The organism is Arthrobacter sp. HMSC08H08 (assembly GCF_001807575.1).
In the GTDB taxonomy this organism is placed as follows: Bacteria; Actinomycetota; Actinomycetes; order Actinomycetales; family Micrococcaceae; genus Pseudoglutamicibacter; species Pseudoglutamicibacter albus.
The window spans coordinates 1-57,671 of record NZ_KV789388.1 but is presented as its reverse complement, the minus strand read 5'-3'; the positions used below and the strand labels follow the sequence as shown (position 1 = coordinate 57,671).

The window sequence follows — 57,671 nt, the reverse complement described above, 5'->3', positions numbered from 1 at the left end:
TAATGCCCGCCACAACGCAGAACACAGCGCTTGAATGCAACGAACCCAACGAGACGGCGGCGGGGCAGGATCGGGGTAGCGCGATCATCGAATTCGTTGGTCTAGCGATCTTGCTTGCGATCCCGCTGATGTATCTGATGATCGCAGTCGCGATGGTTCAGGCGGGCAACCTCGCCGCGGTCGCGGCATCCGATCAAGCCGCCCGCATCATGACCAACAACGGTTCCACGCAGGACCAAGATGCTCCTGGGGCGCGTCCGCCTGGAACACGTGCCCAAGCCGAACACGCGATCGCGGATGTCATGCACGGCTACGGCATCAACCCGGACAATGCGCGGCTCACCCTTACATGCTCGGGGCAATGCCCCGGACCAGGCTCACTCATCACTGCACGCGTGGACGTTGACGTTCCGCTACCTTTCCTGCCCGAAGGCGTCCGGGGGATAGTGAAGGCACAGTCTGAGACCTCGATGCTGATAGGAGGAGCCGAATGACCGCCTCGAAAACAGAGGAGGAAGGCCGCATCACCGTCATGGTCGCGGGCCTGCTCGGGCTCCTCATCGCGGTGCTCGCGGTAACCTCAGCTTTGAATCACGTCGCGATCTCTCAACGGAAACTCACCTCGATCGCTGACTCGGTCACAAGCTCCGCAGTCTTGAGCAAATCCCAAGCCAAAGCGATTCAAGAAACCGGCCACCCGGATGTTTCCGCCGCACGCGCCGACATCGAAGCGCAGCTACGGCGCATCCCACTGCCAGACCAACTGGATAACCTGCGGATCGACAACATCGAATTCAAAGGAGAATCGCTCACACTCCACGTGAACATGTCCGCAACCACCAGGATCCCGATTCTAGGCGGCATGCTGCCCGGCACCACCCACGTACACACCCACTCCTTCAGTCGGGTGGAAATGCGTTAACTCAGCCACCGGGGCGATCCGACGCGGGATGGGCCTGAAACCGATACCGTACCGGCCTGAACTTCAGGTGGGCATAGTTGCATGCCGGGTAGACTTGAAAACACTATGTCTTCAACTGATTTTGCCGCCGAGATCCGCGACCTCCGACATACTCTTCACGAGATTGAAGAGGTCTCGGACATAGAGCAGCTTCAAACCGAGATCGAGAGACTCGAAAAAGAAGCCGCTGCACCCGACTTGTGGGATAACCCCGAAGAAGCCCAGAAAGTGACTTCCGCTCTATCCCATAAGCAGGCTGAACTCGGCCGCATCACCGGCATGGGGTCCCGCATCGATGACTTCGAAACCCTCATCGAACTCGCGGAAGAAGAAGGCGAACCGGAGCTGTTAGAAGACGCAGACTCCGAGCTAGCCAAGATCAAAGAAAAACTCTCCGAACTGGAGATCATGACCCTGCTTAACGGGGACTACGATGCCCGCGAAGCAGTCATCACAATCCGCGCTGGAGCAGGAGGCGTGGATGCGGCTGACTTCGCCGAGATGCTGTTGCGCATGTACCTACGGTATGCGGAACGCCGCGGGTGGAAAACCAAAGTCACCGACACCTCCTATGCTGAGGAAGCCGGCTTGAAATCCGCGACCTTCGAAGTCAACGAACCCTACGCGTTCGGAACCTTGTCAGTCGAAGCCGGAACCCACCGGCTCGTACGCATCTCACCATTCGATAACCAAGGCCGCCGCCAAACCTCGTTCGCGGCAGTCGAGGTGATCCCGCTCATCGAAACCACCGACCACATCGAAATCCCGGATAACGAACTCAAAATCGATGTGTTCCGTTCCTCCGGCCCAGGTGGGCAGTCCGTCAACACGACCGACTCCGCAGTGCGGATGACCCACATCCCAACCGGGATTGTGGTCTCAATGCAGAACGAAAAATCCCAGATTCAGAACCGTGCCGCCGCACTACGGGTTATGCAATCCCGGTTGCTTCTGCTGAAACAGGAAGAAGAAGCCGCGGAGAAGAAAGCACTCGCGGGCGACGTCAAGGCTTCCTGGGGCGACCAGATGCGTTCCTATGTTTTGCACCCGTACCAGATGGTCAAAGACTTACGCACCAACCACGAGGTCGGCAATACCGGTTCGGTTCTGGACGGCGACATCGATGGGTTCATCGACGCCGGCATCCGTTGGCGTGCAGGCCAACGCAACCAAGACGAGGACTAACCCAGACGACGACTAACCCAGACGAGGACTAGCCCCGACGGAGGCTGTGCCCGCTACGCGAACTGGGCTTGGCCGACTGTGATCTGCGAGGTTTCCTTGGTGTGCTCGGTGATCCGACCATCGACCAGGGTCACCATTTCATCGAAGCGGTGGGCGTGCTGTAGGTCGTGGGTCACCAGCAGAGTGGTGACATCGAGTTCCTTGGTCATGCGGATCAACAGGTCGATGATGGTCGCACCTGAACGTGAATCCAGCGCGGAGGTCGGTTCGTCCACGAGCAGCACCGACGGATTGGATACCAGCGCGCGGGCGATGTTGACGCGTTGACGCTGCCCACCGGAGAGCTGGGATGGCCGTAGGTTCGCCTGCCCGCTGAGCCCTACTGCTTCGAGTAGCTCACCGGCACGGATACGCGCGGCACGTTTCTGTGCTCGCGTTCCCGCGAGCTCAACCACCGCCCGCACCTGTTCGTGCGCGGTTAGTGACGGCAGAAGATTGGACTGCTGGAACACGATCCCGATCTTCTGGCGACGCAGACGCGCGGCTTGTGCCGCGCTTAAGCGGCTGGCCTCAACATCGTCGATCATGACGGAGCCCGAATCCGGTTGTGTCAGTGTCGCCGCGACCGTGAGCAGCGAGGACTTACCTGACCCGGATGGCCCCGTGATTCCGACGAGCGTGCCAGGTTCAGGACTCAGCGTCACGTTATCGAGCGCGGTCACGGTGTCGTTGCCGTCCGGGTAGGTCAGGGTCAGGTTGGTGAGGGAAAGCATAATGAACCTTTCAGAAGGATAGCGGCGGTGCGAGAAGCAGAACGGGATGGATGCGTAAGTGCGGGCTCGCGGTTTAGCTGAGGGCTTGCATCGGATCAGCTTTGGTCACTGAACGGAGGGCGAACGCTGCACCGATGAGCCCCAAGAGCGTCATGAGTAGTCCAGGGACGAGCGTTGTGAGCCAGTTGCTGACGAACGGTACGTTCGCAGAGACCGCTGGCCCAGCCAGCATGATGATCCCGATTCCCGCGCCAACACCAACGGCTAGAACGAGTAAGGATTGGCCGATCGCGTCGCGCAGAAGAGCGCTCACGGGGGAGCCGAGTGCGCGCATCACGGCGATGTCCCGGGTGCGTTGCAGCGTCCACACTGTGAAGAACGCGCCAACAACGAGCGCGGAGATCGCCATGAGCATCCCGATCATGAGCCCGAGCGAGCCGACCTCGGAACGGAAAGAACCAACGGCCAAGAGCTGATCGAACCCGGCAGGGGAGACCGTGTTCGCGGCCTTGTTGATGGCTTGGGCGTCGTCATCGGAAACATCTGCATGCACTAACAAAGCGTTCGGTTGGCCGCTGCCTCCGGTGCGTTCGGAGAGTTCTTGCCACGCGGTCCATGACATCCCTACGACGGGCACGTGAGAATAGTGACCGGTTCCAGTGACCTCAGAGACCGTGAACTCGTGGCCTGCGACCGTGATCGTGGAACCAGCCTGAACATCGAGTTCTTCCGCGGCGTCTTCACTCACTGTGACGTCGCTGCCGGTCGGTGCTGCCGCGTCGTCGGCCTGGTTCGGGCCTGTGCCGGCGCCAAGGTCAGCGCCAGGGCCGTGCGCCATGACCGCAACGCCGGTGGTGTGCTCCTCGTGGCTTGCCGAGATTTGTGTGACGCCGATGGCGGTCACGTTGGTCTGGCCAATGTGCTCTTCCCACTCGCGCTGGGCTTCAGGGGAGATGGACGAGGTGGACATACTTGCGCTCTGAGCGCCGGTGGGGGCCGACATCACGAGGCGGTCTGCCTTCCAAGACCGCACGGTGTCGACGTTGGCGCCGGCGAGCCCGCCGGTCAAGCCGGTCAGGAACCCCACGAGCAAAGTCATGAGCATCACCACCACCGTGATGATCGCGAAGCGCCCCTTCGCGTGTAACACATCACGCCAAGCCAGAAACATTTCAACCTCTTCCGTTCGAACTTCCCCCACGCTGCGATGCAACACTGCCTGCGGTGCAGTGCGGTGCAATGCGCTTTTGCAGGGCAGTGCAGTTTTGCGGTGCAGCCTGGTTTTCGTTATCTCCATTCCATCGATTTCCGCCCATGAATAGATCCCGCGGAGGACTGATCTTGGTTGCCAACATGGTTGAGGCCGAGGATCAACCTTTCGGTTGATGTATGAGCGTCAAGGCGTGCGGTTGAGCGCAGTATTCTCATACATATGGTTGAGCTCACGCCTTCTTCTGCCCGTGCAGTGCCGGAGCCGGAGCATGTTGTTTCAGCGATGGCCCCGGCCTTCCGCATGTTGCGGGCTGGCCTGCACATTGTGATGCTCGTGTGCGCTGGTATTGCTTTCGCGGCCGGTGTGGGGCTGAGTAAGACGCCGGGGCAGACGCATCACGGTTGGCTAGGCATGGCAGGCGTTGTGCTCTTCGTTGCCGGGTGGGCCGGTGGCGCGATTCAGGTTGAGCGAGGCAAGGTTCACGAAAACACCGCGGCAACCGTGGCCGGGCTGAGCCTCATGGGGGCGGCGTGGATGCTGGCGGCGAGCCAGATCCTTGAAGCCTCGTATTTGGTGTTTCCGTTCTTTTTCGCGTTGCTGTTCCTCTTGGGGATGAAGCTCGGCACGGTCGCTGTTGCGGCCGCCACGGCCTGCGCTATTTTCTTTGTTTCCCTTCACATCGGGTTTTCTTTCGCGGTTGTGATCGGCCCTGTCCTGGGGGCATCGGTCAGCATCATGATTGGTTGGGCGTTGCGCGCGGTCGCGTATCAGGCGGCAATGCGTGAATCTCTGCTACAGAGACTCTTGGACACGGAGCGGGAACTGACCGTGAGTCAACGGGAGGCCGGGGTGCAGGCTGAACGTGCCCGCTTAGCTGGAGAGATCCATGATGGTGTCTCCCAGTCCTTGTCCTCGATCCAGATGCTGTTGCACGCCGCGGAGCGTGGCCTGCCAACCGATGATGAGCATCGTAAGACGAAGGAATACATCGTCATGGCCCGTTCGGCAGCCGAAGACGCGCAGACAGAGACGCGAGGGATGCTGCGCAGGATGGCACCAGCGGCGCTGTCGGATGAAACGCTCACCGGTGCACTGGAGCGGCTTGCCGATGTGGGGGCAGGCCCGGCCGTGGTCGTGATGAGTGATGACCCACCGTTGACGATGAGCCAACAGTCTGCGCTGCTGCGGATCGCTCAAGGGGCGGTAGGTAATGCCCGCCAGCATTCCCAGGCCCACCGGGTTTTGGTTTCACTTGAGCACGATGACGCCACGGCGACACTCACGATCAGCGATGACGGGGTTGGTTTTAGTCCGTCGAAAGCGCCGGAAGGCACACCGGGCAGAGGCCACTTTGGTTTGGCTTTGATGCGTGAGCGGGCCCAACAGCTGGGCGGGGAACTCGTGGTGGATGCCCGGCCCGGTCAGGGCACAAGGATTTCTGTACGGATCCCGCTTGAAGCCGGCGCGTCACAAGGCGGAGGCCAGAACGGTGCGGGGCAAGCTAGTAACACCGGCGAGGAGGAGCTATGAGCGAAGCACGTGATCGCATCCGCATTGTTGTGGTGGATGATCATCCCGTGGTCCGGGCTGGTTTGCGCGCCCTGCTGGAGATGGAAGATGACCTCACGGTAGTGGGGGAGGCAGGAAGCGAAGACGATGCTGTTGCCGAGGTTGAGCGGGAGCGCCCTGACCTGGTTTTGATGGACCTGCGGCTAGACCATGAAGGCTCCGGCGCGGTAGCTATTCAGCGTCTGCGTGCAGCGGGGCTCACGATGCCGGTTTTGGTTTTGACCAACCACGATACGGACGCCGATATTCTCGCGGCAGTCGAGGCCGGAGCCTCAGGCTACCTGCTCAAGGACGCCCCACCGGAAGAGCTGTTGCCGGCAGTGCGCGCGGCAGCCGCTGGCCAGTCAGCGCTCGCCCCGGCGATAGCGAGCCGTCTCATGGAACGGCTCGTCTCACCCTTGCCGAGCCTGACGCTGCGCGAGCTGGAAGTGTTGCAGTGCGTCTCAGACGGGCTCACGAACGCCGAGATCGCCCAGAAACTCTTTGTTTCGCAAGCAACAGTGAAGACCCACCTGGTTCACGTATTCGAAAAACTTGGGGTGACCTCCCGCACCCAGGCCGTCGCCGAAGCCCGAGAACGCGGACTGTTCTAGACCGCGCTGCTATGCCGCGCTTCTAGACAACACTGCTGTGCCTGCCGGAATCACCATGAAAAACGGCAGGCCCCGGACAACGGGTGTTGTCCGGGGCCTGAAACCGTAGTGGCTTGCTAACTACTAGATGTAAACGAGGATGTCCTCGCCTTTGATCTCGCATGCAAACCGCGGTAGCGGCGCATTCGCTGGACCGGAAATGACGGTGCCGTCCTCGGCTTTGAACCAGGACTCGTGGCATGGGCAGTGGAAACGGTTCTCTGAACCCGGGGTGACTTCACACCCTGCGTGAGTGCAGACCGCCGAAAACGCCAGCACCTCCTTCTCGGAGGGGCGGAACAATACGAGCTTGGTCTGCCCTGCCGCCGCGCTCGCCTGAGACCCCACAGCAAGATCGCTGACCTTCATAACCGCCTCAGGCTTACCCGTGGCTTCAGGGATTTCTGCGGGGCCGCTTGGTCCGCATGCGGCAAGCCCCAGGGCGGCGGCACCCATGACCGCGCCACCTAGGACAGCGCGACGCGAGGCACAACAACCCTGATGCGCCGCATCGTGCTCAGCTGGCGAGGCAACCTCTGCCGCCGCTGCGTTATTTACCGGAGTTTTGTTTTCCATACTGCCCATTGTGTCACTTCGTGGATGCCGGTAAGCTCCACGCGCCGAACGCTTCACCGTTGGCGCGGGTGCTCGCACCAGACTGGTCAAGGAACGGGGTGATGCCGCCGAGGTGCTGCGGCCAGCCGGCACCTAGGATCATGCACAAGTCGATGTCTTGCGGGCCAGCTACAACACCTTCATCGAGCATGATGCGGATTTCAGTTGCCAGCGCATCGAGCACCGTTGTGAGCAGTTGATCCTTGGTGATCGATGCGTCCCCGCGTTCAAGCAAGGCCAGGTGCTCTTCCGGGATGAACTTCCGGCCCTTCTCGTCCTTCGACCAGATCGAGGTGATCTTGTTATCGATGAGCGTCTGTAGGTTCTTCGAAAGCGGGAAACGCTCAGGGAAGCTCGTGTTCAGCGTCTCAGCTACGTGCTGAGCAACCGGCAAACCGACCATCGCGAGCAGATCAAACGGGGACATCGGAAGGCCCAACGGATCCAACGCCGAATCCGCTTCGTGCGGGTCCATGCCCTGATCGAATGCGTCCATAACCAGACCGAGCAGCAACAACAGCAGACGGTTGACCACGAAAGCCGGTGCGTCCTTGACCAGCACTGCAGTCTTGCCGAGGCCCTTCGCGGCGGCGAACGCGGTAGCAAGAACCTGGTCCGAGGTCTCAGGCCCTCGCACAATCTCGATCAACGGCATCTGCGCTACAGGGTTGAAGAAATGGAAACCCACCAGACGCTCAGGATGCTCCAGGACCTCGGCCATCTCTTTGACCGAAAGCGAAGACGTGTTGGTTGCGAGGATCGCATCCGGGCGCACAATCTTCTCAACCTCACGGAAAACCTGCTGCTTGACGCCGATCTCCTCAAACACGGCCTCAATCACGAAATCAGCATCCGCGTAAACACCTTTATCGGTGCCAGCCGTGATGAGCTGCTGGATCGCGCGAGCGTCCTCTTCCTTCATCCGGCCACGTTCAACGTTCTTAGCGAGGTAACCGGCAACATGATCCAAGCCAGCCTGGGCCCGCTGCTCATCCATGTCCGTCATCACGACAGGCACCTGCAGCTTCTGAGCGAACACGAGTGCAAGCTGCGCGGCCATCAGCCCCGCACCGACCACGCCGACCTTCGAAATCTTCTGAGGCTCAACAGCCGGCACGCCAGCCGGACGCTTAGCGCGCGCCTGGAATAGCTCCAAGAACGAATAGATGGTGTTTTGGAATGCCGGAGTGAACATCAAACGCGCAAGCGTATCCACCTCAAGCTCAGCAGATTGCTTCTGCGTCATCGAACGGTTCGCATCCAGCGCATCAAGGAGAGCGGTCGGCGCAGGCCGGGTTTCAGCGTGCGTAGCTTTCTCAACAAGACCGCGCGCATACTTCAGTGCTGCATCCCAACGGGCAGAAACCTCAGGATCAGAGGGATCCTCGAGTTCGCGCTGAGCCTCAGGCGCTGTGCCATCCAGAACGGATGCCGCCCAATCCAGGGAGTCCTGCAGGAAATTCTCCGGCCCAAAACCAACATGAGCCCCGCCCATCTCAACAAGTTCGTTACCGGTAAGGAAACGGTTGCCCTTCAGCGGGTTCTCGAGCATGACCTTCAAACCGTTCTCGATACCCACGATGCGCGGGAAGCGATAGACGCCACCCCAACCAGGAATCAAACCGAGGCCAGCCTCCGGAAGCCCCAGCGCGCGTGTGGCTGTGTTGACGGTGCGGTACTTGAAAGCCAGAGCGGTCTCGAAACCGCCGCCCAGGGACTGACCGTTGATGAACGCGAAACTTGGAACATCGGCATCAGCGATGACGTCGTAGGCCACGTGGCCGAGTTCTGCTAACCGGCGTCCGTCATCAGGATCCGAAAGGGTGCGGATGGTGCTGAGGTCCGCGCCAGCAGCGAACGTGCGGCCGGTACCTGTGATAGCGATCGCGTCGATCGCACCGGCTTCGGCACGTTTGACTTGAGCTTCGGCCGCGCGGCCGATCTTCGCTAGGCCGGCAGGTCCCAACGTTGCAGGATGTCCCTCTTTCTCTGCGACCATCGTCATGAGGGCGATGGTGTGGCCGCCAACCTCATGATCCTCAACCTCAACGCGGGTTACGATTTCGTTCGGGGCCGCCGAACGCAAGTCATCGAAACGTGCGAATCGGTCTGCGGTAGCTGAAGCGGAGTCGTTGGATGCAGCAGGGTTTTCGGTGGGGTTGACTGAATCGGTCACGTGAGTTCCTCCTAGGAAGCGGTTCAACCTCTCAACAGGAGGTTACCGCATAGTAGTGAGGTGGATCACATGCGGGGGGGAGGCTCGTGCTCAGCAGTGGACCCGCTATGGAGTTTATGACGCGTCCGCAAGCGGTTCAGGTTCCAAAAACGCAACCGTGATCACGGCGGCTGTGCGGCGAACCTGCCATTCGCGGGCGTGCAGTTCACGCAATCGTTCGCTCACCGAATCAAGGGTGAGCTCCTCGGGCGGCTGCCACGAAATTTCCTTCAAAGTAGCGGGTGCCAGCAGGTTCTCGAGCGGCATCCCTAGAGCCTCGGCGTCGCGTTCCAAACGCCAGCGCGCGGTCTGGTAGCGCTCGGCGGCATCAGGGAAGCGGTCATTCCAGGAGCGTGGGGGAGGCATCGTTGAGCGTCGCGCAGTCCGGGGAGGGAAACGGGTTGCGTTCCGAGCACGAGCAATAGCTGTGACCCAGCGGCGGGCTTCCTTTGAGGCTAGCCGGCCGCGGAAACCCTCAGTGCGCAACAGTGCCGGAACGGTCGACGGGAGGTTCCGCGCCGCAGCGATAATCGCAGAATCCGGTAACAGACGGCCAGGCGCGCGGTCCTTATTTTGCGCAACCTTCTCGCGCTCTTCCCACAGTTCCTTAACCGCTAGGATCTGGTGCTTATCTTTCAGCTGATGCAAACCGTGGGTGCGCCGCCACGGGTCCTTCTTTGGTTGAGGCCCGGGTTTGAGACGTTCATACTCGAACTCCTCGAGCGCCATCTCCCACTTCTTTTGACCCCGAAGAAGCATTTCAAGCTGGTCCCGCAACTCGATCAAAACCTCAACATCGAGGGCTGCGTAATTCAGCCAATCTTGAGGCAAAGGCCGCACCGACCAGTCCGCCGCTGAATGCTCTTTAGCTAAACGCACACCCAGCATCGTCTCAGTGACATACGCCAGACCAACCCGAGGCAGGCCGGCCAAACGGGCCGCCAGCTCGGTATCGAATAACTTATTCGGCTGTAATTCAAGCTCGCGCAAGCACGGCAGATCCTGATGTGCAGCATGCAAAATCCACTCGGCATCAGCCAGCGCTTCATTCACGTCCAGAAGATCATCGAACGCTTCAGGATCAATCAAAAACGTCCCGGCACCGGCCCTACGCAACTGCACCAAGAATGCACGCTGACCGTAACGAAAACCGGAAGCCCGCTCCGCATCGACCGCTACAGGGCCGTGCCCCTCACGTAAACTCGCTACCGCGTTATCTAATGCGGCGCGCGTGGAAATCACCGGCGGGATCCCGTCTGCTGGAGAATCAAGCAGGGGGAGAGTTGAAGGATCGCGCTCCGGGAACTGACCAGAGGCGAGAAGTGCTGCCGGCGGGGGATCAAGCTTCATGGTTCTTCTTATCATACTGGCCGGTGACCAGGTGAGGCGTACTTTACCCGATGCTCACGCCGCCTCAGCAGGGAACTCGCTTAAGTGAGGCGGACGTTGGGAAGCGGTGTAATCCCATCTTCGAGAGGGGGGAGCCCCGCGAACGAACAGACCATGTCACACCAGGCTTCAAGCTGGTTTTGGACGTTGTAGTTGCCCGGGGTCCAGGAGGCCCGAAGCTCGATGTTGACAGAGTCCGGCCGCTGTTGAAGATCGCCGAAGTTCTCGCTTAAGGCACGTGTTGCTGTCCCGCCGGCGCGGCGGTAGGGTGCGCCATGTTCCTCGAGGGCCTCAACCAGCCACGTCCACGCGACAGAAGCGGCGAGCTGATCGTTACCCATCTCACCATCAACTTCGGCGCGGATATAGGTCACGATGCGCATCGTGCCGTCCCATACCGTGTTGCCTTGCGGATCAAACAGCAAAATGAACCTGCCCGTGGCAAGCTCCGAGCTAGAGTCCGTTTCAGCGCTTGGAACAGCGCTTGAACCCTTGATGGTTTCGTCTTTAACGTCACCTTGAACGGCTGCGACATTCGCTTTGAGCGCGACCGCGTACGGGGCTAGACGTTTAGGTGCGGGGATTTCCTCGAGCGTCATCTCAGGACGAACCAGGGCGCGCTTCAGACCGTCCAGCACCATCGAAAATTCGTGCGGAACACCGGTTGACCTCAACCGTGTCGTGTCTGCGCTAAAACCCACACCGCTAGCTTATGGAACACGAAAATCTTTTGGTGACGGCACGCCGATAACGCTCAACCCGGGTCATCTGCCAGCGACTGTGCGTAACGCTTCCTGGCGTAGGTTAGAATTCAGTTATAGCATTCTGTCGTTTGTAGAGAACTCAAGAGAATCCAAGCTGTCCGCTGGCGTGGACGTCGACCATGCTCCGACGTCGACCACGTTTTGTTGCGCCATCACGGCAGTCTTGAAAGGTAGCTTCATAAACCATGCTCGACCAGGACTCCATCCTCTTTTCAACTCGCGGCCTCCAAAAGCGCCACGGCTCCAAGGACGCGCTTGTCGATATCAACCTCGACATCGCACGCGGCGAGATCATCGGCCTGGTGGGCCAGAACGGTGCCGGAAAGTCAACGTTGCTCAACGTCATTGGCGGCGCCTACAAGGCTGACGAGGGCGAAATGATCCTCGCGGGGGAGCCGTACAACCCCGATTCACGTGAGGCAGCCTTGGCCGCTGGAGTCAGTGCAATCCCGCAAGATTTCACAGTCGACCCAGAGCTCACGGTGGCCGAGGAGATCTTCGCCACCTCGTTCCAAGCCAGCGCTCCGTATGAAGAAAAAGTCAAGCAGGCTCAAGAACTGCTCGAAGCCGACGGGATCAACATCGACCCTAACGCGCGTCTAGGCGACCTCGCACGCGCTGAACAGGTCTGCGTGCGGCTGCTCCGCCTCTCCTTCGAAGAGTCTCACCTGCTGCTTCTGGACGAGATCACCGCGGTCTCCAATGACCTCGAGATCTCTGTGTTGCACGCCATCACCAACCGCCTGACCAAACAAGGCCGTTCTGTCGTCTACATTTCCCACCGTCTGGATGAGGTGCAGTCCCTCAGCGACCGCATCGTCATCATTCGTGACGGACGAATCTTCGGCGAACTCGAGCCAAGCGAATCCGGTGGCGCGCCTGGCATCGCCAACGCGATCTTCATGCGCGAGTTCGCCCCAGTTGAGCGGCCTACGGAGCTTGCAGATCCCGAGCCGCTGTTCGAGATCGAGGCGTTTGAAGCAAAGGGCGTCAACCCTGTCACGCTCACGGTCAACCGCGGCGAAGTTCTCGGCATCACGGGTATGCGCCGTTCCGGCCACATCGAACTCGGCGCGGCCATCGGCGGCCTCAACCCGTCGACCGGTGGAACGTTGCGACTCAACGGCAACGAGATCAGCATTCAGTCAACGGAGGATGCCACCAAGAACGGCATCGCCTACCTGCACGACGAAGACAACGCTCGCGGCATCACCAAGGATGACACGATGGCGAGCGCCACGATGCAGCCGATGGAAGGCACCTCTTTCGTTGAGGAAGCTAAGCGTTTCCGTGAAGTTGTGGCAACCATGCAGCGCCTCGACATCAGCGCGGTCGGCCCACACGAATCGATCGGTAACCTCTCCGGCGGTGACCAGCAGAAGGTAGCGCTGGCGAAGTGGCTGCAGGCTGACGCCGATGTTGTTGTGCTCAGCCACCCGACCCGCGGTGTTGACGTTGCCTCGCGTGAAGTGGTTTACGAAATGATTAGCGAAATCACCGGCCACGGTGGCGCTGTCATCCTGATCTCGAGCGACATGACCGAGGTGCTCGATAACTCGAACCGCGTAGCTGTCATGCGTGACGGTGACCTCATCGACGTGTACCCGAACGCGGGGCTCACGGAGGACATGCTGGTCATGATCGCTCTTGGCAGCCAGTGGAAGACGGGTGGCTCTGGCCGCCGTGCAGTATCGCCGAACGGCAACGATAGCTAGGTAGAACGATGGCTGGGTTCTTTAGCTGGTTCAAACGTGGCGGAGAATCGAGGGACGATGACCTCGACCTGCAACAACCGTACGCAGCTTCCGATGAACTCGACGAGACCGGTCTATCCTCTGGCGGTGCTGAAGGGACCTCCAACACATCAGCGTGGAGAGCACCCAAGCATCAGGACCGAAGCAGGGATGAGAAGCCACGGCGCAGGCCTGAACATGCAGCGTCCTCGCCAGATGAGGCTGATGCTTCATTCGACGATGTGCTGAAACACTCCGACGAGACGGAGCCAGGAGCACAACCACGGCCAACAAACCGGCAACGGCCAGTTGCGATGCCAAGGCCAGAGGTGAAGTCACGGCCGGCGCCCGCTTCACGGCCAGAGGCACGGGCTGAGTCAACGCCTGCAGATTCGAAGTCGGAACGGACGCCAGAACACAGGGCAACGCCTGAGCCGACTCACGAACCTGCAACGAGGCTAGTGCCGGTATCCGAAGCCGGCGCGAGGCGGAGGCCAGCACCTGGTTCCAAGCCAGCAGCGGCACCCAAACCAGCGCCGCAGCCGAACCGTGATTCCGCACGCGAATCAGCTGCGACGCCGAAGCCTGCGGCCCAGCAGGAACCGAAGCCAGCGACAACGCCGAAGCCAACGACAGAGTCGAAGCCTGCTCCAGAGCAGAGGCAGGAGCAGTCACCGAGGCCGGAACGAAAACCGGATCCACAACCTAACGTAGAACCACAACCGAAACCGGAGTCGCGACCTAGCACAGAACCACGACCGAAACCGGAGCCGGTTCAAGAGGAATCGGTGGCTGCTGTCAATCCGCGGCCCCGTGACCGTTCGCGATACAACGCGCGTCATTCAGGTGGGTCATTTTTTGATAATTTACCTATCGGGGAGTCAGGCAGACGCCCCGAGTTGCGTGTCCTGGACGAAAATAAAGTAGAAAAAGACAAAAGTCCGACGAGCGAAGAAAACGCGTTCGCACCTGCTTTTGAAGACTCGACGGAGCCGACAGGCTCCGCCGTACGAAGCTCTGTTTCCGCGCAATCGGAAACGGAAACCGCGAGCACCGATGCAACTGACGGTGCCGCCCCAGGAAATGAAGGGAAGACGCCCATGGCACAACTTGACCAGACTGTAAACGAACTACTCTCCATTGACGGCGCAACTGGTGCCGCAATCGTTGACATCGACTCGGGCATGGCGCTCGCGTTCGGTGGCGCGCCAGGTTTCGACCTGAACGTTGCAGCCGCCGGTAACTCGAACGTGGTTCGTGCAAAGATGAACACCATGAACGACATTGGTCTCAACGGCCGGATCGAAGACATCATGATCACGTTGAACGACCAGTACCACCTGGTCAACATCCTCGCCACTGAGGGCACCGCAGGCCTGTTCCTGTACCTGACCCTTGACCGTGCGAAGGCTAACCTGGCATTGGCCCGCCACAAGCTCAAGCAGGTTGCTAAGCAGGTTTCGGTCTAATACACGTTGGTCTAGTACCATCCGGGCCCATCGACTGCCTCGCCCTTTCGGGCGAGGCAGTTTTGTTTTGCTTCGTTTTATGGATCATGAGACCGGCTTCTGAACCAAGCAGATCGAATTGATGCAGTACCGCTGATCCGTTGGGGTGTTGAAGCCTTCACCCTCAAAAACGTGCCCCAGATGCGAATCACACCTCGCGCACCGCACCTCAACGCGGCGCATCCCTAACGAATCATCCACCAGATAGCGGATAGCAGAAGAATCCTCCGGCGCATAGAACGCCGGCCAACCGCATCGGGCATCAAATTTCGTGTCCGAAGAAAACAGTTCAGCCCCGCAGCCGCGGCACGCATACACCGCCTCGGTGGCATCGTCCGTGTACGCGCCCGTACCTGGCCGTTCTGTGCCAGCCTGACGCAACACAACGTACTCTTCAGGACTCAGCTGCTCACGCCACGCGTCATCGCCGCGGCCCAACGGATCGTCAACAAAGGAATGCATAGAGTCAGTCTACGAGGCGCCACCAATAGGTGAGATGATGGGGTGCATGGGATCCGCAGCCAACAAGAAACTGCACAGAACCAACCACGCCGGCACGCCAAAATGGGCTGTCGCAGGGCTAGGAGCAGGAATCGTCGGGGCCGGCGTGATCACCGGTTTAGGGTCCCTCTTCGCCCGCGCAGTCGTGACTCCTTCACGAAACAACCCCGAACACGTGAAGATCCTCGACACAGGCGAGGACCACATCGGCCCATACATCGATCTGCAATCCCGCGGCCCAGAAATCACAGCCCCCGGCCGTTACTCCTTGTGGTTCAACAACTACACCGGGCACATGAAGATCGGGGACATCGTCCCGACGCCGTCACGCAACAGTGTGCGCCGCCGCATCATCAGCATCGACCACGGCGACATCAGCCAGGCAACCAGCGGCAGCATTGGCGGCAACTACTACATCAACCCAGCGGATGCTGGCGTGCAGGCAACGCAAGTGTACGTGCCACTCACAGCTGGCCCTGCGCCGGCGTGGCTCGTTGAGGGCACCACCCACCCGGAAACGTGGGCGATTCTGATCCACGGGCGCGGAGCATCCCGGCTTGAAACCCTGCGCGGGCTCAAACCATTGAGTGAACTTGGCCTCACGGTGCTTTCCATGAGCTACCGCAACGACGGCGAAGGCCCGGAAGTCAACAACGGCCGCTACGGCTTAGGCGCGACCGAATGGCACGATGTGGATGCGGCTATCAGCTACGCGCTCAGCCACGGCGCCCAAGACATCGTGCTTGTGGGCTGGTCGATGGGCGGAGCCATCTCGCTACGCACCCTCGAGCTGTCGCGTTACCGGCACCGCATCCGTGCGTTGGCACTGACCGGCCCTGCAGTCGACTGGTTCGAGATCCTGCGGTATCAAGCGAAGATCAACAACATCCCGTACCTCTCGGGACGGATCGGGGAGTGGCTACTAGGCCAGCGTATCGGGAAGAAGCTCACCGGCCTGACCTCACCCATCGACCTCAAGGCGCTGAACTGGGTTGAACGCGCCGACCAGATCACCACTCCTGTGCTGATCCAGCATTCCCGCGACGACCGGTTTGTGCCATACATTTCATCCGAACGGCTCGCGAAAAAGAACCCACGCTACGTCACGCTCGTACCATTCACACGCGCCGGGCATGTACGCGAATGGAACGTCGACCCACACAAATGGGAAACAACACTCAAAAACTGGCTCCAGGAAACACTCCGCATATAAACGACAGCGCATATAAACGACAGCGCGCCCACCCGAAGCGGGCGAGCGCGCTGTCACAGCATGAGGCATCGTGGAACACGATCAAGTGTCCGCAAGTTCCTTCCGCACACGGTTCTTAATCCGGCCCAGCATCGCCGTCATCCCACGCAAGCGCAACGGTGAAACAGCGCGCGCCAAACCGATAGTTGACGGGTAATCATCCGGGGTCGCAAGAACCTCCTCGGCAGGCAGGCCATGCAAGCCCTCGACCAAGACGCCAGCGAAACCGCGCGTGGTAGGAGCCTCAGGCGGGGCCGTGATAAACACGCCTACCGTGTGGTCCGCGTCGTCGGCGACCTCAACCGTCAAAAACACAGGGGACTGGCACTCAATCACCTGTTCAAGATCAGCATCTTGGTAACGCTCAGGAAGCTCGGGAAGGTTATCTGAAAACTCGAGCAGCAACTCAAGCCGCTGCGGTTCAGGTAACGCGTTGAAATCCTCTGCGATCTCCGCCAAAGCAGTTGGCAAAGCCATCGAAGCTCCCTCCTAAACGCCGCGGACAGTAGAGCCAGGCTTCACGGTACCCGGCTGCTCACCCACAACAATCGGGACGCCCACAACATTGCCCCACTCAGTCCACGAGCCGTCATAGTTACGGACATTCTCGAAGCCGAGCGCGTATTTCAAAATGAACCACGTCAGCGCCGAACGCTCGCCAATACGGCAATACGCAATCACGTCATCGCCTGGTTTCAAACCGGCCTGATCCATGTAGAGAGCCTCAAGTTCAGCGCGAGGCTTAATCACCGAACCCTCACCAACCGCGCTTGACCACGGAACTGAAGCCGCGGTGGGAATATGGCCGCCACGCAACGCACCTTCCTCCGGATAATCAGGCATGTGCGTGCGCTCACCCGTGTACTCCTGCGGGGAACGGACATCGATCAACGGGGTAGAACCGAGCAGTGAAAGGACCTCAGGTAAGAAAACACGCAACTTCGAATCATCACGGTCAACCACCGGATAATCCGTCGTCTCACGCCCAGGCACCTCGCGCGTCAGATTACGGCCTTCCGCAACCCACTTATCGCGGCCGCCATCCATCAAACGAACATCCGGGTGACCAAACAGCTCCAAAACCCACAGTGCATATGCGGCCCACCAGTTGGACTTATCGCCGTACACCACCACGGTGTCCTCACGACTGATGCCCTTACGGCTCAGCAACGCCGCCATCGCCTCGCCATCGAGGTAATCGCGGGTCACCGCATCGTTAAGCTCGGTATGCCAATCCAGCTTGACCGCACCCTCGATGTGTCCGGTCTCATACAGCAGAACATCCTCATCAGACTCAACGATCACAACGCCGGGCTCATGCAGATGATCCGCAACCCACTGCGTGGACACCAGCTTCTCCGGGTGCGCATATTGCGCGTGGCGAGCTTCCTCCGTCAAAACCTCTGACATACCTGAACGATCTCCTTTTATTTTGTTCACGTTCGGACCCAGCGCCAACATCACGTTGACGCGGAATACACCTATCCTGAACAACCAGAATGGGCGCGTAATGATTCCCTCCCAGCCTAGTAACAAACAAAACGCAGCTTGGATGGGGCGCACACAAAAGGAAACAAACGCCAGATTGCGTAAGATCACAGGCAGAGACATCGTTGAGAAAGTGCCTCGAGGAGCGGTTGCGAACGCAGGCGTGCATGCTGGCACATCACCTTGACGACGCATATGAGGCACTGCAACCTGAGGAAACGCATCTACGTGGCAACCATTCACAAATTGACTGACATCACCCCCAACGTCGCCGCAGAGGCACTTCTAGACGGAATGCATCCGTCGTATCGGTTCGGGGAGGTCTCCTTCGACACCTACATCCCCGACCCATCCCAGCCGAGCCAAGCGGCCGCGGTGAAACGTCTGCAGGAGTTCGCAGAAACCGTCAACGCGGATGCCGCGCCCGCGAAGGGCCTCAAGAAGCTGTTCGGTAAAAAGAAGAAAGCGAAAGGTCCGGCAGGCATCTATCTTGACGGTGGTTTCGGTGTGGGTAAAACCCACCTTCTGGCTTCGCTGTGGCATGCGACGGAAGGCAAGCGTGCGTTCGGCACGTTCGTCGAGTACACCAACCTTGTGGGCGCGCTCACCTTCCCACGGGCGGTTGAGATCCTCAAGACCTATAACCTTGTGTGCATCGATGAGTTCGAGCTCGATGACCCGGGCGACACCGTCTTGATGTCCCGCTTGATGCGTGAACTGGCCGATGCCGGGGTCAAGCTGGCTGCGACATCGAACACGTTGCCTGGTGCGCTGGGGGAGGGACGCTTTGCCGCCCAGGACTTCCAGCGTGAGATCCAGGTTTTGGCGGATCAGTTCGAGATCATCCGCGTGGACGGTGAGGACTACCGCCACCGTGGCCTGCCGGACGCCCCAGAGCCAATGAATGACAGCGAGCTGTTGTCGTTTGCGGAGGAACGTTACCCGGATGCGCACATCGCCGAAGACGATTTCGGCGAGCTCGTAGAGCATCTATCGAAAGTCCATCCGTCGCGATACCGCAAGCTTCTGAGCGATACTGATGTGCTTGTACTGCACAACGTCGAAACGATTACCAACCAGGCGATCGCACTACGGTTTGTGGTTTTCGCTGACCGCCTCTATGACAAGGACGTGCCGATCGTTGCTTCCGGCGGCTCGTTCGATCACCTCTTTACGGAAGAAATGATGGCCGGTGGCTACATGAAGAAATACTTCCGTGCCGTGTCTCGTTTGACCGCCCTGGTCCGCGAAGGCCAGGGCGCCGAATCCTGAAGCTGACTCCTAGCGCCTGGCGGTGGCTGCCAGGCGCTAGGGCAGTAGCCCAGCGAAACAACTTAACGCGGAAGGCCGGGAACATCTTTTGATGTTCCCGGCCTTCCGTCATGAGAGCGGACAACGGGATTCGAACCCGCGACCTCCACCTTGGCAAGGTGGCGCTCTAGCCAGCTGAGCTATGTCCGCAAATGACAGTCCAGTTCAGGACCGTATTTATACAAACCGTGGTTCCGACCTAAACAGAACCGCGGTTCTCGTGCGCGATACTGGGTTCGAACCAGTGACCTCTTCCGTGTCAAGGAAGCGCGCTACCGCTGCGCCAATCGCGCCTATATAGGCTACAAATCACTTAGTGGAGGTGGGGACGGGATTCGAACCCGCGTATACGGCTTTGCAGGCCGCTGCCTCGCCTCTCGGCCACCCCACCACATCCGTAGAACTACGGTGCCTATGACAGGCCAGCAAGTGGTTTGCGAGCGGACAACGGGATTCGAACCCGCGACCTCCACCTTGGCAAGGTGGCGCTCTAGCCAGCTGAGCTATGTCCGCACGTGGTGTCACCCGCAGTTAGTTTCCTGTTCGGAAACCGTTTCCGGTGTGATGCCAACGAGTGATTACTCTAGACCAGATTCTTCCTCGATGCCAAATCGGGGTCAGAGCGAGTGTCTCAAGACCTGCGATATGCGCTGGCCGTCCGCAGAATGCCCCAGCTCACGAGTGAGCGCGCCGCCCGAGCAGGGCTGGCAACGCATCGTGCCGTTAGCTTCGAGGCACTGGCGGTCCAAGCCACAGCAACGTCACGAACAGCAACGCAACGAACGCAACCAACAGCACGGCCGCGAGCCACACATGACGTAAAACCCACGCCTGAACGTGCTCGATGAAACCTTTCGGTTCCTCACCTCCCGGCGCTAATCGCCATCCGCCCTTCAACAGGCCCCTGCGGTCTACGTAGAGGTCAAACGGCAGGGTTGCGAACGGCACGACTGCAAGCAGCACGCCCGTGAGGCCGATGCGGGCCGGCCACTTTTGGTTGACCCACACGAAAACGGTGGAGGTGGCATAGCTCAAGAACACGAACCCGTGGATGCCGCCGGCAATCGGCACGATGTTGGCGACATCGAGTGCGCGAAGGATCAGCGCGGTAATGAGCCCTGCCCACGTGAATATTTCTGCGATGGCGAAGGTGCGGAACAGCAGGCGAGGGGTAACAGGCTTGCTAGGTGATGTAGTAGTCATCGAATGGTCGCTCCGTTGGTGGAAGATGCAGCAACAATTTTAGGTGTGACTGCGCGGCGCACAGCCACAACAAAGACGATGAGGCCGGCCGAAATGGCGATGTGTCCCAAGCCTGCGATGCCGGAGATCATGGCCGAAGAGTCCCGGCCAAGTACGGTGAGGCTGCCGTGCCAGGTGAGCATCGCTGACGTCACAACGAGACCGGCGTTGTAGAGCCAGAAGAACCAGGCGAACAGTTTGGGGCTGTCAGAAATCGAGAAAACCTTCTCGACCACGAGGAATATGAGAAACCCCATGAAACCAAGCGCGAGCAAGTGTGTATGCACAACGCCAAGCTGCGTGAACTGGCCTTCTGGGAATTCGTTGATCTTGGTGAATTCACGGTAGAAAACGCCGGCGGTCAAGCCTGCGATCAAATAGATCAAGGATGCGTTCAGCAGCTTCTTCACGGTTCAGTTCCTTTCGGTTCCGGCGCTTCAGGTTCCGGCAGAGGCGCAACGGGTTCGGTCTTTATTGGGGTTCGGGAATGGGGTCCGGACTTTAACGTCATTCAACTTCTTTGAAGAGGCAGAAACATCGCGATCTGTGTTGAAAGTCAGCTCAACCTTTCGGTTGATGAGGTAGCGGTTTGCCGGTCCAGGTCGCGTGAACAAAGTGTCAGTGAGCAATGCCTCAGCGAGCAATGTGTCGGTGAGCAATGTGTCGGGGGTAGGTGACAAACTTGGGAGCATGACACAGCCATTGCTCGCGCATCAGACCTCCCTCGGGCGCATGTATTCACGCACCGTGGGCGGGCTCCCCGAAGTTCCCTCGATCACCACCGTGATTTCCCGCCACGCGGTGGATATGACGGGCTGGGCTGGGCATATGGCCGCGACCGCGGTCATCAATGACGAGCGTTTACCAACGTCAGTGGGCAATAAGATCCAGCTCAAGCAGATTGCGCGGCAGGCCTCTTCCGCGGCGGAGAAATACCGTGACGAGGCAGCGGCCCGTGGTGACCGGGTCCACAACTATGCCGAACACAAGGCTCTGCGTGAGCTTGGCCGCCCGCACGAGGCCGCACAGATGCGTGAAATCCTCAAAGAACACGGGGAAGGCGCCTACGCTGATCGTTTCGATGAATGGTGGGATCTCTTTGGTGTTCGGCCTATCGAACCGGAAGTCACTATCTGGAACCACACTGTCGGCTACGCCGGCACACTCGATCTGGTTGCCGAGATCGGGGGAGCGACCTGCCTGATCGACTATAAGACGCGCGGCACCACCCGGGATGGCCGTGTCAAAGCGCCAGACCCTAAAGTTGTGATGCAACTCGCCGCCGGCGCGCAGGCCGAGGAATATCTGAGCGACCCAGAGAAAGGGTTGTGGGAGCCGTGGCCGTTCCCTAAAAACAGTGTTCTGCTCGCCGTGGCTCTCGGTGAAACTGAGGTGCTACCGATGCGGGCCCAGCCTCACAGCCTCGAAAACGCGTGGAAAAGGTTCTGGGCTCTACGCCAAGTATGGGAAACCGAATCCGTGGCCTTCAGCGCAGCCGCAGAACTTCAGCCCGTCCCGCCACCAGCCACTCGGTAGTCACAACACGTACTGGGCGTAACACGTGAGCGGTCAGACCGGGCTGTCGCCCGCCAATCTCACGGTTTTCTCACATACGATGGAAAGCAAACAGCGGAGGGTAAGCACCGCTTCCGCGCCGCATTCGTTGAGCGACAAACATTCATTGAGCAACGCACGTTTTTGAGCGAAGAACATTTCAGAAAGAGGGGAAGCGTGACAGTTCACGCGATTCGTACAGTAGGGGACCCGGTCCTACGGACAGCGGCGGAGCCCGTGACCGTTTTCGATTCATCTCTAGCCACGCTGGCCCGAGACATGCACGAGACCATGAGCAAGGTCAACGGTGTGGGGCTAGCAGGACCACAGATCGGCATCAGCAAACGCATCTTCACCTACAATATCGACGGACACCAAGGCACAGTGTGCAATCCGGTCCTTGAGATCCTGGACGAAGAAACCATCGAAGACGATCGCACGATCGAAGGTTGCCTATCGGTACCCGGAATCCAGATGCCGCTGGCACGCCCTAAGAAAGTCCGACTCACCGGCGTCGATGTCACTGGCGAGGAATTAGAGATCATCGCCGAGGGCCTGCTCGCGCGTTGTTTCCAACACGAAACCGACCACCTCAACGGCAGACTCTTCATCGATCGGCTCACCGGAGACGACCGCCGTCGCGCACAACAACAGCTGCGCCACAAAACCTTCCAAAGCAACGTCGATCACGTGCAAGACCAACGCGCCACCACCATCGGCAGCGCCTTCTCAAACAAAACCGGCAACTCATTCCTCAGGAGCTGATGCGCACATGGCACGAATCCTCTACGCCGGAACCCCTGATGTTGCTGTCGCACCGCTAGCGCAGCTCATCAACGACGGCCACGAGATCGCAGCAGTATTGACACGAACTGACGCGCCCATCGGCCGTAAACGGGTCATGACACCGTCCCCGGTAGCGGCCTACGCCGAAGATCACGGGCTGCCCGTCATCAAAGCGGACAAGATCACGGACGAAGCCCATGATGTGATCGCCGCATTAGAGATCGATGTCGCCGCGGTTGTCGCCTACGGCGCGATGGTTCCACGACGCACACTCGACTTCCCAGAATTCGGGTGGGTCAACCTTCACTTCTCGCTCCTGCCAGATCTACGCGGGGCTGCTCCCGTTCAGCACGCGCTCATCCGGTGCCACGACATCACAGGCGCCACAGCTTTCGTGCTCGATGAAGGTATGGACACCGGGCCGGTGCTCGGGGTCATGACGGAAGCCGTGCAGCCAAGCGACACCGCGGGCGACCTCCTCGAACGCCTCTCCACAGAAGGCGCGGTGCTGTTGAGCCAAGCGATCACCGGCTACGTTTCCGGGGCGGTGGTTCCACAACCGCAAAAGGGCGAGGCGACGATCGCGCCGAAACTCGAACGCAACGACGGCCGCGTCGACTGGAGAACATCCGCCGAAGCCGTGCGCGGACGCATCGCCGGCACCACACCAGAACCCGGCGCCTTCACACACTTCAATGGGGCAAGCATCAAACTTGAGCGGGTGCGCATCACAACCCCAGACGAGCTCGATGCCCACGAGAAAAACCTTGCCCCTGGCCAGCTGAGATTCCGCAGCCGGAAGCCAGCCCGCGTCGTCGTCGGTACCGGGTCTTCACCGGTTGAACTGACACGTGTGCAACCTGCGGGTAAAAAGATGATGGCCGCCGCTGACTGGGCTCGAGGAGCCCTCAGCGATGGGGAAGGACACTTCGAATGAACCGAGATTCACGCTCGAATGACCGCACCCCACGATCCGGCCGAGGGGACGGGAACGGTCGCCCACGCCGAGGTCAACAGCAGAGCCAGGGTAATAGGCAAGGACACGGTCATAGGCAAGGCCACAATGACGGTTCCCGCCGCAACGCTAAAGGCCGTGAACGCAACCGCGGCGGCCGTCAACCCCGCCAGTTCAGCGCCGCAGCTCCATCGCAGCGCAGCCGCAACGCCGACCCGGCACGCAAAGTAGCGTTCGACGTTCTGCAGGCTGTCGCCGTTGACAATGCGTATGCAAACCTAGCGCTACCACACCACATTCGCCGCGCCCGCCTCGATCAGCGTGACGCAGGCTTCGCAACCGAGCTCACTTATGGTTCGTTACGAGAACTCGCGAGCCTCGACGCGGTGCTGGCCGAATGCTCCGACCGCCCACTCAAAAACATTGACCCACCGGTCTTGGATGTTCTGCGGATCGGTACCTACCAGCTTCTGCATATGCGTGTTCCGCAGCATGCCGCGGTCGATGAAACCGTGGCGCTCGCCCGCGACTGCGTAGGCGCTGGCGCGGGAGGCTTCGTTAACGCGGTTCTGCGCCGGGTCACCGAACGTTCGCGTGAAGAATGGGCTGAAACGCTCGAAGCGGCCATCACCGACCCGATGGCGCGCCTCGCCCTGCGGTACTCCCACCCCGAATGGGTGGTTCGTGCGCTACGGTCCTCGCTCGTTGTGCACGGGCGTTCAGCCGATGAGCTCGAGGCTTTGCTCGAAGCCGATAACGTGGCGCCGGAGGTGCACCTGGCCGCGCTTCCGGGGATCGCAACCGAGCAAGAACTCAAACGCCTCAAAGCCACCCCATCAACCTGGGTTCCCGAAGCATACTCAGTCAACTCTGGTGGCGATCCGTTGCGCTGGCCAGGTGTTGCCGAAGGCCATATTCGCGTGCAGGACCACGGCTCGCAGCTCGCCGCCCGCGTCCTCGCAGAAGCCGATGTTGCAGGCGCCGATGCCGGCCGTTGGCTTGATATGTCCGCAGGCCCGGGCGGTAAAGCCGCGCTGCTGGCCGCGATTGCCGCTCAACGCGGCGCGCATCTGACCGCGAATGAGGTTCAGGAGCACCGCTCTAACCTTGTGAAGCAAGCGTTGCGGGCAGTTGAAGAGAAAGCCTGGACCTCGGTGACCGGCGACGGCCGGGACATCGGTAAGGCACAGCCGAACCACTACGACCGCATCCTGCTGGATGCCCCATGCTCGGGGCTCGGCGCGCTCCGCCGCCGCCCGGAGAGCCGCTGGCGCAAACAGCCATCCGACATCCCAGCGCTCACCCGCCTACAAGGGGAGCTTCTGAACTCGGCACTCGACGCGTTGCGCCCAGGCGGGGTGCTCGCCTACGTGACGTGTTCACCGCACCCGGCTGAAACGCTCGCGATCCTCGAAGACGCGTTCCACCGTCGCAAAGACATCGAACTGCTCGACACCGGAGCAGTCCTCGACTCCGTAACGCTCACCGGCGAAGGTGACGCGACCCGCCCAGCCGACCCCGTCGTCGGAACCAGCACCGGTTCCACAGCCCAACTTTTCCCGCACTCCCACGGAACCGACGCCATGTTCATGGCACTCATCACGAAGAAGGAACAAGCATGAGCCGCCACACGTGCGCAATCCACCCCTCGATCCTCTCCGCTGACTTCCTCCGGCTAGGGGAGGAGCTACAAGCGATCAAAACCGCAGATGCCGTGCACGTTGATGTCATGGATCAGCATTTTGTGCCGAACCTGACGTTCGGCCCGCCAGTGGTCAAGAGGATTCAGGACGAGTCCCCGTTACCGCTCGATATTCACCTCATGATCGAAGACCCCGACCGTTGGGCCCCTGAATACGCGGACATGGGAGCATACTCGGTGACCTTCCACGCAGAAGCCGCGACCGCCCCGATCCGTTTGGCTCGCGAGTTGCGCGCACGCGGTTCGAAAGCCTCGATGGCTCTGCGTCCAGCAACGGGCCTGGACTCCTACATGGACATGCTCCCTGAACTCGACATGCTGTTGCTCATGACGGTCGAGCCGGGCTTTGGCGGGCAGGCTTTCCTCGACGTTGTTGTCCCGAAGATCCGCGCGGCACGTCAAGCGATTGACGGCTCTGGAGCGCAAGTCGCGCTACAGGTCGATGGCGGCGTGACAACCGAGACGATCCGCATCGCCGCTGAAGCCGGTGCGGACACGTTCGTTGCAGGCTCCAGCGTCTATGGTGCCGAAGACGTAGCGGAAGCGATTCAGAACTTGCGCGACGAAGCCCACGCTGCCATCGGAGGTTGAACTGAACTGCACTGACAACGGCAACCGTTGATGGGGCGGGCAATAGAAACTGACCTCAAGCGGGGGCAGTGAGCAAGTCGGCTCAACATTGTGTCACCGTCGCGCGGGGCCCGTATGGACATGGGTTACAGTTATGTTCACGTGCTCCGGGGTCGGTGAAAGTCCGAACCGGCGGTGATAGTCCGCGACCCGTTGCCTCAGCTTGAGTAAATGCTCTTGAAGGGAGACGGCTGAACTGGTGAAAATCCAGTACCGACAGTAAAAGTCTGGATGGGAGAAGCACGGTTTACGCTGAGACAGTGTTCTTCACGTAGCCGCTGGCTGGTATCACGCAGCCACTGATTGCGCGGAAGTTCAGCCACGTCACCGCGTGCCGAGCAGCCGAATGGACGAGTCCATACGACGAGTCCAAGACGCCGCCGCATCGCAAGTGAACGAAAGCGCTGGGCGAAGAAGCCACTCACGTATTCCTCAACCCGGGGCCGCCGTAGAGCGAGAAAGGGTTAGGAATGGATTTTCTGCGGTGGCTTGTCGAAACCTTCAACGGGACTATTGACCTGCCTGGAGGGCAGGTTTTGGTGGTCCGTGAGGTTGTTGGCAATGTTTTTGGTTTAGCTTCGGCTCTTGGCGGTATGCGCCGTAAAGTGTGGGCCTGGCCTATCGGTATTGCCGGTAACTTGTTGTTGCTCACAGTGTTCTTGGGTTCTTTGGTTGACCCGAACGCGACTATGCCTCACCTGTTGGGTCAGGCGGGCCGTCAGATCATGTTCATCGTGGTGTCCATCTACGGGTGGATCCGTTGGAACGAAAGCCGCAAGCAGCGTAGCGGTGATGATTCTCAAGCGATCACCCCACGATGGGGTGGCTGGGGCGTTCGAATCGGGATGGTGTTGGTCATGGTCATCGGCACGATCGCTCTGACCCCACTATTTGCCGCGTTGGGTTCGTATGATCCGGTGTGGGCTGATGCATGGACGTTCATTGGTTCGCTGGTAGCTACTTACGGTATGGCGAAGGGTTGGACTGAGTTCTGGCTCGCGTGGGTTGCCGTGGATATCGTGGGTGTCCCGCTGTTGTTCTCGGCAGGATACTTCGCTTCCGCGTTCATGTACTTGTTCTACGGGGTGTTCACGTTGATCGGGTTCTTCGTGTGGGCGCGTGCCCAGAAGAACGAGAAACCATCGATTGCCCGGATGGAGACACTTGACCCAACCGTGGATTGAGTTGTTCCCACCAATTGAGTCTCAGCGCAGGAACTGAGTCTCAGCCTAGGTTGGGTGTGAATGTTCGCTGGCGTCGGGCCGAGGGTAACCTCGGGCCGGCGCCGGTTGCTTTGTGTGGTCTTTGTGTCGTCACGTTCTGCTGATGCTGGGTGGGTTTGATTAGGCTGAGTGGTGTGAAAAGCTTCGAGGAACTCTTTGCTGAACTGCAAACCAAAGCTGTCGAGCGCCCTGAGGGGTCCGGCACTGTCCAAGAGCTGGATGCGGGTATCCATGCGATCGGTAAGAAGATCGTTGAGGAGGCCGCTGAGGTGTGGATGGCCGCTGAATATGAGTCGGATGATGAGGCTGCTGAGGAGATTTCGCAGCTTCTGTATCACGTGCAGGTGATGATGATCGCTAAGGGGTTGTCTCTGCAGGACGTGTATAAGCATCTGTGAGTTGTATGGCGTAGGCGTTGTTGTGGCGTGAGTTTGTGAAGGGTTGAGTTGTTGTGTCGACTTTGCGTGTAGCTGTTCCGAATAAGGGTTCGTTGTCTTCCGCTGTGACGGAGATGTTGTCTGAGGCGGGGTATCGGCAGCGTCGTGATTCGCGCGAGCTGGCGTTGACGGACCCTGAGAACGATGTTGAGTTCTTTTATCTGCGGCCGCGGGATATCGCGGTGTATGTGGGCCGTGGTGTTTTGGATTTGGGGATCACGGGCCGGGATTTGATGATGGACGCGGATGTTGATGATGCGGTTGAGGAGCTGATGCCGTTGGGTATTGGCGCCTCGACGTTCCGTATCGCTGGCCCGCGCGGTGTGTTCTCTGATTTTTCTCAGTTGAACGGTAAGCGGATCGCTACGAGTTACCGGGTTTTGGTGGATCATTATCTTCAAGAGCACGGTATTGACGCGGAGACGGTGCGTCTGGATGGCGCGATTGAGACCTCGATCCGTTTGGGTGTCGCTGACGCGGTGGCCGATGTGGTGGAGACCGGCTCGACGATGCGTGCTGCCGGTTTGGAGCCGTTCGGTCCTGAGTTGATGAAGTCTGAGGCTGTTTTGATTGGCCGGAAGAATCATCACCCGAAGGCTGAAGGCACGCTCGTGCGTCGTTTGCGTGGTGTGATTGTGGCTCGCCAGTACGCGATGCTGGATTATGACATCCCGAAGACGTTGGTTGATGAGGCGATGCGTTTGACCCCTGGCTTGGAGTCCCCAACGATTTCCCCGTTGGCTGACCCTGATTGGGTTGCGGTGCGGGCCATGGTTAACGAGAACCAGGTCAACCGTGTCATGGATGAGCTCTATGACGTGGGGGCGCGCGCGATTTTGGTGACCCCGATTAACGCTTGCCGTTTATAGGAAGGGGCAGGTTGTGTCTGTTGCTGTTCGTGTGATTCCGTGCCTTGATGTGGATGCTGGCCGTGTGGTTAAAGGCGTGAACTTTGAGGGTTTGCGCGATGCGGGGGATCCGGTTGAGCTTGCTGAGCGTTATGGCCGTGTGGGTGCCGATGAATTGACGTTCTTGGATGTCACGGCATCTTCGGATGAGCGTGACACGGTGTATGACATTGTTAGCCGTACCGCTGCTGAGGTTTTCATCCCGTTGACGGTCGGTGGCGGTATCCGTTCGGTCACGGATGTCTCTAAGCTGCTGAACGCGGGCGCGGATAAGGTTTCTGTGGCTACTGCCGCGGTGGAGAACCCGGATCTGATCAACCAGATCAGTGAGGCTTTTGGTTCCCAGGTTTTGACGTTGTCTCTGGATGCTAAGCGTAGCGATAACCCGGATCTAGCTTCCGGTTATGAGGTCATGGTGCGTGGCGGCCGGGTGGGTACTGGTCAGGACGCGCTGGAGTGGGCGGCTGAGGCTCAGAAACGCGGCGTGGGTGAGGTTTTGTTAAACTCGATCGACGCTGATGGGACGCAAGAAGGTTTCGATACGCAGATGCTGCGCGATGTCCGGCGCGTTATTTCGGTTCCGTTGATCGCATCAGGTGGGGCTGGTAAGCCTGAGCATTTCCCGCCGGCGGTGGAGGCGGGGGCCGATGCGGTGCTTGCGGCATCGCTGTTCCACTTTGGGCCTGATCACATGATGGCTGAAGTGAAGGCCGCGATGCGGGCTGCAGGCATCACGGTCCGTTAAGAACCGCGTCCGTTAAGTGCCGCGTCTGTTATGGTCCGCTAAGAGCAGCGTTCAGCGTTTTTCGCTGTTGAAGCCTCGAGTGCCTTCTTGGCCTCGGGGCTTCCTTCGTAGAGCACCAGCGCGTGTTCGGTTCGGCCGAATGCGTGCATGATGAGTTCGCTCACGGACCCGTAGATCGCGACCGAGTCGGTGCCTTTCTTGGCATGGTAGCGGGTCCCGTCAGGGCGGACGAGGATGATCCCGACCGGTGAGTTCCGGTAGAGCAGTTTGGCACCGTTCTTGAACCGCTGCCATAGCCGTTCGGTATATGCCGCATCCAGGGATCGTGGTACCCAGCGTTCGCGGGCGCGGCGGATGTCTTCGAGGTGCACAAAGTATTCGAGCAGGTTCGCTGCGGCGTCCACACGTTTGAGGTTGAACGGGGAGAACTTCTGTGGCCCTTGCGCGAATTGTTTGATGAGGCGCGCATACCCGCCGGGGTGTTGGCCTTGGGAAGCGAGGATCTCGAGTTTGCGTTCCATGCCTTGCCGTAAACCAGGGGCACCTGTGATGCCGGCGGCCCAAACGGAGCGTTCACGAAGCACCAGGTGTGCCGCTAAATGCCGTGTTTCCCAGCCATCGCACAGCGTGGGGGCGTGCGGACCTGCGGCGAGGAGCGCATCGGCGAGCGCTTGACGGGACACAGAGACAAAGCGAGGCACGCTCACAAACGTAGCACGTTCAGCTGACACGTCACGCTATGACACTGTAAGGAGTGCGCAACGTAGCATGGGAGCGTGTCTGGTTCTTCTGAAACTCCCGCTGAAATCCGTGCCGATCGCGACCAAGCAGTTGACTCGTCGCCTTCGGTGTTCGATGTTTCTGCGCTGAAATTTAACGCCGATGGCCTGATCCCTGCTGTTGTGCAGGACGTTGATTCGTTGCAGGTTTTGATGCTCGGCTGGATGGATGCCGAGGCCATCAGGCGTAGCGCTACCACCGGGCGGGCAACCTATTGGTCTCGTTCCCGGCAAGAGTACTGGCGTAAAGGTGACACATCTGGTCACATTCAAGAGGTTGTCGCGATGAACTATGACTGTGACGCGGACACGATACTGCTCACTGTGGCCCAGACGGGGGCCGCATGCCATACCGGTAGCCGCTCGTGTTTTGATGACCGCTCCATCCCGGTAGCTACGCCGTCGCGGCAAGCAAACACGGCCGCCGAAACGAGCCGAGCATACGAGACTGAAGCAGGGGAGAAGTAATGAGCGCTCCGAGGATCAACCCGAACATCACCCGCGAGGAATTCGTCGCAGCTGCTGCCTCTTCTGATGGCCCACGAGTCATCCCGGTGACAGCGCGGATGCTCGCCGACGGCCTCACGCCCTTAGGCGTGTATCGCCGCCTTGCCGATGAACGCCCCGGCACGTTCCTGCTCGAATCCGCGACCGCCGGGCAGTGGGCCCGCTACTCCTTCATCGGTGCGGCAAGTGCCGCGATGCTCACCGAACACGACGGCCAAGCCGTCTGGGAAGGAAACCCACCCGTGGGTATCCCGTCTGAAGGCAACGTCATGGAGGTTCTGCGGGAATCCCTACAGTTCCTCAACCGCGGCCAGCAAAATCTCGCCCGCCCATCGTTCCCCTTCGTCTCCGGGCTCATGGGCTACATCGGCTGGGACGCAGTCCGCTACTGGGAAACCCTCGGTCAAGGCCCAGCAGATGACATGCATGTGCCGATGCTCGCGCTGCAACTGGTCACCGACATGGCCGTCTATGACCACCTCGACGGATCACTCACCCTGGTCGCCAACGCCTACAACAAAAACGGTCTCGACACCGGAGCCGAAGGCGCATACGAGGAAGCGGTAACACGCCTACAGAACATGGCGCACCAACTCGGTGAACCCTCCACCGGCGAAGCGCCAGTCCCCATGCCATCAGCCGACGTATCGCGCGAAGAAATGTTCGCAACCGTCAAAGAAACCTGGGCAGAACCAGAATTCATGCACGCGATCGAGACCATCAAAGACGCGATCGTGGACGGCGAAGTGTTCCAAGCAGTCGTAGGGCGCCGCTTCGAACTACCAACCCAAGCGAACGCGCTCGACGTCTACCGCATCCTGCGCGCCACCAACCCCAGCCCCTACATGTATGTCGCGACCTACCACAACGCAGATGCCCAACCATTCTCCGTCGTCGGCTCCTCACCAGAAGCGCTCGTGACCGTGAAATCCGGAAACGTCGTGACCCACCCCATCGCAGGCTCCCGCCCCCGCGGAACAACACCAGCCGAAGACGAAAAACTGGCCAAAGAACTACTAGCAGACCCCAAAGAACGCTCCGAACACCTCATGCTCGTAGACCTCTCCCGCAACGACCTCTCCAAAGTCTGCACCCCAGGCACCGTGGACGTCACCCAATTCATGGAGATAGTCCACTACAGCCACATCATGCACATGGAATCCACCGTCACAGGCCAAGCCGAACCCCACACCAACGCCTACGACGTCCTCCGCGCCGTATTCCCCGCCGGAACCCTCTCCGGGGCACCCAAACCACGTGCACTACAACTACTCGACGAACTAGAACCAGTAGGGCGCGGCATTTACGGGGGAGTAGTCGGCTACTTCGACTCCGCCGGAGACATGGACATGGCCATCGCCATCCGCACCGCAGTCCTCAAAGACCGCACCGCCTACGTATCCGCCGGCGCCGGAATCGTCGCCGACTCCCAACCCGAATCAGAAGCCCTCGAAACCGTCAACAAGTCCTTCGCACCGCTACGCGCCGTATGGCTCGCCGACCAACTCAGCGCAACCGAAGACCACGGTGCCGAAGACCACAATGCTGAAGACCACGACGCCGACCAGGCCGAGGAACCAACACCCGGAGACGCCGATGCCTGACACCGAAACCCCACAGAACGGCGAAACCACACTGGGCGGCGAAACCACACCACGCCGCCACCGCTTCGGCCAACGCAAACACATCGTCCTGGCAGGCCTCACCCTCTCCATCGCCGCGCTCATCCTCATAACCCAAACCTGGATCACCATCGGCGCTCCAGACACCGGGGTAGCAGTAGAAAGCCTCAACGTCGCCGGCGGAACCGCAACACCAGCAGCACCCGCGCTCGCCGTGGTGATGCTCGCGGCCACGATCGCGCTCACCATCGCAGGGCCTGTGACGCGCTGGATCATCACCGTAGTCCAAGCCCTCGCCGGTGCTGGGGTTGCCGGGGTGAGTATCTGGGCGGCACTCTTGCCTGAGGATGCGGCATCGGCCAAGGTCGGAGAAACATTCGGCCTCGGGGTGGTCAGCAGTGTTTATGAGGTCACGATCTTTCCGATCATCACAGCGGTTGCGGGCATTCTCATGGTGCTGGTTGCGGTATGGGGCGTTTTTGTGTCGGCACCCGCCGCATCGACATCAAGCAAATATGATCGCGCGAGCTCCAAGACCGGCAGCGCAACCTCAAAGCCGGGCAACCGGCCAGCAGGTCAAAGCGCCGGAGATGATGGAACCCAAGACGATACAGCCGAGGCCATGGATGAGATCGACCAATGGGACGCCCTGACCCAGGGCGAGGATCCGACTGATCCTGACGGCCCACGCTCCGGGCGCGCACGCTTCTACTAGGACACCGCCTGTTAGTCCACCGCCTGTTAGGTAGCCCGCGGTCTCTTCATCTGAGACGCCCTTCAACCGGTGCGCAGACGCGATCGAAATGACTCGCCGCACGTAGCGATTGAGCGGTCAACGCCTAGAAGTGGCAGAATAGCTATGAGCGTGTGTTCATGCTGACGCTTCACTCGCGCACACCTGGACACATATCCACCCGTGACCTCACGGTCGCGGATGCCCCACAGAGGGCAGAGCATCACTGACCTGAGGTTTCAACTCGAAGGAGATAGGGATATGCCTCTCGATCGCCAGACCATTGCTCATGACCCAATCCATGAGCAGCACCTGGGCCACGGCAACACGGTTGCTTCGTGGGCAATGTTCACCATCATGTTTGTTGGCTTCCTGCTGTCCTGCGTCGCCTTCACCATCCCTAACTGGGTTCTTTTCTGGGCCGGCGGCGTGATCTTCGTTGTCGGTATCATCGCCGGCGTCGTTCTGAAAGCCGCCGGTTTCGGCGTGGGTGGCTCCCGCACCAAGCACGACTAACGTTGTGAGCGCTCAGCCCCGCGAAACATTCGCGGGGCTTCGTTCTATACGGGGTTATACACGGTTCTATACAGGGCATACATAAGGTCCGGTACCGTCCGAACGTAGCGGACAGAAGGGATAGGCAAGGCACATGGCTGAGGCCACTGTTTTGGATCAGATCATTGAAGGTGTTAAGGAAGATCTGGCCGAACGCAAGCAACTCGTGCCGCTTGAAGAGATCAAGCGCCGCGCCGCTGAAGCCCCACCAGCCCGCGATGCGCTGGCCGCCCTCACCCCGAACACGGATTCCGCCTTCGCTGTGATTTCTGAGGTTAAGCGCCGTTCGCCATCGAAGGGTGCGCTCGCGGACATCCCTGAACCTGCTGACCTCGCCGCCAAATATGAGGCTGGCGGCGCCGCAGCGATCTCGGTTCTGACAGAGCAGCGCCGCTTTGGCGGTTCACTCGCGGATTTCGATGCCGTCCGCGCGCGCGTCAACATCCCGCTTCTGCGCAAAGACTTCACGGTAGACGAATACCAAATCTATGAGGCCCGTGCCCACGGTGCGGATCTGGTTCTGCTCATCGTTGCGGCTTTGAGCGATCAAGAGCTCAGCGACTTCCTTGCGCTCACACACCAGCTGGGCATGAACGCGCTCGTTGAAACACACACCCCGGAAGAGATCGAACGAGCCACAAAGGTTGGCGCGAAGATCGTGGGAGTCAACGTACGTAACCTCAAAACCCTCGAGGTCGACACCGGCCACTATGCTGAACTGGCCAAGCACCTACCTGAGACGGTCGTGACGGTCGCCGAATCAGGTGTCGAGGACATCGAACAGGTCAAGACCTACGCCCACGCTGGCGCCGACGCCGTGCTTGTAGGAGAAGCACTCGTCAAGCACGCCCAACCGCGTCAAACCGTCGCCGAGTTCACTGAGGCAGGCCACACCATCCGGTCCTCAGCCCGCTAGTCACCGGCATCTCCGCTAGCCGCCATCATCATCTAGGAACGCAATGACCCACACACCAGACTCCGGCGAACAGAACCCTGCCGATCAGAACCCCGGCGAACAGAGCACCGAAGCGCGCGACACTGATGGGCGCGGTTCTGAAGGCAATAACACCGCGATGGCAGATACTTTCATGTCCGGATCGCTACGTAACGCACCCGGCCCATACTTCGGTGACTACGGTGGCCGGTGGATGCCAGAGTCTTTGGTTCGCGCCCTCGATGAGCTTGCAGAGACGTTCAACGCGGCAAAGCAAGACCCAGAGTTTGTGGCTGAGTTCCAGGACCTGCTAGCCAACTATGCCAACCGCCCGTCACTTCTAACCGAGGCGCCACAGTTCGCTGAGCACGCAGGTGGGGTGCGTGTCTTCCTTAAACGGGAAGACCTCAACCACACCGGCTCCCACAAGATCAACAACGTTCTCGGCCAGGCGCTACTTGCCAAGCGGATGGGGAAGAACCGCCTCATCGCTGAAACCGGTGCGGGCCAACACGGTGTAGCTACGGCGACAGCGGCAGCCCTGTTCGGGATGGAATGCGTCGTCTACATGGGCGAGGAAGACACCGAGCGTCAAGCCCTCAACGTGGCCCGCATGAAACTGCTCGGCGCCACCGTTATACCGGTCGCTGTTGGCTCCCGCACGCTCAAAGACGCGATCAACGAAGCATTGCGTGACTGGGTCGCGAACGTCGAACACACCCACTACCTGCTCGGAACCGCGGCCGGCCCATACCCATTCCCGAGCATGGTGCGCTTCTTCCACGAATGCATCGGTAACGAGACCCGCGAACAGATCATCGAACAAGCAGGGCGTCTCCCGGATGCGATCTGCGCGTGCGTGGGCGGCGGATCTAACGCGATCGGAAGCTTCCACGCTTTCCTCGACGATAAAGACGTCGAACTGCACGGCCTGGAAGCCGGAGGCGACGGCATCGACACGCCACGCCACGCGGCAACCATCACCCTCGGCAGGGCAGGCGTCCTACACGGGGCGAAGACCTACCTCATGCAGGATGAAGACGGCCAAACCATCGAATCCCACTCGGTCTCAGCTGGCCTGGACTATCCAGCGGTAGGCCCAGAACACGCCTACCTCGCCGACATCCACCGAGTCCAGTACACCGCCATCACTGACAGCGAGGCGATGGAAGCGTTCCGCCTGCTGTCGCAAACAGAAGGCATCCTCCCAGCGATCGAATCCAGCCACGCTCTGGCCGGCGCGATCAAAGTGGGCCAGCGCATGGCTGAAGAAGCGAAAGCTAACGGCCAAGACCCAACCGAGCACATCGTCGTCGTGACGTTGTCAGGCCGCGGCGATAAAGACGTGGCAACCGCAGCCCGCTGGTTCGGTCTGCTGGAGGAAAAAGACGAGCAGAACAACGGGGAAGAGGAAGGCAAGCAAGCGTGAGCCAGAGCGCACCACGAATCACATCCGCTGACGCGATCGCGCGGGCACACAAGGAAGGCCGCCCAGCGCTCATCGCCTACCTGCCAGCAGGCTACCCGGACGTGCAATCCACCATCGACGCGGCGATCGCGGCAGCTAAGAACGGTGCCGACATCATCGAGATCGGTTTGCCATACTCGGATCCCGTAATGGACGGGCCAGTCATCCAGGCCGCGACAACACAGTCCCTGGCGAACGGGTTCAAGGTACCGCAGGTTTTCGACATTATCCAGAAAGTCACCGCGGAGGCCGATGCTGCGGTGCTGATCATGACCTACTGGAACCTCGTGTTGCGGATGGGTGTCGATGAGTTCGCCCGCCGCCTGGCAGAAGCCGGCGGAGCGGGCCTGATCACCCCTGACCTGCTCCCGGAAGAGGCAGGCGACTGGATGGAAGCGTCTGAGAAATATGGCCTTGACCGAGTCTTTCTGACTGCGCCATCGAACACTCCGGAACGTGTCAAACAGACCGTGGATTCCTCCCGCGGGTTCGTCTACTGCGTATCCATCATGGGTGTGACAGGTGCCCGCGATAGCGTCTCTGATGCAGCACAGGGTGTTGTGGAAGCGGTTCGTGCGGCAGGTGACCTCCCCGCGTGCGTTGGGCTCGGGGTGTCGCAGCGTTCTCACGTTGAAGAGATCGGCGAATATGCAGACGGGGTGATCGTCGGTACCGCGCTCGTGCGTGAGCTCGGTGAAAACGGTCCCGAAGGCGTAGGCCGGTTGACCGCGGAACTAGCAGGACGAGGCAGGTAGCCCATGATCACACAGACGATCACCACGGCAGTTTCAACCGCTATCCCGGCGTCGCTCCCATCGCCGCCGCAAGAGTTCTCGTCGTTTTCGCTAGGGCCGTTGACCATCCACATGTATGCGATCTGCATCTTGTTGGGGATCATCGCCGCCCTGATCCTCACGCAGCGGCGTTGGGAAGCACGCGGCGGAAATCCCGAGCTCGTGTGGGATGTAGCGATCTGGGCGGTTCCGCTCGGCATCATCGGTGGTCGTCTGTACCACGTGTTCTCTTCCCCTGACCAGTATTTTGGGCCGAATTATGACGGCACCGGGGACCCCATCAAGATCCTGTATATCGCCAACGGTGGCCTCGGGATTTGGGGTGCGGTAGCCCTCGGTGCGGTTGGTGTGTGGATCGCTACGCGCCGCGCCGGTGTCAGGTTCTCTACCTTCGCTGACGCTGTCGCGCCAGGGGTTCTGCTGGCTCAAGCAATTGGCCGCTGGGGTAACTACTTCAACCAGGAGCTGTTCGGTAGCCCGACTGACCTGCCGTGGGGTCTCAAGATTGATGCTGACTCACCGACCTTCCCGGCTGGTATGCCAGCGGACACGCTGTTTCACCCGACGTTCCTGTATGAATCCATCTGGAACATCGTCGGTGTTGCGATCCTCTTGCTGCTTGACCGTTTGTTCCGTATGCGCCGCGGTGCGCTCTTGTGGCTCTACATTGTGATCTATACGGCAGGCCGCACATGGATCGAAGCATTGCGGATCGACGAAGCTCAGATGATCACGATCGCCGGTGTCACGCAGAGGCTCAACGTGTGGGTATCGATCCTCGTGTTCCTGGGCGCGCTCGTCGCGTTCGTCATCGCCTACCAGCGAGGCAAGAACGCACCTGAGCTCGATGTGGCTCTGCCAGGCCGCGAACCAAGCGCAGCGGCGGCCGCTGGTGCCGATAAGCCTGCTGAGGAAGAACGCGACGCCGCGGACAAGTCTGCTGAGACGGATAGACCTGCCGAGGCTGAGAAGCCTGGCGACGCGGAGGAGAAAGCTGCCGAGGTTGAGAAGCTAGAGGAGGCCGAGAAGCCTGCTGAGACCGAAGAAACCGCGGATGAAGAGAAATCCGCTCAGGTCGCTCAGGTCGCCGATGAGGAGAAGTCCTCTGAAGCCGATAAGCCCGAGCGCACGGAGACGACCGAGACCGCAGATGGTACGGACGATCGTGACGATACAGACGATGGCGACGATGCCGACCGTGCCGAGGCGTCAGAAGTAGCGTCTGAACCTGAGCAGACTGAAGCATCAGATAAGGCTGAGGCCCTGGAAACGGCGACCGATACGGAACAGGCCGGTACAGCCGAAGCTGCGGACACCGCGGAAGAGACTGACGTCGTGGAAGAAGAGCCTGAACCTGCAGAACCTGAAGCGGAAGAGCCTGAACCGGAAGAGCCAGCCGAGACGGTCGAGCCGGCCGAGACAGCCGAGACGGAAACCGTAGCTGAACCGGACAAACCGGCGGAGACCGCCGAGTCTGCCGAGACGGAACCTGCTGAGACCGAACCGGACGAGACCGAGCCTGCTGACGCGGAGCTCGCCAGCGAAACTGCGGATACCGCGGATACAGCCGAATCGGATGCTGACACTGCACCTGTTGTTGAAGCAGAAACAGCAGACACTGCTGAGTCCGAGGCTGACAAGGCAGGCACTGTTGAAGCCGGCGCCGCGGACACCGGCGCTGAGGACCCCGAGACCAACGGAGCCTCCGATACCGACACAGCCGACTCCGACACCGGTACGGCTGGTACTGACGCCGACAACGCCAGTACCGACACGGAAGCGGATACTGACGCAACAGCTGATGACACCGGTGACGATAGCGTCGGCGATAAGAAAGACGAGAACTGAATCAAAAGGCCAACTGCAGCCCCGTGCCCGCCCCTTGAGCGGGCGCGGGGCTGTAGGCTTATAAACAGGCGAAACCTTAGCGCATGCGGGATGAGACGAACGCATGAGCGAACATGTCTGGGGCGCCGCGAAATACATCACGATGGGGCGTTGAAAAATGATTGTTGACAAGAGTGCAGCCAGCAAGAAGAACAAGCGCCAGGTGCGGAGAGCCAAGATTGTCGTGACGTTCGGTCCGGCGCTCAACACTAAGAAGATGGCTCGCAAGGCGCTCAAGGCCGGTATGAACGTGGCCCGCCTGAACATGAGCCACGGGGATCATGCGACCCACCAGAATAATCTCGATAATCTGCGTGAGGTATCCCGAGAGCTCAATAAGCCGCTCGGTGTGTTCGCTGACCTGCAGGGCCCTAAAATCCGCCTTGCACGTTTCGCGGATGGCCCGCATGAGCTTGCCGAAGGCGATACTTTCACGATCACTACCCGCGATGTCCCCGGTTCGAAGGCCGAGTGTGGCACGACGTTCGCTGGGCTTATCGAGAACGTCGATGTCGGTGACATTTTGTTAGTCAATGACGGCAAGGTGCGTCTGCGGGCGGTCGAAGTCACGGCTACCGATGTTGTGACCGAGGTTGAGGTCGGCGGTGAGGTTTCTGATAACAAGGGCATCAACCTCCCCGGGGTTGCTGTGAATGTACCGGCGCTTTCGCAGAAGGACGAAGAGGACCTGCGGTGGGCTCTGCGTGCCGGTGTGGACATGATCGCTTTGTCTTTTGTGCGTAACGCTTCCGATATCGATCCTGTGCACCGGATTATGCAGGAGGAAGGCCGGAAGGTTCCGGTCATCGCCAAGCTGGAGAAGCCGCAGGCTGTCGATAACATCGAGGAAATCATCGACGCGTTCGATGCGATCATGGTGGCTCGCGGCGATCTCGGGGTGGAGTTGCCGCTTGAGGATGTTCCTGTGGTTCAGAAGCACGCGGTCGAGCTGGCGCGCCGTTGGGCTAAGCCTGTGATTGTGGCAACGCAGGTTTTGGAGTCGATGATGGATTCGCCTACACCTACGCGCGCTGAAGCCTCTGACTGTGCGAACGCGGTTTTGGATGGTGCCGATGCGGTGATGCTTTCGGGGGAAACCTCGGTTGGTAAGTATCCGATCGAAACGATCGAGACCATGGCGCGGATCATCAAGTCGACCGAGGCTCACGGTTTGCAACGGATCCCGCCTCTCGCGGCGCGCCCCCGGACGCGTGGTGGCGCGGTGACAAGGGCGGCGGTTGAGGTTGCTGAAGAGGTCAATGCGTCTTATCTTGTGGCGTTCACGCAGACCGGTGACTCGGCGCGCCGTTTGGCGCGTATGCGTTCGGAGATCCCTGCTCTGGGATTCACTTCGAGTGAGCAGACGTTCCGCTACATGAATTTGTTCTGGGGTATCACCCCGGTTTTGGCGGGGTTTGTGGATCATTCGGACAAGATGTCTCAGCAGGCCGAGGAGCACTTGCTGGGTAGCAACCTCGCTGAAGAGGATGAGCTCGCGGTGATCGTATCGGGTTCCCCTCCAGGTAAGGCTGGATCCACGAACTCGTTGCGTGTGCATCGTCTGGGCGACATCACGCATAGCGGTAAGGATGGCGAGCGGAACGAGGAACGCCATGAGGAGATCAAGCCGTGGCGTACGCGTGAGCAGGCCGCCGAGGACCTGGTTGTGCGGATGAATGAAGGCCAAGACGCACGTCTGCCGGCCATTGACTTCTGATGGCTGCTATGGCTGTAGATGCTATAGATACCGGATCAGAGCTCGTACTCGCTGAACGTGCGGGGGCCTTGGGTGTTGTGACACTCAACCGCCCGGCCGCGGTGAATGCGTTGAACCTTGAGATGGTTCAGGCTATGCATCAGGCGCTGGATGTTTTTGCGGCAGACGATGCGGTGCATGCCGTGCTGGTTCGTGGCGCGGGTGAGCGGGGTTTGTGCGCGGGCGGTGACGTGCGCGTGATCTATCGAGGCACCATCGAAGAGCCGGCGGTTGCGATGGAGTTTTTCGCGGCGGAGTATCGCTTGGATCACGCGATCGCGTGTTTCCCGAAACCCTATATTCCGTTCATGGATGGCCTGGTTTTGGGTGGGGGAGTCGGGATCTCGGTTCCTGGTTCGCACCGGATTGTGTGCGAATCGACCCGGTTGGGGATGCCGGAGACCGGTATCGGTTTCAGCCCGGATGTGGGTGGCGCGTATTTCTTGGCGCGTTCTCCTGGGGCGGTGGGCCGCTTCTTGTCTTTGACTGGGCTGCAGGTCTGCGGTGCCGATGCGGTGTATGCGGGGCTTGCTGATGCGTTTGTTCCGGCTTCGCAGCAAGGTGCCTTGCGTGCGGAGCTTGAACAGGCCACATGCGCCGGTGATGTGGACGATGCGGTGGAGCGCTACTCGCTTTCCGTCCCGGACACGGACGGCCGGCAGCGCAGCGCAGGTGAAGGCACAGTAAGGGACACCGCAGAGGGCGCCGGTGCGGGACGTTTGGAGGCGGCCCGCGGCTGGATCGACGAGGCTTTCTCGCACGAAACTGTCGAGGACATCCTTGAGGCCTTGCAGGCGCGTGTTGAAGGCGCTGGTGAAGCTGCTGGGCAAGGCACGCTTGAGCGGGAAGCGTTGGATGCGATGCGCCGGAACAGCCCAACGGGCATGAAGACGGCACTGGAAGCGATCGAGCGTGCGCGCCAACTGAGCCTGGCGGATACGTATCGGCAAGACTATCGGTTGTGCGGGAACGCAGTCTTGGGCAACCGCCGCGGCGGCGCGCACGCGACTGAGGTAGAAACGCGCGAGCTAGTACGGCCTGGCCACGATATGCGTGAAGGGATCCGCGCTCAGATTATCGATAAGGACCGCAACCCACAGTGGAACCCAGCAACGCTGGAGGGTGTTACCGCCGAGCTCGTCGAGAGTTTCTTCGCCGCGGTACCAGGCTTCCCGGACCTTGAATTCCCCAAGTAGAAGCTAAAACGCGTAGAAGCTAAAACGAAAACCAAACGCGGGAGAGCAAGAAAACCAAACGTGGGGCGCAACCTTTGTTGCGCCCCACTTTGTATCTGTGCCCGAGGCGGGACTCGAACCCGCACGATTTTCATCGCTGCATTTTGAGTGCAGTGCGTCTACCAATTCCGCCACTCGGGCTGGTGTCTATGTGAGTACCGGGTCGAGTGTCCGTTCGAGGGATCTCTGACTCGTTTACTCGTGGTTTTCTCACCAGCGGGTTCTACTGTATACGCACTCGTGTGGAAAATGCACATCCAACCCGCACCGCTACGCGGGCGTGACTATTCACACAGTGCTTATTCCGCCTCGGGGTCACGCTTTCGGGCTTAAAGGTCTAGCATTGTCACGGGAGTGGAGTGAACTCTAGGTAAACAGATGTTCATGCCCGGTTTATGTGAGTGTTTTGAAGAGGAAGGCCCCGCATGGATCCGTTCTTACTCGTTGTCATTGTCATCGCTTTGGCGTTGTTCTTTGACTTCACGAACGGCTTTCACGACACCGCTAACGCGATGGCCACCCCGGTTGCGACGGGGGCGATCAAGCCGAAAGCTGCTGTGACGTTGGCCGCCATCTTGAACCTTGTTGGCGCGTTCCTGTCCACCGAGGTCGCGATGACGGTTTCTAAGGGGATCATCAACGAATCTTCCTCGGACGGTGGGATCCTCATCACTCCATCGGTGATTTTGGCCGGCCTGATGGGCGCGATCGTCTGGAACCTCTTGACGTGGCTACTCGGCTTGCCGTCGTCTAGCTCTCACGCTTTGTTCGGTGGTCTCATCGGTGCCGCCATCGTGGGTGCGGGCCTCTCAGCGGTGAATTACGGAACGCTTTTTGAGAAGGTCCTGATCCCTGCGGTCGCTGCCCCGCTCATCGCAGGTGTTTCAGCTTTCTTCGCCACCCGGTTGGCGTACCGCATCACGCGTCGGAACAGTAAACACATCTCCCCGAATCGCGGCGGTTTCAAGATCGGTCAGATCTTCTCTTCCTCCCTTGTCGCGTTGGCTCACGGCACGAATGACGCTCAGAAGACGATGGGTATCATCACTCTGGTTCTGGTGTCCGCTAACATGCAGGAAGCCGGCACAGGCCCTCACCTGTGGGTTATCGCTAGCTGTGCTTTCGCGATCGCGTTAGGCACCTATACCGGCGGCTGGCGCATCATGCGCACTCTGGGAACGGGCCTAACTGAGGTCAAGCCGCCGCAGGGTTTCGCTGCCGAGGTTTCTACGGGTGCTGCGATCCTGGCGTCATCACACTTAGGTTTCGCGTTGTCGACCACGCAGGTCGCGTCCGGTTCCGTGGTGGGTTCCGGTTTGGGTCGTAAAGGGGCAGGTGTCCGTTGGCGTACCGCTGGCAAGATCGCGACCGGTTGGCTCTTCACACTGCCTGCCGCTGCCATCATCGGTGGTCTGGCTGCGGCGTTGACTCACCTGGGTTCGGTAGGTGTGTGGATCGTTCTGATCACGGGCCTGGCCGCGATGCTCACGATTTTCTTGATTTCTCTACGTAACTCGGTTACTCACGAGAACGCTATGCGTGGCGTCGAGGTTTCCTCAGCCGCGGTTCACATTCCAACCAAGAAGGAACGCCGTAGCGCTGCCCGTGCATTGCGCCGTGAGGCTCGCGAGGCGCACGAGCACGCTAAGGCCGCCGCCGCGAAGGCTAAGTCTGAGGCGCGGAAGGCTCGCCGTGCAGCTCGTGCCGCAACGCATGCCCACCGGGTTGCACGGAAGGCGGCGGCAGCCGAGTTGCGTGAGGTGCGTCGTGCGCAAGACCGTGAGGAATCAGCGCGGCTTAGCTTCATCGCGGCAGTCGATAGCCAAGCCGCAGCGGAAGAGTCCGATGTGGCGGCCCGTGAAGCCGAACGCGCCGCTAAGGAAGCCAGTAAGGGCCACGATGTTGCTGAAGCGAAGCAAGGTAAGTAGCGGAGAAGATCAATGACTGTTGAATTTATGCCGTTTCTGATGGTGTTCGTCGCGACTGTGTTCTCAACGCTGTTCGTGGTGCTGATGTTCTCGACCGGGGTGCGGTTGCAGTCCCTGCATGACGCGGCAACGGAGGAAGGCCTCAGCAAAGCGAAACGTCTCAAGGCCGGCTATTTCGCGTGCTACGCGGTATCCGGGCTGATCGTTCTGCTCGGTATCGCGTTGATCGTCCCGCCGATCCATAAGGCGCTGGGGTTCTGAAACGTTAGGCTTCTGAAGCGCTGGGTTTCTGAAACGTTAGGCTTCTAGCCGCGCGCAAGCGTTGAGGGCGGGTCACCGTGCAAGGTGGCCCGCCCTCAACGCGTCTACACCCGACATGTCCACAACGAGCGCAGCTACGCATCTACACAGCCACGTAGCGTGCCGGCGTGTGGTTTGAGTGCCACCGTTTAGCGCAGGTCGATGAGCTGGTTGGTGATGCGTGCGGTCGCGACAAGTTTGTTGTTCTCGTCATAGATTTTGATGTCGTGGCTCGTGGTGGTTCGGCCGAGGTGGGCTGGTGTGCACACTCCGCGCACCCGCCCGGAAACACCGCCGCGGTGGTGGGTGATGTTGAGGTCCACGCCTACGGGGGATTTCCCCTGGAGCCCTGAGTCGACGATGTGCAAGGCTGCGGCGAAGGAGCCAAGGGTTTCAGCGAGTGCCGCGCTGGCTCCGCCGTGGAGGATTCCGGCTACCTGGGTGTTGGTTTCAACCGGCATGGTTGCGGTGAGCTCTTCGACCGTGAAGGTGTCGAAGACGATCCCGAGCTTGGTGACCAGTTCTCCGGGGCCATGATGGCGTAGGTATTCCCACGCTACGTGCGGGATGTTCGCTTCAGTGAGTTCGGTAGCGAACGGATGGTTCTCGTGGGTAGCTTGGGTGGTCTTGTTGGTGCCGCCCGTTTCGGGTTTTGAGCTTTTGTCAGTCATGGGCATTAGGCTTTCATGTGTGAGTGCCAACGCCAAGTCTTCTTCGTCTAAATCTTCGTCTTCGTCCGAATCCAAGCCGCGTTTGCTCGTTATCGATGGGCATTCGATGGCGTTCCGCGCGTTTTTCGCTTTGCCTGCAGAGAACTTCTCGACTGCTACGGGCCAATACACGAACGCGGTTCACGGTTTCGTTTCGATGTTGCTGAAAATGATTGAGCAACGGGAACCGACCCATGTTGCGGTCGCGTTTGACCTTTCTGGGCCTACTATCCGTTCGCAACAGTATGAGGAATATAAGGGTGGCCGCGCCGAGACTCCGCCGGAGTTCGCGGGCCAGATCGAGTTGATCGATCAGGTCATGGCCGCTATGAACATCCCTACGTTGACGTATGAGGGCTATGAGGCTGATGACATTCTGGCGACGTTGTCGACCCGTGGCGCTGCGGATGGTTTCGATGTCCTGGTTGTCTCTGGTGATAGGGACACGTTCCAGTTGATCAACGATGACGTGCTGGTTTTGTATCCGATGCGCGGCATTTCGGATATCCCGCCGATGGACGCTGCCGCGGTGCAGGACCGTTACGGGGTTCTTCCGCAGAATTACCCGGATATGGCTGCGCTGGTGGGGGAGAAGGCCGATAATCTTCCGGGTGTTCCCCGTGTGGGTAATAAGACTGCGGCTAAGTGGATCAATCAGTATGGCTCGGTTGAGAAGATCCTTGAGCATGCTGATGAGATCAAGGGCAAGGTTGGTCAGAGTCTTCGTGATCACATGGATGATGTGCGCCGTAACCGTGAGCTGAACGCTTTGGTTCGGGATCTGGATGTGGATCTCACGTGGGATGACATGCGTGTGCGTGAACCGGAGTGGGATCGCATTGAGGACTTGTTTGATTCGCTTGAGTTCAATACGTTGCGCCGCCGTTTGAACGACGTGATGGGCGGTTTGAGCGAGGAAGAGTCCCCGGCTGTTGAGTTGCCGAATGTTGTTTCATTCACTGACGCTGAGCAGATTCGTTCGTGGTTTGAATCTGTTGCTGGCGCGGGCGCTGATGGTGCGCCTGTTGCCGCGGTGCGCGTTGAGCTGTCGGCTGAGCACGCGGTGGGTGAGGCATCGGATGTTCTGAGCCTTTCGGTCGCGGTGCTTCCTGAAGAGTCGGCGCAGGCTGAGGCGTTGCAGGTTGATCTTGCCCAGTTGGACGAGCAGGCTACCGATGCGGTGGCGGCCTGGCTTGCGGATGCTGAGCGGCCGAAGGTTGTGTATGACCTCAAGCCGATGCTGAAGGCACTGTGGGCGCGTGGTTTGCAGTTGTCGGGTGTGATCGATGATGTCGCGCTCTCGGCGTATCTGGTTCAGCCGGACCGCCGTGGTTATGCGCTTGAGGATCTCTCCCAGCAGCACCTGAAGCGCACGCTGGGTGAAGCAGCGGCACAGAATGCCGGCCAGCTTGATTTAGGCCTGGATGAGGACGGTGCGGCCGTGGATGGCCGCGAGGCGGAACGTGCAGATGTCACGTTGCGTCTGCATTCGGTGTTGCAGCCCATGCTTGTTGATCGTGAAGCTCAAGACCTGTTGACGCAGGTCGAGGTTCCTTTGGCGAGCGTTCTGGCGCGCATGGAGGCCACGGGTGTGGCCGTGGATCTGGAGTCGCTTGATGATTTGATCGATAGCTTCACCCAGAACATGAACCGCGCCCAACAACAGGCTTTCGACGCGATTGGGCACGAGGTGAATCTCAGTAGCCCTAAGCAGTTGCAGACTGTTCTGTTTGAGGAACTTGAGCTTCCTAAGACCAAGAAGATAAAGACCGGTTACACGACGGACGCGACCTCGTTGCAGGATTTGTTGGTCAAGACGGGACATCCGTTCCTCGAGGCACTGATGGCTCACCGAGACGTGGCTAAGCTGCGGCAGACTGTTGAAGGTTTGAAGAAGACTGTTGCCGCTGATGGGCGGATCCATACGACGTTCTCTCAGACCGCCGCGGCTACCGGCCGGTTGTCTTCCTTGAACCCAAACCTGCAGAACATTCCGGTGCGTACCGAAGAGGGCCGCCGTATTCGCGACATCTTCACATGCGGTGACAGCGCGGAGCTGCTCACGGCGGATTATTCGCAGATTGAGATGCGCATCATGGCGCATTTATCTGGGGATGAGGCGTTGATCCAGGCGTTCAAGGATGGCGAGGATCTGCACCGTTTTGTTGGCTCACATGTCTTCGATGTAGCGCCTGAGGATGTGTCTGCTGAGATGCGTTCGAAGGTCAAGGCGATGAGCTACGGCTTGGCGTACGGGTTGAGCCAGTTTGGCCTTTCGCAGCAGTTGGGTATTTCGGTTGATGAGGCCCGCACGCTGCGGAACGACTATTTCAAGCGTTTCGGTGCGGTACGTGATTATCTCGATGAGGTTGTGGCTCAAGCGCGCGTGGACGGCTACACCTCGACCCTGTTGGGACGGCGCCGCTACCTGCCTGAGCTGCATAGCGATAACCGTCAGCTGCGGGAGATGGCTAAACGGGCCGCGTTGAACGCTCCGATCCAGGGCACAGCGGCGGACATCATCAAGCTCGCGATGCTGCGCATCCCTGCCGCGTTCAAGGACGCGGGCCTGGAATCGAAGATGCTGTTGCAGGTCCATGACGAACTGATTTTCGAGGTCGTGGACGGTGAGCAGGAGAAGGTGCGTTCGCTCGTGGTCGAGATCATGTCCAGCGCGATGGAATTATCTGTTCCGTTGGATGTGAACATCGGTAGCGGGCGCACATGGCACGCCGCAGCACACTAGCGGCCGCCTGGCAAAGATTGAGCCTTTCACGGAAGATAGTGATCCACAGATGTTGGTCTGGAGTTGGAAATGAGTAGTGGCGCGGTGAATCAAGAGCGGTTCAGGGTTGTTCGGCATCGCCCGGACGGACCCCTGGGTAGCCCAGATCCGGTGACTGAGGCGTTCATTGAGGCGATGGCCTTAGGGTTCTTGGACGGGCGCCGCACGCAAGAGGAGATGCAGGGCAAGGTTGACCGTTTCCGTCAGGACCGTTCGCTGTTGACGATGGTCCATGACGACAATCAGCCTTCGATCGCACTGGATGCGGATATTCCTGTTGCGACGTTCGCGGAGTTCCCTGGCCAGCTGTGTGTGCGTGAAGGTGTCCTCGTTGATACGCATATGGTCACTGAGGTGACGGTGCGGACCTCGCACCGTCGTCGTGGTTTGTTGACCAAGATGATGCATGCCTCTTTCGACCGGGCTAAAGAGGCCGGGCGTCCGTTGGCGGCACTCACGGCGACCGAGGGCGTGATTTATGGACGCTTCGGTTTTGGCGTTGCAGCGCATACCGGCACGTGCCGGGTCAAGGTTCTGCATGGTTTGCGTTTGCGGGCTTCTGCGATCAAGGCGATCGAGGATTCGGGTGTGCGCGTTGTAGTGCCCTCCTGGGAAGAGATGCCGGCGGTTCACCGTGAGTCTTCTGAGGCCTATGTCAAACGGACACCTGGCCAGGTTGCGCCTGTTTCTTCGCAGCGGCGCCGCGCCGCCGGCATCAGTAACTATTTGGCGGAGCCAGGGGAGAGCCACGATTTGCGTCCGCTGGTTGCGCTCGGTCCGGACGGTAAGGTGCGCGGGCATGCGATCGCAGAGTTCTCCGGTTGGGATTCTCACCCGTTCACGTTGAAGGTTCATGAGCTGATGGCCGCGGATCCTGTCGCGGAGCTCGCTTTGTGGCAAGCGCTAGGTGCCACGGATTTGGTTGAAGAGCTTTCGGCCGATTCGGTGGTTGCTGATCACGCGCTGCGTGTCGCGTTGATCAATGGCCGCGATGTGGTTGACGGTGTTACGCGCGATGCCCTGTGGCTGCGGGTTCTCGATGTTCCAGAGGCGATGCGTGCCCGCGGACTCAGCAGTGAGGGCTCCGTGGTCCTGGACGTCTCTGACCCTCTGGGGTATGCCCAGGGGCAGTTCCTGATCGAGGCGGACGAACATGGAACGAGGGTTACCGAAGCGTCGGAAGCTACTGATAGTTCCGGCGCGGATGTGCCGCACTTGAGCCTGGATGCGGAAGCGTTGGCTGCTCTATACCTTGGTACGTGCCGTGTAGCTGATCTGGTGGCGAGCGGGCGTGCCCAGGCTGACGAGGCCGACCTTGAAGCGCTTCACTTGTTGTTTCACTCGAAGGTGCCTCCGATTAACACAACCTACTTCTGATGTTCCGGTTGCCTGGTCATGATGAGCAGGGTCTTGATGATGGGGTCTTGACATTGGGCAGAGCCCTGCCGCGTGGCAGCAGTAAAAGAAGCTCATACTTCATTGACTGAATTATCCCCATAGCATAGACTTGGTTGAGTTGTGCACTTTGCGTGCCATCACGCGTGCGCAATTCCATATTGTTCACTACTTCAGAGCAGCACACTTTGAGCGAAACATTCGCGGCTGTTCTGACCGATTTACTATCCGTAACGGAGCCCCTACTACATGACCACTACGAACCCGGATCAGACCGGACTCCCGCAGGTCGCAGTCAACGACATCGGTTCGGAAGAGGAATTCCTCGCCGCTATCGACGCAACCATCAAGTACTTCAACGATGGCGATCTCGTTGAAGGTGAAGTCGTCAAGGTTGATCATGACGAAGTTCTGCTGGATATCGGCTACAAGACCGAGGGTGTTATCCCGTCCCGCGAGCTGTCTATCAAGCACGATGTAGACCCTAGCGATGTCGTCGAGGTTGGCGACACGGTCGAGGCACTTGTCCTGACGAAGGAGGACAAGGAAGGCCGTCTGATCCTTTCCAAGAAGCGCGCACAGTACGAGCGCGCTTGGGGCGATATCGAGAAGGTCAAGGAAGAAGACGGCGTCGTTACCGGTACCGTCATCGAGGTTGTCAAGGGTGGTCTCATCCTCGACATCGGCCTGCGTGGCTTCCTGCCTGCTTCCTTGGTTGAGATGCGTCGCGTCCGCGACTTGGCTCCGTACATCGGCCAGCAGCTTGAAGCGAAGATCATCGAGCTCGACAAGCACCGCAACAACGTTGTTCTCTCCCGCCGCGCATGGCTTGAAGAGACCCAGTCCGCGGTCCGCACCGAGTTCCTCAACAAGCTCGAGAAGGGCCAGGTTCGCGAGGGCGTTGTCTCCTCCATCGTCAACTTCGGCGCATTCGTTGACCTGGGCGGCGTTGACGGCCTGGTTCACGTATCCGAGCTGTCCTGGAAGCACATCGACCACCCATCCGAGGTTGTCGAGGTTGGCCAGAAGGTTACCGTCGAGGTCCTCGAGGTAGACATGAGCCGCGAGCGTGTTTCCCTCTCACTCAAGGCAACCCAGGAAGACCCATGGCAGACCTTCGCCCGCACCCACGCGCTGGGTCAGGTTGTACCTGGTAAGGTCACCAAGCTCGTTCCGTTCGGCGCGTTCGTTCGCGTTGAGGACGGCATCGAGGGTCTGGTCCACATCTCCGAGCTCGCTGAGCGTCACGTTGACCTCGCGGAGCAGGTTGTTCAGGTGGGCCAGGAGATCTTCGTCAAGGTCATCGACATCGATCTCGAGCGTCGCCGTATCTCGCTGTCCCTCAAGCAGGCCAACGAGGGTGTTGACCCAGAGGGCACCGAGTTCGACCCTGCTCTGTACGGTATGGCCGCAGAGTACGACGAGGCCGGTAACTACAAGTACCCAGAGGGCTTCGACCCAGAGACCAACGAATGGCTCGAGGGCTACGAGACTCAGCGTGCAGAATGGGAGCAGCAGTACGCTGCAGCCCAGGCCCGCTGGGAGGCTCACAAGAAGCAGGTCGCAGAGGCAATCGAGAAGGACGCAGAGGCCGGCGCACAGCAGGCATCCGCTCCAGCTCCAGCTTCCTACTCCTCCGAGGACCAGAGCGACGCCGAAGACAGCGGCACGCTCGCATCCGATGAAGCCCTTGCTGCACTGCGTGAGAAGCTCACCGGCAACAAGTAAGCGAATCATCCGCCCCGCGAGCGCGGCACAGACACGCTAGCGGGGTAGATGAACCAAGAGGGCGGTTCCGAAAGGAACCGCCCTCTTCGCGTACCTGAACCCGTTTGCCGTACCTCGACCCTCTTGCAGCATCCAGTGGTTCATTACAGCATCCAGTGGGCTATTCAGTTATTCGGCGGACAGGGGCTAGTTGTTGCCTTCCTCGGCGTCGAGAGTAGCTACCTGGATGGTTTGTGGGCCTTCGTTCGGGCGGATCAGCATACCGCGGCCGGCAGGGAAGTGGCGCGGCCGGATGCGCCCGATGATCGGGCCTTCGCTGCTATCGCCGTCCATGAGCAGAGTCACGGCACCGGCTTCACGCAGTGATGCGAAGAACGGCTCATACATGGTGCGTGATGCGCCACGGACACGACGGGTGAGTGCCACATGCAAGCCGATGTCGGTGCTCATCGCGAGGAATGGGGTGAACGCGTGAAGCGGTGAGGCCGCCCCTGCGGTGAGGACGTCGTAGTCGTCCACGAGCAACACAATCCGCGGCCCTTCGAAGCCAGCCTTCTGTTGGGCGAGCGGGTCGGCTTGCACACGGGACTGCACCTCTTTGACCACCGCAGCGGTGAGCTGTTCAGCATGCATCGAGGTAGCTGCGTATCCGCCGAGGTATTCCTCCGGGATCGCGTTCTGCAGGTCACGGCGCGGATCAAAGACCGCGAACACGAGCTCTTCTGAGCTGTATTGGCTCATGAGTTCGTGGGCGAGCAGACGCAACAGGCTCGTCTTGCCGGCTTCCTCATCCGCAAGTACCGCAAGGTGTGGTTCGCGGCCGATGAAGTCCAGATAGCGGATTGCCTGATTGCGTTCCATAACGCCAAAGCGCAAAAGCCCCGGAGTTGATGAAGGCGGTAGCTGGTCCACGTTGATGTGGGTCGGCAACAGGCGCACGGTGCGCGGGGTCTGTTCACGATAGTGGAGTTTGACGTACTCGACCGCTTCCCTGAATGCCTTGGTGAGGCCGTCATCGCTTGGCTCGTCATCGATGCGTGGTAGCGCGATCTGGCCGATACGTCCGTCGATGTTGAAGCCACGGCCCGGCTTGTTCTTAGGCAGGTGCGCCGCGGTCTTGGAGCCGTGCATCGAGTCCGATGGTTCGGTCAGCCGCATCTCCAGGCGGGTCCCGAAGAAGGATTGCTGCGCCATCCGGACTTCGTTCCAGCGGGTGGCTGTAGCGATGATGTGGATCCCGTAGCCGCTACCGCGGGTCAGGAGAGAGTAGAGCGAATCCTGGAGGTCTTCGAACTCGTCGATCAAACCACCCCAACCGTCCACGAACACCACGACGTCGCGCACATCGAGTTCGGGGTGGCGGCCGGATGCGAACATTTCACGCATCGTGGAGACCGAGTCGATGTGGAGAGACTCGAACAGCGCTTCGCGTTCGGTCAACAGGTCAGTGACTTCCTCCAGGGTTCGCCGCAACGCTTCGCGGCGTGTGCGCACGGCGACGCCGGCAGTGTGCGGAAGGCCCTCGATTGCGAGCAGGCTGGAGCCGCGCAGATCCAAACCGTAGAGGGTTATTTCGCGCGGTGAGTTCTCCAAGGCCAGCGAGAGCGCGATCGTGCGCAGGAGCGTGGACTTGCCGGTGGAAGGCCCACCGAGGATCGCGATGTGACCGCCCGAGTGGGCTAGGTCGAGTTCCCAACGCCCTTGCCACTGGTGCGCTGGGTCATCCAGAATCCCGATCGGAACCGGGAGGCTGTGTGATGTCTCCCCGGCGAGCTGGCCAGAAATCGCGGCAGGCTCAGGCGGCATCGAGAGCGCTTGATCCAGGGTGACCTTATCCGGCAAAGGCGGAAGCCAGATGGGGTCGGTCACGGCGGGGTACTTGCTCATCATGGCAACGGATGCGCTCAAGACGGTGGGGCCTTCGGCATCCTCATCAGCCGACTGGGTGGCGGGCTTCGCGGCTTCCGCTTCGTCCTCGGCCTCGTCATAATCCTGGGCCATGGTGATGAAGTTCTGTGAATAGAACTGATCGATCAGCACGACGGGCACGGTGGGTTCCTTGGTCACCTCATCTTCTGCGGTTTCGATCGCTAGCGGGCCAGAGACGTAACCGGCTTTGAACTGCTCATACACGGTTGTATCCACTTTGAGGTAGCCGTAGCCAGGCAGCGGCGGCAGGTGGAAGGCGTCCGTTGTTTCGAGCACGGTGCGGGACTCAGCTTCAGACAGTGTGCGTAGACCGAGCCGGTAGGACAGGTAGGTGTCGAGGCCGCGGAGCTTGCCTGCTTCGAGGCGCTGGGAACTGAGGAGCAGGTGCACACCGATCGAGCGGCCAATACGACCGATCGACATGAACAAGTCGATGAAATCGGGTTGCGCGGTCAGTAGCTCACCGAACTCGTCAATCACGAGGAACAGGTGCGGCATGACCGGCAGGTTGCGGTTGCGGCGACGTGCCCGCTGATAGTCGGTGATGGAGGCGATGTTGCCTGCGGCTTTCAACTGTTCCTGACGCCGTAGTATCTCACCTTCAAGGCTCGCATAGATGCGGTCCACGAGCGACACATCGTCAGCGAGGTTGGTGACGATACCGGAGACGTGCGGGATGCCCTTGAACGGGGCGAAGGTCGCACCACCCTTATAGTCGACCAGAACCAGGTTGAGCTGTTCAGGGGAGTGGGTCAAAGCCAAACCGAGCACCAGTGTTCGCAGAAGCTCGGACTTACCCGAACCTGTTGCGCCTACGCACAGCCCGTGCGGGCCCATACCGTGCTGGGCGGCCTCCTTGATGTCCAGGCGAACAGGCTTGCCTTGCTGATCCAAACCGATAGGCACGGTAAGGAAGTCAGGGCCGAAGTTCGGCTCCCACGCCGCCTGCAAATGCGATTCGTTGAGCTCCTTGAGGCCCAGCAGTTGAGTGAACTTCATACCGGCTTGCTGCTCGGAGTGCTCAAGGGAATCGTGAGAGAGCCGCAGCGGGGCCAACACGCGGGAGATTGACTGGGCTAAGGCAACATCGGAATCATCCAAAACACCCTTGAGACGTTGTGCTACGGAACCATCAGAGTCCAGACGCTGAACCTCAACTTCCGCGGCGGCCTCAAGGTCCACCTCGCTGGCTGCGGCATCGTTCCTAAACCCGGCCCAATTACCCAGACCAGCCCAACTACCTATGCCAGTCTTACTACCCAGGCCCGCTCTGCGGCCTCGTCCACTTCCGTTATCTTGCCCAACATTGTTGTTGTGGACGGCCCTGTTGCTTTGTACGAGGCGTGCTGACACATCGCCGGGTTCTTCGAGCTGATTGCGTAGCGCGTGGATGACGGTGATGCCCATCATCTCTAGGTCCGTTGCGGTGCCTGCACTGAAGTTCTCTACCGGACCACTATGCCGCAGATCGACGATGAGCAGACGCGGCTGGTTGAGGTTTACAACCGTGTAGTCCGCCGGTGTGCGCCGTAGCTCAGCGGTCGCCTGGTAGCGGCGCTGGATGTTGCTGCGCAGCAGAGATGCCAGCTCCGGCATCGTCTCGCAGATGCGTGGCACGGGGCCGAAAGCGGTCGGTTGGTCTTGGTCGAGAATGTGGGGGAGCCTACGCACCCACTCCCACTTATCGCGGTGAACCGTCGGCACGAGGAACGCGAGCTGGAGGTCTTCAGGGGAGTGAAGCGCAACCGCCTGCAGGACCAGGTTGCGGATCGCTTGATCGCAGAACTCGTTATCCCCGATGACTGAGACCGTGTGGTCGGCGCCCAGGTGAACCAGCAACGGCATGTCTGGGGTCGTGGAGAAACGGTCTTGGAGAACATCGAGTTGCTGTTCGAGGTGAGGGTCAGTGCTTTCTAACGACTGGTCCTCACCTTCAAGGCGGAACTCGACACCCGTGGCATCGCCGATGCCGCATCGAACATTGAGGTAGTCGCTGTGTTGGCGGCGCCGCTCCCACAGCCGCGATGGGGTGAAGATCAACTCGACGAGTGCGTTGGTGCGCGGGTCAGTTATTTGGGCTCGGGAACGCCGTTCGTCTTCTGCTGTACGCAACTCGTGGTGGCGTTCTTCGAGGTATTCAAGGTAGTTGTCGCGCAACTGTTTGCGGCGGCGGGTCTGTTTACCATTTTGCGAGGTCATCATGACGATCGCGCCGATCACGGTCACGATCATCATGAGCGCTCCAACCGCCGCGAAAGGGGAGCCCCGGAACAGCATCATGACCGTCATCGAGCCAGCCATACCCAAGAGTGGGATGAGGCCGAGGAACCCCATGTTGCCGGCTCCGCCGTCCTCGATCAAGGGCGGGCGGCGGACCGTCTCAAGCTCGGGTTCCGCTGCGGGTGGCTCGGAGCGGGCCGGGCGGTGGAACAGTCCGTTGTCTTCCAGGGCAGTCAGGGATCGGCTGTGTGTGGTCATGATGTAGCTTTCGCGACGGAGAGCACGGTTGCCCCGAGCTGGGCCACTTGCAGGCGCTCCCGTTCTGAGAGCAGCTCCATATTCAAACGGCCACCGGTGGCGACGTGAGCGTCAAAGCTCAGTTCTGGCAGGTTGGTTTTACGGCTGATCGGCAAGTGGGAACGCAGGTTGGTGTGACGCACGGATTGTTTGGTGAGTCTGACTTGCCGCTTTGATGCGTGGATGCTGTCAACCATGACTGGCACGAGCGCTACGTGCGGGTAGCTATGGTGAATGTAGTTACAGAAGGACTCGGCAACATCGACCGCAGCCGGGTACATCGGGATCGGAACGATCAGCGCGTGCAAGCCCGGATAGAAGGCGTGCATCACGTGATCGCTCATCGGCAGGTCAAGAAGCGTAACCGCAGCAGTCTGGGACAAGAACTGAAAGGTGTTCTGCATTAGGGCTCTGTCATCGAGCCGCTCGTCGCTATCTCCCCACGGCAAGAAACGCAGGTGCCGGGAGATCTCATCAGAATATGTATGAAAGTGCTGGTGGACGGGAACATCCCTTTGGTTCATGAGTTCAGAGAGCCGCTCAAGCCCTTTGTCCTCACTCACCTTTCGCGGGTTGCGTGGCCCGAGCCTACGCAGGGTGGCGCCGTCACGGTTGAGCACATCCACCACAAGCGTGGGTTCTTTGCGGCTATCCGCTAACTGATGCCCCAACAGAGCCACAGTTGAGCTCGCACCGGAGCCTCCCAGGGGGCTCGTGATGCCGATTCGGCGGCCCGTGAGCACCGAGGTCTGGCAGCCTTTGAGTGCCCGCTGGTAGGCCTCCGGGAACGGGTCTGACACCACCAGGTTCACGACCGAGCGCGTCGCGCGAACCCACCAGGAATCTCCAGGCGTGGTTGTGGTGTACCTAGGCACCGCGGCTTTCTTCTCGGGGCGGGCCGGGTTCCTCTTTCTCAAGGGATTGGCTGGCATCGTGGACTTAGAGTACATTCTCGGGCCTTTCACCTTTCCTGCGGGCTACTGACCGGTAAAGGACTCGATCAGGCGCGCATACAGTCCGAACGCGCCCACCAGGACAGGGAAAATAGACAAGGTCAGCAAGGTTTCGAAACGGCGGGCCGTTAGACGCAGGCCCGCGGCCACATGCTCTGGCATACGCCATAGCGGCTGTGTCAGGATCACGACGATCAGCAGGGCGAGCGTCAACGGCATGATCCACGCCGGTATCGAAACGGAGGACAAGCTCACCCAGAACACACCGCCGACGATCGCGGAACCCAGCATGCAGGTTCTCTCTGCAACCAACGGCATGTGGCGGGAACGCAAGGACACTAACGCGATCGTGATCAAAACGAGCGCAGTGACCCAGGGATCGTTCCCGGAGGGCCCTAGCAGGAAGACTGCTGTGAGCATCGTGAAGCACATGAGCCATATCAAGATGGCCATGCCGGCGTGTGCGCGCCTCACGCGTGAGGCTACGTCGCTGCGGTAGGGGCGTTTGCCGTCGGCGAGGTCATCATCCGCACGCGTGAGGCCGGACAAGATGAGGGCGATGCGGGGAATGATGCCAACCAGGATGCCGCTGATAGTGAGCATCCAGAGCCCTAGATGCATGTCGCCAAGGTTGAGGATGAAACCTAGATACCACACGCCCACTGTCATGAGCGAGGCAATACCTGTAATGAGTGCTGTTTGCCACGCCCTGTGGTTGATCCCAAGGGCTAGAAGTGTGGCTGCGATCCACGCGTTGACGATCATCCACCCGAGGAACGGCTCGGGTTCGGCGAAGAACACTGTGAGGGTCAGAAGGGCTGCCGAGACAGTGGTGAGTTCGATGTCGGTGCGCCACCAGCGGTGATCGATAGCCGTCATCGCGATGAGAGGAAGGACCGTTGCGGTGAGTCCCCAGGTAAGGAATGTTGCGCTACCAGGGTCCGGTAGAAGGCTGAGCGCTAGTGGCACCGCGAGCAAAACGAGAAGTGCTGTGCTGAGTAGCCGCGATTTTGAGAAGCTCACCGTGGCAGATTGCCCCGCCGTGAGTTCGGCGCTGGTGTCTGCGAGGTCGTAGACAACCGGGGAGCGGACGACCTCGTCGCGGCGATCTAGCCGGATGAGAGCGCCGTCAGTGATTTTCGCGTCAGCGAGGGTCTCGTGGAGGGCAAGGCTACCGCCACCCACCGGGGTGAGTGTCAGCTCTTGTGGGGCGGCTTTGTTGCCGGCACGGGTGTGTCTGAGGATCTGCGGGATGAGCTCGCCAACGCTGACACCTGCCGGTAGGAGCATTTCTATATTGCGGTCTGTAGCTAAGACAGTGACTCTGCGGTATCCGGTGCTCACCATGGGGCAACCTCGCCGACGGTGCGCTCTATTGAAATGGGTGTCTCGGTGGGTGTCGAGGCGCGATTCATACGTTCGTTTTGTTCTTTAAACAGGTTGGAGATGAAGGAGAAGCCGACGCAGCCGGCGCAGATGAGGGCCGCGATGATCAGTCCGATCACAATGTGTTTGATTCCGGAGGTGAATGTGCGTCGGCGCCGGTCGTTGCCGTATAAGAGTGCGAGGCTGAGTCGCTGCCGACGAACAGCTACTGATTCGAGAATCTGCTCGTCATGGTTCTGCATGGTTCTCCTTTAGCGCATTCACAGAAGCAGAGGTGATCGCGCGGCCAATTATGCATGAGTCATGTTACAAGCAGCTTAAGGTCGGCCAAAAGTAGTATGACGCGAACTCCTGTGTGTCTCCGATGTGTCTCATGTGCTGCCCTGTTGTTTCAAGGGGTATCGCTGATTATTCGGATCTGTTGTTGCGAGTCGCGGCTGAGCTTAACGTTATTTCAAATTTCTAGAGTTTTTGGGTTT

The 57,671-nt window shown here is 59.8% G+C and carries 51 protein-coding genes, 5 tRNA genes and 1 riboswitch (1 of these 57 running past the window's edge); of the genes, 34 read left to right on the top strand and 22 right to left on the bottom strand.

What is annotated here, in order from left to right:
- The 4 genes from HMPREF3175_RS04805 to prfB form a co-directional block, all read left to right on the top strand.
- Nucleotides 1–3, top strand: partial view of a TadE family protein gene (locus HMPREF3175_RS04805; RefSeq protein WP_070490981.1) — the 3' portion only. It extends 408 nt beyond the left edge of the window; 3 of the gene's 411 nt are visible here — the last part of the coding sequence; its start codon lies beyond the left edge, outside the window; its stop codon occupies nt 1–3.
- On the top strand, nt 3–494 hold the full coding sequence (locus tag HMPREF3175_RS04800) for a hypothetical protein (protein ID WP_052048676.1): 492 nt from the start codon (nt 3–5) through the stop codon (nt 492–494). Before HMPREF3175_RS04805 ends, HMPREF3175_RS04800 begins: the two co-directional genes overlap by 1 nt.
- On the top strand, nt 491–922 hold the full coding sequence (locus HMPREF3175_RS04795; protein WP_035757592.1) for a hypothetical protein: 432 nt from the start codon (nt 491–493) through the stop codon (nt 920–922). Before HMPREF3175_RS04800 ends, HMPREF3175_RS04795 begins: the two co-directional genes overlap by 4 nt.
- Nucleotides 923–1,027: 105 nt before the next feature.
- A complete protein-coding gene (gene prfB, locus HMPREF3175_RS04790) occupies nt 1,028–2,146 on the top strand; it encodes a peptide chain release factor 2 (protein ID WP_035757595.1) in 1,119 nt (372 codons plus the stop codon).
- Nucleotides 2,147–2,199: 53 nt separating this feature from the next.
- On the opposite strand, the gene HMPREF3175_RS04785 is transcribed toward prfB, so the two are convergent.
- On the bottom strand, nt 2,200–2,919 hold the full coding sequence (locus HMPREF3175_RS04785) for an ABC transporter ATP-binding protein (protein ID WP_035757598.1): 720 nt from the start codon (nt 2,917–2,919) through the stop codon (nt 2,200–2,202).
- A 73-nt stretch (nt 2,920–2,992) separates the two neighbouring features.
- The gene (locus HMPREF3175_RS04780) at nt 2,993–4,120 is read right to left on the bottom strand and encodes an ABC transporter permease (protein ID WP_232219320.1); all 1,128 of its coding nucleotides are present in this window, start codon (nt 4,118–4,120) and stop codon (nt 2,993–2,995) included.
- A 231-nt stretch (nt 4,121–4,351) separates the two neighbouring features.
- Between HMPREF3175_RS04780 and HMPREF3175_RS04775 the strand changes: the two genes are divergently transcribed.
- Together HMPREF3175_RS04775 and HMPREF3175_RS04770 are read left to right on the top strand one after the other, a co-directional pair.
- Nucleotides 4,352–5,662 (top strand): ATP-binding protein, encoded by a 1,311-nt coding sequence (locus tag HMPREF3175_RS04775; RefSeq protein WP_070490911.1) that lies wholly within the window; start codon nt 4,352–4,354, stop codon nt 5,660–5,662.
- Complete coding sequence (locus HMPREF3175_RS04770) at nt 5,659–6,294, top strand: response regulator (protein ID WP_070490909.1); 636 nt, start codon at nt 5,659–5,661, stop codon at nt 6,292–6,294. The genes HMPREF3175_RS04775 and HMPREF3175_RS04770 overlap by 4 nt, the downstream gene beginning before the upstream one ends.
- Before the next feature lie 123 nt (nt 6,295–6,417).
- Here HMPREF3175_RS04770 and HMPREF3175_RS04765 read toward each other — a convergent pair whose 3' ends face one another.
- The 4 genes from HMPREF3175_RS04765 to HMPREF3175_RS04750 all read right to left on the bottom strand — a co-directional run bounded on the left by HMPREF3175_RS04765 (nt 6,418) and on the right by HMPREF3175_RS04750 (nt 11,253).
- On the bottom strand, nt 6,418–6,909 hold the full coding sequence (locus HMPREF3175_RS04765) for a QcrA and Rieske domain-containing protein (protein ID WP_176745127.1): 492 nt from the start codon (nt 6,907–6,909) through the stop codon (nt 6,418–6,420).
- A 13-nt stretch (nt 6,910–6,922) separates the two neighbouring features.
- The gene (locus HMPREF3175_RS04760) at nt 6,923–9,034 is read right to left on the bottom strand and encodes a 3-hydroxyacyl-CoA dehydrogenase NAD-binding domain-containing protein (RefSeq protein WP_070490979.1); all 2,112 of its coding nucleotides are present in this window, start codon (nt 9,032–9,034) and stop codon (nt 6,923–6,925) included.
- A gap of 204 nt (nt 9,035–9,238) precedes the next feature.
- Entirely contained in the window at nt 9,239–10,513 is a 1,275-nt protein-coding gene (locus HMPREF3175_RS04755) for an HRDC domain-containing protein (protein WP_070490906.1), read from the bottom strand.
- 80 nt (nt 10,514–10,593) lie between these two features.
- Nucleotides 10,594–11,253 carry a DUF3000 domain-containing protein gene (locus HMPREF3175_RS04750; protein ID WP_370977307.1) on the bottom strand — a complete coding sequence of 220 codons (660 nt, stop codon included), beginning with the start codon at nt 11,251–11,253 and terminating at the stop codon, nt 10,594–10,596.
- A gap of 248 nt (nt 11,254–11,501) precedes the next feature.
- Between HMPREF3175_RS04750 and HMPREF3175_RS04745 the strand changes: the two genes are divergently transcribed.
- Nucleotides 11,502–13,031 (top strand): ATP-binding cassette domain-containing protein, encoded by a 1,530-nt coding sequence (locus tag HMPREF3175_RS04745; protein WP_083289404.1) that lies wholly within the window; start codon nt 11,502–11,504, stop codon nt 13,029–13,031.
- 1,118 nt (nt 13,032–14,149) lie between these two features.
- On the top strand, nt 14,150–14,518 hold the full coding sequence (locus HMPREF3175_RS04735; protein WP_035757698.1) for a roadblock/LC7 domain-containing protein: 369 nt from the start codon (nt 14,150–14,152) through the stop codon (nt 14,516–14,518).
- An 84-nt stretch (nt 14,519–14,602) separates the two neighbouring features.
- Here HMPREF3175_RS04735 and msrB read toward each other — a convergent pair whose 3' ends face one another.
- Nucleotides 14,603–15,019, bottom strand: a complete 417-nt coding sequence (gene msrB / locus HMPREF3175_RS04730; protein WP_052048691.1) for a peptide-methionine (R)-S-oxide reductase MsrB — start codon at nt 15,017–15,019, stop codon at nt 14,603–14,605.
- A 46-nt stretch (nt 15,020–15,065) separates the two neighbouring features.
- Between msrB and HMPREF3175_RS04725 the strand changes: the two genes are divergently transcribed.
- A complete protein-coding gene (locus tag HMPREF3175_RS04725) occupies nt 15,066–16,271 on the top strand; it encodes an alpha/beta hydrolase family protein (RefSeq protein ID WP_070490903.1) in 1,206 nt (401 codons plus the stop codon).
- 81 nt (nt 16,272–16,352) lie between these two features.
- On the opposite strand, the gene HMPREF3175_RS04720 is transcribed toward HMPREF3175_RS04725, so the two are convergent.
- Nucleotides 16,353–16,787, bottom strand: a complete 435-nt coding sequence (locus HMPREF3175_RS04720; protein WP_070490901.1) for a SufE family protein — start codon at nt 16,785–16,787, stop codon at nt 16,353–16,355.
- 12 nt (nt 16,788–16,799) lie between these two features.
- Nucleotides 16,800–17,720: a sulfurtransferase gene (locus tag HMPREF3175_RS04715; RefSeq protein ID WP_070490899.1), complete on the bottom strand. Its 921-nt coding sequence runs from the start codon at nt 17,718–17,720 to the stop codon at nt 16,800–16,802.
- Nucleotides 17,721–18,026: 306 nt separating this feature from the next.
- Between HMPREF3175_RS04715 and zapE the strand changes: the two genes are divergently transcribed.
- The gene (gene zapE, locus HMPREF3175_RS04710) at nt 18,027–19,070 is read left to right on the top strand and encodes a cell division protein ZapE (protein ID WP_035757606.1); all 1,044 of its coding nucleotides are present in this window, start codon (nt 18,027–18,029) and stop codon (nt 19,068–19,070) included.
- Nucleotides 19,071–19,185: 115 nt separating this feature from the next.
- On the opposite strand, the gene HMPREF3175_RS04705 is transcribed toward zapE, so the two are convergent.
- The 6 genes from HMPREF3175_RS04705 to HMPREF3175_RS04680 form a co-directional block, all read right to left on the bottom strand.
- Nucleotides 19,186–19,259 (bottom strand) — tRNA-Gly (locus tag HMPREF3175_RS04705).
- Between the two features lie 71 nt (nt 19,260–19,330).
- Nucleotides 19,331–19,402: transfer RNA gene (locus HMPREF3175_RS04700), tRNA-Val, on the bottom strand.
- 24 nt (nt 19,403–19,426) lie between these two features.
- Nucleotides 19,427–19,500, bottom strand: a tRNA-Cys gene (locus tag HMPREF3175_RS04695).
- Between the two features lie 48 nt (nt 19,501–19,548).
- A tRNA-Gly gene (locus HMPREF3175_RS04690) sits at nt 19,549–19,622 on the bottom strand.
- Between the two features lie 210 nt (nt 19,623–19,832).
- Nucleotides 19,833–20,312, bottom strand: a complete 480-nt coding sequence (locus HMPREF3175_RS04685; protein ID WP_070490897.1) for a DUF3817 domain-containing protein — start codon at nt 20,310–20,312, stop codon at nt 19,833–19,835.
- Nucleotides 20,309–20,761, bottom strand: coding sequence for a DUF2871 domain-containing protein (locus tag HMPREF3175_RS04680; protein ID WP_035757608.1), 453 nt, complete (start codon nt 20,759–20,761; stop codon nt 20,309–20,311). The genes HMPREF3175_RS04685 and HMPREF3175_RS04680 overlap by 4 nt, the downstream gene beginning before the upstream one ends.
- Nucleotides 20,762–21,041: 280 nt before the next feature.
- Here HMPREF3175_RS04680 and HMPREF3175_RS04670 point away from each other — a divergent pair, with 280 nt between their 5' ends.
- The 9 genes from HMPREF3175_RS04670 (at nt 21,042) to hisF (ending at nt 29,291) form a co-directional block, all read left to right on the top strand.
- Nucleotides 21,042–21,887 (top strand): PD-(D/E)XK nuclease family protein, encoded by an 846-nt coding sequence (locus HMPREF3175_RS04670; protein WP_070490894.1) that lies wholly within the window; start codon nt 21,042–21,044, stop codon nt 21,885–21,887.
- 195 nt (nt 21,888–22,082) lie between these two features.
- Entirely contained in the window at nt 22,083–22,670 is a 588-nt protein-coding gene (def, locus tag HMPREF3175_RS04665; RefSeq protein WP_035757611.1) for a peptide deformylase, read from the top strand.
- 7 nt (nt 22,671–22,677) lie between these two features.
- On the top strand, nt 22,678–23,628 hold the full coding sequence (gene fmt, locus HMPREF3175_RS04660) for a methionyl-tRNA formyltransferase (protein WP_070490892.1): 951 nt from the start codon (nt 22,678–22,680) through the stop codon (nt 23,626–23,628).
- Nucleotides 23,625–25,268 carry an RsmB/NOP family class I SAM-dependent RNA methyltransferase gene (locus HMPREF3175_RS04655; protein WP_070490890.1) on the top strand — a complete coding sequence of 548 codons (1,644 nt, stop codon included), beginning with the start codon at nt 23,625–23,627 and terminating at the stop codon, nt 25,266–25,268. The genes fmt and HMPREF3175_RS04655 overlap by 4 nt, the downstream gene beginning before the upstream one ends.
- Nucleotides 25,265–25,939 carry a ribulose-phosphate 3-epimerase gene (gene rpe, locus HMPREF3175_RS04650; protein ID WP_070490888.1) on the top strand — a complete coding sequence of 225 codons (675 nt, stop codon included), beginning with the start codon at nt 25,265–25,267 and terminating at the stop codon, nt 25,937–25,939. Before HMPREF3175_RS04655 ends, rpe begins: the two co-directional genes overlap by 4 nt.
- Nucleotides 25,940–26,077: 138 nt before the next feature.
- A riboswitch (FMN riboswitch) is annotated at nt 26,078–26,225 on the top strand.
- A gap of 223 nt (nt 26,226–26,448) precedes the next feature.
- Nucleotides 26,449–27,162, top strand: a complete 714-nt coding sequence (pnuC, locus tag HMPREF3175_RS04645) for a nicotinamide riboside transporter PnuC (protein ID WP_141742466.1) — start codon at nt 26,449–26,451, stop codon at nt 27,160–27,162.
- 173 nt (nt 27,163–27,335) lie between these two features.
- Nucleotides 27,336–27,599, top strand: a complete 264-nt coding sequence (locus HMPREF3175_RS04640) for a phosphoribosyl-ATP diphosphatase (protein ID WP_035757616.1) — start codon at nt 27,336–27,338, stop codon at nt 27,597–27,599.
- A gap of 62 nt (nt 27,600–27,661) precedes the next feature.
- Entirely contained in the window at nt 27,662–28,507 is an 846-nt protein-coding gene (hisG, locus tag HMPREF3175_RS04635; protein WP_218078876.1) for an ATP phosphoribosyltransferase, read from the top strand.
- A 13-nt stretch (nt 28,508–28,520) separates the two neighbouring features.
- Nucleotides 28,521–29,291 carry an imidazole glycerol phosphate synthase subunit HisF gene (gene hisF, locus HMPREF3175_RS04630; protein WP_035757618.1) on the top strand — a complete coding sequence of 257 codons (771 nt, stop codon included), beginning with the start codon at nt 28,521–28,523 and terminating at the stop codon, nt 29,289–29,291.
- Between the two features lie 38 nt (nt 29,292–29,329).
- On the opposite strand, the gene HMPREF3175_RS04625 is transcribed toward hisF, so the two are convergent.
- A complete protein-coding gene (locus HMPREF3175_RS04625; protein WP_256276271.1) occupies nt 29,330–30,022 on the bottom strand; it encodes a TIGR03085 family metal-binding protein in 693 nt (230 codons plus the stop codon).
- A gap of 45 nt (nt 30,023–30,067) precedes the next feature.
- Here HMPREF3175_RS04625 and hisI point away from each other — a divergent pair, with 45 nt between their 5' ends.
- The 10 genes from hisI (at nt 30,068) to HMPREF3175_RS04575 (ending at nt 41,522) form a co-directional block, all read left to right on the top strand.
- A complete protein-coding gene (gene hisI, locus HMPREF3175_RS04620; protein WP_370991821.1) occupies nt 30,068–30,538 on the top strand; it encodes a phosphoribosyl-AMP cyclohydrolase in 471 nt (156 codons plus the stop codon).
- Nucleotides 30,538–32,181 (top strand): anthranilate synthase component I, encoded by a 1,644-nt coding sequence (gene trpE, locus HMPREF3175_RS04615; RefSeq protein ID WP_070490886.1) that lies wholly within the window; start codon nt 30,538–30,540, stop codon nt 32,179–32,181. The genes hisI and trpE overlap by 1 nt, the downstream gene beginning before the upstream one ends.
- A complete protein-coding gene (locus tag HMPREF3175_RS04610; protein ID WP_070490884.1) occupies nt 32,174–32,914 on the top strand; it encodes a Trp biosynthesis-associated membrane protein in 741 nt (246 codons plus the stop codon). Before trpE ends, HMPREF3175_RS04610 begins: the two co-directional genes overlap by 8 nt.
- A 279-nt stretch (nt 32,915–33,193) precedes the next feature.
- Nucleotides 33,194–33,448, top strand: coding sequence for an HGxxPAAW family protein (locus tag HMPREF3175_RS04605; protein WP_035757622.1), 255 nt, complete (start codon nt 33,194–33,196; stop codon nt 33,446–33,448).
- Nucleotides 33,449–33,581: 133 nt separating this feature from the next.
- Nucleotides 33,582–34,403: an indole-3-glycerol phosphate synthase TrpC gene (trpC, locus tag HMPREF3175_RS04600; protein ID WP_070490882.1), complete on the top strand. Its 822-nt coding sequence runs from the start codon at nt 33,582–33,584 to the stop codon at nt 34,401–34,403.
- Between the two features lie 157 nt (nt 34,404–34,560).
- Nucleotides 34,561–35,850, top strand: a complete 1,290-nt coding sequence (gene trpB, locus HMPREF3175_RS04595) for a tryptophan synthase subunit beta (RefSeq protein WP_070490972.1) — start codon at nt 34,561–34,563, stop codon at nt 35,848–35,850.
- Entirely contained in the window at nt 35,847–36,644 is a 798-nt protein-coding gene (gene trpA / locus HMPREF3175_RS04590) for a tryptophan synthase subunit alpha (RefSeq protein WP_035757632.1), read from the top strand. Before trpB ends, trpA begins: the two co-directional genes overlap by 4 nt.
- A 3-nt stretch (nt 36,645–36,647) precedes the next feature.
- Entirely contained in the window at nt 36,648–38,531 is a 1,884-nt protein-coding gene (lgt, locus tag HMPREF3175_RS10630; protein ID WP_070490880.1) for a prolipoprotein diacylglyceryl transferase, read from the top strand.
- Nucleotides 38,532–38,733: 202 nt separating this feature from the next.
- On the top strand, nt 38,734–40,287 hold the full coding sequence (pyk, locus tag HMPREF3175_RS04580) for a pyruvate kinase (RefSeq protein ID WP_070490970.1): 1,554 nt from the start codon (nt 38,734–38,736) through the stop codon (nt 40,285–40,287).
- A gap of 8 nt (nt 40,288–40,295) precedes the next feature.
- Entirely contained in the window at nt 40,296–41,522 is a 1,227-nt protein-coding gene (locus HMPREF3175_RS04575) for an enoyl-CoA hydratase/isomerase family protein (RefSeq protein WP_070490968.1), read from the top strand.
- Between the two features lie 98 nt (nt 41,523–41,620).
- On the opposite strand, the gene HMPREF3175_RS04570 is transcribed toward HMPREF3175_RS04575, so the two are convergent.
- A tRNA-Leu gene (locus HMPREF3175_RS04570) sits at nt 41,621–41,702 on the bottom strand.
- 284 nt (nt 41,703–41,986) lie between these two features.
- Between HMPREF3175_RS04570 and HMPREF3175_RS04565 the strand changes: the two genes are divergently transcribed.
- Nucleotides 41,987–43,489: an inorganic phosphate transporter gene (locus HMPREF3175_RS04565; protein ID WP_083285206.1), complete on the top strand. Its 1,503-nt coding sequence runs from the start codon at nt 41,987–41,989 to the stop codon at nt 43,487–43,489.
- Nucleotides 43,490–43,501: 12 nt separating this feature from the next.
- Entirely contained in the window at nt 43,502–43,750 is a 249-nt protein-coding gene (locus HMPREF3175_RS04560; RefSeq protein WP_035757634.1) for a hypothetical protein, read from the top strand.
- A gap of 188 nt (nt 43,751–43,938) precedes the next feature.
- Here HMPREF3175_RS04560 and HMPREF3175_RS04555 read toward each other — a convergent pair whose 3' ends face one another.
- Nucleotides 43,939–44,460, bottom strand: coding sequence for a hotdog fold thioesterase (locus tag HMPREF3175_RS04555; RefSeq protein ID WP_035757738.1), 522 nt, complete (start codon nt 44,458–44,460; stop codon nt 43,939–43,941).
- On the opposite strand from HMPREF3175_RS04555, the gene polA reads away from it, so the two are divergent.
- The 3 genes from polA (at nt 44,459) to rpsA (ending at nt 50,407) form a co-directional block, all read left to right on the top strand.
- Nucleotides 44,459–47,245, top strand: coding sequence for a DNA polymerase I (polA, locus tag HMPREF3175_RS04550; RefSeq protein ID WP_083289399.1), 2,787 nt, complete (start codon nt 44,459–44,461; stop codon nt 47,243–47,245). The genes HMPREF3175_RS04555 and polA overlap by 2 nt on opposite strands.
- A gap of 150 nt (nt 47,246–47,395) precedes the next feature.
- On the top strand, nt 47,396–48,661 hold the full coding sequence (locus HMPREF3175_RS04545) for a GNAT family N-acetyltransferase (protein WP_070490876.1): 1,266 nt from the start codon (nt 47,396–47,398) through the stop codon (nt 48,659–48,661).
- A gap of 267 nt (nt 48,662–48,928) precedes the next feature.
- Nucleotides 48,929–50,407, top strand: coding sequence for a 30S ribosomal protein S1 (rpsA, locus tag HMPREF3175_RS04540; protein WP_070490874.1), 1,479 nt, complete (start codon nt 48,929–48,931; stop codon nt 50,405–50,407).
- A 186-nt stretch (nt 50,408–50,593) separates the two neighbouring features.
- On the opposite strand, the gene eccCa is transcribed toward rpsA, so the two are convergent.
- The 4 genes from eccCa to HMPREF3175_RS10280 all read right to left on the bottom strand — a co-directional run bounded on the left by eccCa (nt 50,594) and on the right by HMPREF3175_RS10280 (nt 57,434).
- Nucleotides 50,594–54,814, bottom strand: a complete 4,221-nt coding sequence (gene eccCa, locus HMPREF3175_RS04535; protein ID WP_070490873.1) for a type VII secretion protein EccCa — start codon at nt 54,812–54,814, stop codon at nt 50,594–50,596.
- Entirely contained in the window at nt 54,811–55,728 is a 918-nt protein-coding gene (locus HMPREF3175_RS04530; RefSeq protein ID WP_141739759.1) for a hypothetical protein, read from the bottom strand. Before HMPREF3175_RS04530 ends, eccCa begins: the two co-directional genes overlap by 4 nt.
- A 102-nt stretch (nt 55,729–55,830) precedes the next feature.
- Entirely contained in the window at nt 55,831–57,153 is a 1,323-nt protein-coding gene (locus tag HMPREF3175_RS04525; RefSeq protein WP_083289397.1) for an EsaB/YukD family protein, read from the bottom strand.
- Nucleotides 57,147–57,434, bottom strand: a complete 288-nt coding sequence (locus HMPREF3175_RS10280) for a hypothetical protein (RefSeq protein ID WP_070490869.1) — start codon at nt 57,432–57,434, stop codon at nt 57,147–57,149. The genes HMPREF3175_RS04525 and HMPREF3175_RS10280 overlap by 7 nt, the downstream gene beginning before the upstream one ends.
- Nucleotides 57,435–57,671 lie beyond the last annotated feature (237 nt).

Coding starts and splice junctions, on each gene's coding strand:
- HMPREF3175_RS04800 (WP_052048676.1), top strand. CDS start 3: ATGCCCGCCACAACGCAGAACACAGCGCTTGAATGCAACGAACCCAAC.
- HMPREF3175_RS04795 (WP_035757592.1), top strand. CDS start 491: ATGACCGCCTCGAAAACAGAGGAGGAAGGCCGCATCACCGTCATGGTC.
- prfB (WP_035757595.1), top strand. CDS start 1,028: ATGTCTTCAACTGATTTTGCCGCCGAGATCCGCGACCTCCGACATACT.
- HMPREF3175_RS04785 (WP_035757598.1), bottom strand. CDS start 2,919: ATGCTTTCCCTCACCAACCTGACCCTGACCTACCCGGACGGCAACGAC.
- HMPREF3175_RS04775 (WP_070490911.1), top strand. CDS start 4,352: ATGGTTGAGCTCACGCCTTCTTCTGCCCGTGCAGTGCCGGAGCCGGAG.
- HMPREF3175_RS04770 (WP_070490909.1), top strand. CDS start 5,659: ATGAGCGAAGCACGTGATCGCATCCGCATTGTTGTGGTGGATGATCAT.
- HMPREF3175_RS04765 (WP_176745127.1), bottom strand. CDS start 6,909: ATGGAAAACAAAACTCCGGTAAATAACGCAGCGGCGGCAGAGGTTGCC.
- HMPREF3175_RS04755 (WP_070490906.1), bottom strand. CDS start 10,513: ATGAAGCTTGATCCCCCGCCGGCAGCACTTCTCGCCTCTGGTCAGTTC.
- HMPREF3175_RS04745 (WP_083289404.1), top strand. CDS start 11,502: ATGCTCGACCAGGACTCCATCCTCTTTTCAACTCGCGGCCTCCAAAAG.
- HMPREF3175_RS04735 (WP_035757698.1), top strand. CDS start 14,150: ATGGCACAACTTGACCAGACTGTAAACGAACTACTCTCCATTGACGGC.
- msrB (WP_052048691.1), bottom strand. CDS start 15,019: ATGCATTCCTTTGTTGACGATCCGTTGGGCCGCGGCGATGACGCGTGG.
- HMPREF3175_RS04725 (WP_070490903.1), top strand. CDS start 15,066: ATGGGATCCGCAGCCAACAAGAAACTGCACAGAACCAACCACGCCGGC.
- HMPREF3175_RS04720 (WP_070490901.1), bottom strand. CDS start 16,787: ATGGCTTTGCCAACTGCTTTGGCGGAGATCGCAGAGGATTTCAACGCG.
- HMPREF3175_RS04715 (WP_070490899.1), bottom strand. CDS start 17,720: ATGTCAGAGGTTTTGACGGAGGAAGCTCGCCACGCGCAATATGCGCAC.
- HMPREF3175_RS04685 (WP_070490897.1), bottom strand. CDS start 20,312: ATGACTACTACATCACCTAGCAAGCCTGTTACCCCTCGCCTGCTGTTC.
- HMPREF3175_RS04670 (WP_070490894.1), top strand. CDS start 21,042: ATGACACAGCCATTGCTCGCGCATCAGACCTCCCTCGGGCGCATGTAT.
- fmt (WP_070490892.1), top strand. CDS start 22,678: ATGGCACGAATCCTCTACGCCGGAACCCCTGATGTTGCTGTCGCACCG.
- HMPREF3175_RS04655 (WP_070490890.1), top strand. CDS start 23,625: ATGAACCGAGATTCACGCTCGAATGACCGCACCCCACGATCCGGCCGA.
- rpe (WP_070490888.1), top strand. CDS start 25,265: ATGAGCCGCCACACGTGCGCAATCCACCCCTCGATCCTCTCCGCTGAC.
- pnuC (WP_141742466.1), top strand. CDS start 26,449: ATGGATTTTCTGCGGTGGCTTGTCGAAACCTTCAACGGGACTATTGAC.
- trpE (WP_070490886.1), top strand. CDS start 30,538: ATGAGCGCTCCGAGGATCAACCCGAACATCACCCGCGAGGAATTCGTC.
- HMPREF3175_RS04610 (WP_070490884.1), top strand. CDS start 32,174: ATGCCTGACACCGAAACCCCACAGAACGGCGAAACCACACTGGGCGGC.
- HMPREF3175_RS04605 (WP_035757622.1), top strand. CDS start 33,194: ATGCCTCTCGATCGCCAGACCATTGCTCATGACCCAATCCATGAGCAG.
- trpC (WP_070490882.1), top strand. CDS start 33,582: ATGGCTGAGGCCACTGTTTTGGATCAGATCATTGAAGGTGTTAAGGAA.
- trpB (WP_070490972.1), top strand. CDS start 34,561: ATGGCAGATACTTTCATGTCCGGATCGCTACGTAACGCACCCGGCCCA.
- lgt (WP_070490880.1), top strand. CDS start 36,648: ATGATCACACAGACGATCACCACGGCAGTTTCAACCGCTATCCCGGCG.
- HMPREF3175_RS04575 (WP_070490968.1), top strand. CDS start 40,296: ATGGCTGTAGATGCTATAGATACCGGATCAGAGCTCGTACTCGCTGAA.
- HMPREF3175_RS04565 (WP_083285206.1), top strand. CDS start 41,987: ATGGATCCGTTCTTACTCGTTGTCATTGTCATCGCTTTGGCGTTGTTC.
- HMPREF3175_RS04560 (WP_035757634.1), top strand. CDS start 43,502: ATGACTGTTGAATTTATGCCGTTTCTGATGGTGTTCGTCGCGACTGTG.
- polA (WP_083289399.1), top strand. CDS start 44,459: ATGGGCATTAGGCTTTCATGTGTGAGTGCCAACGCCAAGTCTTCTTCG.
- HMPREF3175_RS04555 (WP_035757738.1), bottom strand. CDS start 44,460: ATGACTGACAAAAGCTCAAAACCCGAAACGGGCGGCACCAACAAGACC.
- rpsA (WP_070490874.1), top strand. CDS start 48,929: ATGACCACTACGAACCCGGATCAGACCGGACTCCCGCAGGTCGCAGTC.
- eccCa (WP_070490873.1), bottom strand. CDS start 54,814: ATGACCACACACAGCCGATCCCTGACTGCCCTGGAAGACAACGGACTG.
- HMPREF3175_RS04525 (WP_083289397.1), bottom strand. CDS start 57,153: ATGGTGAGCACCGGATACCGCAGAGTCACTGTCTTAGCTACAGACCGC.
- HMPREF3175_RS10280 (WP_070490869.1), bottom strand. CDS start 57,434: ATGCAGAACCATGACGAGCAGATTCTCGAATCAGTAGCTGTTCGTCGG.